This window comes from Pseudomonas aegrilactucae (assembly GCF_019168305.1).
Lineage (GTDB): Bacteria > Pseudomonadota > Gammaproteobacteria > Pseudomonadales > Pseudomonadaceae > Aquipseudomonas > Aquipseudomonas aegrilactucae.
The window spans coordinates 1-57,671 of record NZ_JAHTBI010000026.1 but is presented as its reverse complement, the minus strand read 5'-3'; the positions used below and the strand labels follow the sequence as shown (position 1 = coordinate 57,671).

Annotated in this window: 47 protein-coding genes (1 of these 47 running past the window's edge); 18 read left to right on the top strand and 29 right to left on the bottom strand. The window is 64.3% G+C overall.

What is annotated here, in order from left to right; genetic code table 11:
* The 6 genes in view from KUO17_RS08155 to KUO17_RS08130 are tightly spaced (at most 23 nt apart) and all read right to left on the bottom strand, a layout consistent with a single transcriptional unit that may run on beyond the window.
* Positions 1-503: the start of a GumC family protein gene (locus KUO17_RS08155; protein WP_217974919.1), read on the bottom strand. Its footprint begins 1,090 nt before the window's first position; the window shows 503 of its 1,593 coding nt (coding positions 1-503); the start codon lies at positions 501-503; its stop codon lies beyond the left edge, outside the window.
* A 20-nt stretch (positions 504-523) separates the two neighbouring features.
* Positions 524-1,546, bottom strand: coding sequence for a polysaccharide biosynthesis/export family protein (locus KUO17_RS08150; protein WP_217974917.1), 1,023 nt, complete (start codon positions 1,544-1,546; stop codon positions 524-526).
* A gap of 23 nt (positions 1,547-1,569) precedes the next feature.
* A complete protein-coding gene (locus KUO17_RS08145) occupies positions 1,570-2,217 on the bottom strand; it encodes a CpsD/CapB family tyrosine-protein kinase (RefSeq protein ID WP_217974915.1) in 648 nt (215 codons plus the stop codon).
* Positions 2,218-2,964: a sugar transferase gene (locus KUO17_RS08140; protein ID WP_217974913.1), complete on the bottom strand. Its 747-nt coding sequence runs from the start codon at positions 2,962-2,964 to the stop codon at positions 2,218-2,220.
* Positions 2,961-4,043, bottom strand: coding sequence for an NAD-dependent epimerase (locus KUO17_RS08135; protein ID WP_217974911.1), 1,083 nt, complete (start codon positions 4,041-4,043; stop codon positions 2,961-2,963). Before KUO17_RS08135 ends, KUO17_RS08140 begins: the two co-directional genes overlap by 4 nt.
* Positions 4,040-5,392: a UDP-glucose dehydrogenase family protein gene (locus tag KUO17_RS08130; RefSeq protein WP_217974909.1), complete on the bottom strand. Its 1,353-nt coding sequence runs from the start codon at positions 5,390-5,392 to the stop codon at positions 4,040-4,042. The genes KUO17_RS08135 and KUO17_RS08130 overlap by 4 nt, the downstream gene beginning before the upstream one ends.
* 405 nt (positions 5,393-5,797) lie before the next feature.
* Between KUO17_RS08130 and KUO17_RS08125 the strand changes: the two genes are divergently transcribed.
* Positions 5,798-7,495, top strand: a complete 1,698-nt coding sequence (locus KUO17_RS08125; RefSeq protein ID WP_217974908.1) for a sulfatase-like hydrolase/transferase — start codon at positions 5,798-5,800, stop codon at positions 7,493-7,495.
* A 24-nt stretch (positions 7,496-7,519) separates the two neighbouring features.
* On the opposite strand, the gene KUO17_RS08120 is transcribed toward KUO17_RS08125, so the two are convergent.
* Positions 7,520-8,452, bottom strand: coding sequence for a LysR substrate-binding domain-containing protein (locus KUO17_RS08120; protein WP_217974907.1), 933 nt, complete (start codon positions 8,450-8,452; stop codon positions 7,520-7,522).
* Between the two features lie 146 nt (positions 8,453-8,598).
* Here KUO17_RS08120 and KUO17_RS08115 point away from each other — a divergent pair, with 146 nt between their 5' ends.
* The 5 genes from KUO17_RS08115 (at position 8,599) to KUO17_RS08095 (ending at position 21,244) form a co-directional block, all read left to right on the top strand.
* On the top strand, positions 8,599-9,975 hold the full coding sequence (locus KUO17_RS08115) for an L-serine ammonia-lyase (RefSeq protein ID WP_217974906.1): 1,377 nt from the start codon (positions 8,599-8,601) through the stop codon (positions 9,973-9,975).
* A 74-nt stretch (positions 9,976-10,049) separates the two neighbouring features.
* Complete coding sequence (locus KUO17_RS08110; RefSeq protein WP_217974905.1) at positions 10,050-11,348, top strand: serine/threonine transporter; 1,299 nt, start codon at positions 10,050-10,052, stop codon at positions 11,346-11,348.
* A 133-nt stretch (positions 11,349-11,481) separates the two neighbouring features.
* A complete protein-coding gene (locus KUO17_RS26930) occupies positions 11,482-18,582 on the top strand; it encodes a LamG-like jellyroll fold domain-containing protein (protein ID WP_217974904.1) in 7,101 nt (2,366 codons plus the stop codon).
* Between the two features lie 30 nt (positions 18,583-18,612).
* Positions 18,613-19,116, top strand: coding sequence for a hypothetical protein (locus KUO17_RS08100; RefSeq protein WP_217974902.1), 504 nt, complete (start codon positions 18,613-18,615; stop codon positions 19,114-19,116).
* 19 nt (positions 19,117-19,135) lie between these two features.
* A complete protein-coding gene (locus tag KUO17_RS08095) occupies positions 19,136-21,244 on the top strand; it encodes a hypothetical protein (RefSeq protein WP_217974900.1) in 2,109 nt (702 codons plus the stop codon).
* A gap of 4 nt (positions 21,245-21,248) precedes the next feature.
* Here KUO17_RS08095 and KUO17_RS08090 read toward each other — a convergent pair whose 3' ends face one another.
* From KUO17_RS08090 to KUO17_RS08075, 4 genes are read right to left on the bottom strand one after another with little or no spacing between them, the layout of a single operon-like run.
* The gene (locus tag KUO17_RS08090) at positions 21,249-21,806 is read right to left on the bottom strand and encodes a PqiC family protein (RefSeq protein WP_255263475.1); all 558 of its coding nucleotides are present in this window, start codon (positions 21,804-21,806) and stop codon (positions 21,249-21,251) included.
* Between the two features lie 17 nt (positions 21,807-21,823).
* Positions 21,824-23,479, bottom strand: a complete 1,656-nt coding sequence (locus KUO17_RS08085) for a PqiB family protein (protein WP_217974896.1) — start codon at positions 23,477-23,479, stop codon at positions 21,824-21,826.
* A complete protein-coding gene (locus KUO17_RS08080) occupies positions 23,469-24,104 on the bottom strand; it encodes a paraquat-inducible protein A (RefSeq protein WP_217974894.1) in 636 nt (211 codons plus the stop codon). Before KUO17_RS08080 ends, KUO17_RS08085 begins: the two co-directional genes overlap by 11 nt.
* Entirely contained in the window at positions 24,101-24,700 is a 600-nt protein-coding gene (locus tag KUO17_RS08075; protein ID WP_217974892.1) for a paraquat-inducible protein A, read from the bottom strand. The genes KUO17_RS08080 and KUO17_RS08075 overlap by 4 nt, the downstream gene beginning before the upstream one ends.
* Before the next feature lie 140 nt (positions 24,701-24,840).
* Between KUO17_RS08075 and KUO17_RS08070 the strand changes: the two genes are divergently transcribed.
* A complete protein-coding gene (locus KUO17_RS08070; RefSeq protein ID WP_217974890.1) occupies positions 24,841-25,761 on the top strand; it encodes an aldo/keto reductase in 921 nt (306 codons plus the stop codon).
* Entirely contained in the window at positions 25,761-27,026 is a 1,266-nt protein-coding gene (locus KUO17_RS08065; protein ID WP_217974888.1) for an NTP/NDP exchange transporter, read from the top strand. Before KUO17_RS08070 ends, KUO17_RS08065 begins: the two co-directional genes overlap by 1 nt.
* A 48-nt stretch (positions 27,027-27,074) precedes the next feature.
* On the opposite strand, the gene KUO17_RS08060 is transcribed toward KUO17_RS08065, so the two are convergent.
* On the bottom strand, positions 27,075-27,956 hold the full coding sequence (locus KUO17_RS08060; protein WP_217974886.1) for a bile acid:sodium symporter family protein: 882 nt from the start codon (positions 27,954-27,956) through the stop codon (positions 27,075-27,077).
* A 302-nt stretch (positions 27,957-28,258) separates the two neighbouring features.
* Between KUO17_RS08060 and KUO17_RS08055 the strand changes: the two genes are divergently transcribed.
* The 3 genes from KUO17_RS08055 to KUO17_RS08045 are packed head-to-tail and all read left to right on the top strand — an operon-like array spanning position 28,259 to position 31,416.
* Positions 28,259-29,668 (top strand): circularly permuted type 2 ATP-grasp protein, encoded by a 1,410-nt coding sequence (locus KUO17_RS08055; protein ID WP_217974884.1) that lies wholly within the window; start codon positions 28,259-28,261, stop codon positions 29,666-29,668.
* A 3-nt stretch (positions 29,669-29,671) separates the two neighbouring features.
* Complete coding sequence (locus tag KUO17_RS08050; protein ID WP_217974882.1) at positions 29,672-30,622, top strand: alpha-E domain-containing protein; 951 nt, start codon at positions 29,672-29,674, stop codon at positions 30,620-30,622.
* Positions 30,619-31,416 carry a transglutaminase family protein gene (locus KUO17_RS08045; RefSeq protein ID WP_217974880.1) on the top strand — a complete coding sequence of 266 codons (798 nt, stop codon included), beginning with the start codon at positions 30,619-30,621 and terminating at the stop codon, positions 31,414-31,416. The genes KUO17_RS08050 and KUO17_RS08045 overlap by 4 nt, the downstream gene beginning before the upstream one ends.
* A 126-nt stretch (positions 31,417-31,542) precedes the next feature.
* On the opposite strand, the gene KUO17_RS08040 is transcribed toward KUO17_RS08045, so the two are convergent.
* On the bottom strand, positions 31,543-32,724 hold the full coding sequence (locus KUO17_RS08040; RefSeq protein ID WP_217974878.1) for an acetyl-CoA C-acetyltransferase: 1,182 nt from the start codon (positions 32,722-32,724) through the stop codon (positions 31,543-31,545).
* 127 nt (positions 32,725-32,851) lie between these two features.
* Between KUO17_RS08040 and KUO17_RS08035 the strand changes: the two genes are divergently transcribed.
* Entirely contained in the window at positions 32,852-33,733 is an 882-nt protein-coding gene (locus tag KUO17_RS08035; protein WP_217974876.1) for a LysR family transcriptional regulator, read from the top strand.
* 3 nt (positions 33,734-33,736) lie between these two features.
* Here the strand turns inward: KUO17_RS08035 and KUO17_RS08030 are convergent, their stop codons facing one another.
* The 7 genes from KUO17_RS08030 to KUO17_RS08000 form a co-directional block, all read right to left on the bottom strand.
* Complete coding sequence (locus KUO17_RS08030) at positions 33,737-34,228, bottom strand: Lrp/AsnC family transcriptional regulator (protein WP_163949012.1); 492 nt, start codon at positions 34,226-34,228, stop codon at positions 33,737-33,739.
* A gap of 86 nt (positions 34,229-34,314) precedes the next feature.
* The gene (gene gabT / locus KUO17_RS08025) at positions 34,315-35,607 is read right to left on the bottom strand and encodes a 4-aminobutyrate--2-oxoglutarate transaminase (RefSeq protein WP_217974874.1); all 1,293 of its coding nucleotides are present in this window, start codon (positions 35,605-35,607) and stop codon (positions 34,315-34,317) included.
* A 49-nt stretch (positions 35,608-35,656) separates the two neighbouring features.
* Complete coding sequence (locus KUO17_RS08020; RefSeq protein WP_217974872.1) at positions 35,657-37,117, bottom strand: NAD-dependent succinate-semialdehyde dehydrogenase; 1,461 nt, start codon at positions 37,115-37,117, stop codon at positions 35,657-35,659.
* Positions 37,118-37,311: 194 nt separating this feature from the next.
* A complete protein-coding gene (locus KUO17_RS08015; RefSeq protein WP_217974871.1) occupies positions 37,312-38,859 on the bottom strand; it encodes a PucR family transcriptional regulator in 1,548 nt (515 codons plus the stop codon).
* A 129-nt stretch (positions 38,860-38,988) separates the two neighbouring features.
* Positions 38,989-40,032 (bottom strand): ABC transporter substrate-binding protein, encoded by a 1,044-nt coding sequence (locus KUO17_RS08010; RefSeq protein ID WP_217974870.1) that lies wholly within the window; start codon positions 40,030-40,032, stop codon positions 38,989-38,991.
* A 215-nt stretch (positions 40,033-40,247) separates the two neighbouring features.
* Positions 40,248-41,624 carry an LLM class flavin-dependent oxidoreductase gene (locus tag KUO17_RS08005; protein WP_217974869.1) on the bottom strand — a complete coding sequence of 459 codons (1,377 nt, stop codon included), beginning with the start codon at positions 41,622-41,624 and terminating at the stop codon, positions 40,248-40,250.
* 225 nt (positions 41,625-41,849) lie between these two features.
* Complete coding sequence (locus KUO17_RS08000) at positions 41,850-43,241, bottom strand: aldehyde dehydrogenase family protein (protein ID WP_217974868.1); 1,392 nt, start codon at positions 43,239-43,241, stop codon at positions 41,850-41,852.
* Between the two features lie 104 nt (positions 43,242-43,345).
* Between KUO17_RS08000 and ptrR the strand changes: the two genes are divergently transcribed.
* The 4 genes from ptrR to KUO17_RS07980 all read left to right on the top strand — a co-directional run bounded on the left by ptrR (position 43,346) and on the right by KUO17_RS07980 (position 46,673).
* Positions 43,346-44,221 carry a putrescine utilization regulator PtrR gene (gene ptrR / locus KUO17_RS07995; RefSeq protein WP_217974867.1) on the top strand — a complete coding sequence of 292 codons (876 nt, stop codon included), beginning with the start codon at positions 43,346-43,348 and terminating at the stop codon, positions 44,219-44,221.
* Positions 44,222-44,339: 118 nt separating this feature from the next.
* Complete coding sequence (locus KUO17_RS07990; RefSeq protein ID WP_217974866.1) at positions 44,340-44,849, top strand: sigma-70 family RNA polymerase sigma factor; 510 nt, start codon at positions 44,340-44,342, stop codon at positions 44,847-44,849.
* The gene (locus KUO17_RS07985) at positions 44,849-45,811 is read left to right on the top strand and encodes a FecR domain-containing protein (protein WP_217974864.1); all 963 of its coding nucleotides are present in this window, start codon (positions 44,849-44,851) and stop codon (positions 45,809-45,811) included. Before KUO17_RS07990 ends, KUO17_RS07985 begins: the two co-directional genes overlap by 1 nt.
* 163 nt (positions 45,812-45,974) lie before the next feature.
* Positions 45,975-46,673 carry a hypothetical protein gene (locus tag KUO17_RS07980; RefSeq protein WP_255263476.1) on the top strand — a complete coding sequence of 233 codons (699 nt, stop codon included), beginning with the start codon at positions 45,975-45,977 and terminating at the stop codon, positions 46,671-46,673.
* A 74-nt stretch (positions 46,674-46,747) separates the two neighbouring features.
* Here the strand turns inward: KUO17_RS07980 and KUO17_RS07975 are convergent, their stop codons facing one another.
* The 9 genes from KUO17_RS07975 to KUO17_RS07935 all read right to left on the bottom strand — a co-directional run bounded on the left by KUO17_RS07975 (position 46,748) and on the right by KUO17_RS07935 (position 55,132).
* Positions 46,748-47,647, bottom strand: coding sequence for an alpha/beta hydrolase (locus tag KUO17_RS07975; RefSeq protein ID WP_217974862.1), 900 nt, complete (start codon positions 47,645-47,647; stop codon positions 46,748-46,750).
* Positions 47,648-47,873: 226 nt separating this feature from the next.
* On the bottom strand, positions 47,874-48,425 hold the full coding sequence (locus tag KUO17_RS07970; protein ID WP_217974860.1) for a TetR/AcrR family transcriptional regulator: 552 nt from the start codon (positions 48,423-48,425) through the stop codon (positions 47,874-47,876).
* Positions 48,418-49,230 (bottom strand): HpcH/HpaI aldolase/citrate lyase family protein, encoded by an 813-nt coding sequence (locus KUO17_RS07965; protein ID WP_217974858.1) that lies wholly within the window; start codon positions 49,228-49,230, stop codon positions 48,418-48,420. The genes KUO17_RS07970 and KUO17_RS07965 overlap by 8 nt, the downstream gene beginning before the upstream one ends.
* Entirely contained in the window at positions 49,227-50,069 is an 843-nt protein-coding gene (locus KUO17_RS07960) for an HTD2 family dehydratase (RefSeq protein WP_217974856.1), read from the bottom strand. Before KUO17_RS07960 ends, KUO17_RS07965 begins: the two co-directional genes overlap by 4 nt.
* Positions 50,070-50,080: 11 nt before the next feature.
* Complete coding sequence (locus tag KUO17_RS07955) at positions 50,081-51,283, bottom strand: CaiB/BaiF CoA transferase family protein (protein ID WP_217974854.1); 1,203 nt, start codon at positions 51,281-51,283, stop codon at positions 50,081-50,083.
* A gap of 12 nt (positions 51,284-51,295) precedes the next feature.
* On the bottom strand, positions 51,296-52,459 hold the full coding sequence (locus KUO17_RS07950; protein ID WP_217974852.1) for an acyl-CoA dehydrogenase family protein: 1,164 nt from the start codon (positions 52,457-52,459) through the stop codon (positions 51,296-51,298).
* A 76-nt stretch (positions 52,460-52,535) separates the two neighbouring features.
* Positions 52,536-53,132 carry a thiamine pyrophosphate-dependent enzyme gene (locus tag KUO17_RS07945; RefSeq protein ID WP_217974850.1) on the bottom strand — a complete coding sequence of 199 codons (597 nt, stop codon included), beginning with the start codon at positions 53,130-53,132 and terminating at the stop codon, positions 52,536-52,538.
* Positions 53,120-53,662: a thiamine pyrophosphate-binding protein gene (locus KUO17_RS07940; protein ID WP_217974848.1), complete on the bottom strand. Its 543-nt coding sequence runs from the start codon at positions 53,660-53,662 to the stop codon at positions 53,120-53,122. The genes KUO17_RS07945 and KUO17_RS07940 overlap by 13 nt, the downstream gene beginning before the upstream one ends.
* Before the next feature lie 108 nt (positions 53,663-53,770).
* Positions 53,771-55,132, bottom strand: a complete 1,362-nt coding sequence (locus tag KUO17_RS07935) for an MFS family transporter (RefSeq protein WP_217974846.1) — start codon at positions 55,130-55,132, stop codon at positions 53,771-53,773.
* Positions 55,133-55,346: 214 nt separating this feature from the next.
* On the opposite strand from KUO17_RS07935, the gene KUO17_RS07930 reads away from it, so the two are divergent.
* The gene (locus tag KUO17_RS07930; protein ID WP_217974844.1) at positions 55,347-56,270 is read left to right on the top strand and encodes a LysR family transcriptional regulator; all 924 of its coding nucleotides are present in this window, start codon (positions 55,347-55,349) and stop codon (positions 56,268-56,270) included.
* Between the two features lie 95 nt (positions 56,271-56,365).
* Positions 56,366-57,475 (top strand): MFS transporter, encoded by a 1,110-nt coding sequence (locus tag KUO17_RS07925; protein ID WP_217974960.1) that lies wholly within the window; start codon positions 56,366-56,368, stop codon positions 57,473-57,475.
* The last annotated feature ends 196 nt before the right edge of the window (positions 57,476-57,671 follow it).

Here is a 57,671-nt window from a genome sequence, read left to right as displayed (position 1 = left end):
TCGATCTTGAGGTCCTTGATCGCATCGTCCGTCAGGGTGTCGAGCTGGGTGTCGCGCACCGGGTCGACTTCCAGGCCGAACAGCGTGCGCACGGGGTTGATCACGTACTCGCGCAACGGGTTGACGATCACGCTCTTGAGCGGGGTGATCACCAGGCGTTGCAGCAGGCCGGGGCTGACTTCGTACAGGCCCTCGTCGCGCAGTTGGGTGATGGTCTGGCGGATCAGGCTGGGCGAGCGCAGGATATTGCTCTCGGTCTCCATGTCGGCCAGCGACGGCGGGATGAACTTGTCGGTTTCCTGCGCCAGCGCGGTGTTGGTATCACTCTGGGACAGCTTCTTGGACTGCACGATCACCTCGGCGGTGATGTCGAAGCTCTGCTTGAGCAGCAACGGCAGCAGCAGGGCGATCACTGCGAACACCAGGAACACCCGCTTGACCAACTGACGGTTGGCGAAGAAGATCCTGAAGAATTCATGCAGGTAGTTTTCTTTGGTAGTCATGCGCGTTCACCTGCCTGGATTTAGTTATCGCTGTCTTTGTCGTCAACACGGTAGGAGAAGCTGAAACCAACCCCCTGGAACAGCACCACGTCGGCCAGTTGCCTGGCCAGCTCGCCGGCACTGGCGAGCCGGGTCTTGGGCACGTAGAGCATGTCGTCCGGTTGCAGGTAGGCCACCTGCGCGGCGCTGGCATCCAGGGCCTTGTCGACGTTGTAGGGCACTGCCTGGACCTGGTTGCCGTTGCGCCGCATGATCACCACCGAATCGAGCCGTGCCTTCAGGTTGGGGCCGCGGGCCAGGGTCAGGGCTTCGAGTACCGATACCGGGCGGCGGATCGGGTAGGCCCCGGGCTGAGCGACTTCACCCAGCACGTAGATCTCGTTGACCGCAGTGGACTTGAGCATCACGTCCACGGTCATGCGCCCGGGCAGGTCGGCGTAGCGCTTGTTCAGGAAGGTCTGCAACTGGGTAATGGTCATGCCTTGCAGCGGGACTGCGCCCACCTCCGGGAAGCTGGCCTGGCCATCGGTACCCACGGTGATTTCGCGGCTCATGCCGGTGGCGGGGTGGTTCAACGCTGTCTTGAGGTTCTGCTCGTTGGTCAGCGGGCTGATCACCTGCACGGTCATCTGGTCGCGGCCTGGTTGAAACAGGCTCTTGTTGCGGTAGGCCTGCTGGATGGTCCGGCGTGCTTCGTCGGTGGTCTGCCCGGCGACGTTCACCGAGGTGTTGGCGCGCGGCAGTTCGATGGTGCCATCGGGCAGCACCAGTTGATTGCCATTGAGCGAACTGGCCGACAGGAACCCCAGGCCGACGGTATCGCCCGGCTGGATACGGTAGGTCTGGGAGCCGCTGGTGCTGATGTGGAAAATCACATCCAGCACGTCGCCGGGACGCAGTGCCTGCTCGCCACGCGGTAATTCGCGGTCCTGTGCATTGGCGGGGTCGGCGGTCATGATCTGCACCGGCATCTGCCGGGTTTCATGGTTGGTGCAGGCTGCAAGGGGCAGCAGCGCAAGCAGGGCGAACAGTTTCACGTTCATAGCGTCATCCTTAGCCTGGCTGCTCAGAGGTTCTTGTAAAGCCACTTGGGCATGTAGTATTTGCGTCGGTTGAACACGCTGCCGATCAGCGTGGCGCCCGCCTGGGTCAGGCGCTGCGCGGCGGCCTGGGCGACTTCCCAGCGAGTGTCTTCGGCGGTGACCACCAGGATCACACCGTCCACCAGGGTGCCGATCACCAGGCTGTCGGCGCTGGAGTAGATGGCTTCGCCGTCGATCACCACGAAGCGGTACTGGTTGCGCAGCGACGCCAGCAGGGTGCGCAGCCGCTCCGGGTTGGGCCGCTCGTTGCCGCGCTGCAGTTGTCCGCACGGCAACACGTCGAAGGGCTGGTCGGACAAGCGTACGATGCAGTCTTGCAGCGACGCAGGGCTGTCCTGGTCGAACAGCAGGTCGCGAAAGCCACGCAGCTTGTGCAGGCCCATTTGCTGGGTGAGGCTGTTGCTGGTCGGGCTGCTGTCCACCAGCAGTACCGAGCCGCCGCTCATCAGTGTCAGTTGCTTGGCAAAGGCCAGGGCGCTGGTGCTGGTGCCGCTGCCGGTGTTGGCAGCCGTCAGCAGCAGCACGCGCTGGCCAGGATCGAGCACGGTGGAGGTGAGGTTGGTCTCACTGGGGGTGACGATGCTCAGACTTCTCGAAGTAGAACCGTCCATTCAACTTGCTCCGTGGCCACTAAAGACTTTGAAAGGGGTCTTGATCAGGATCTTCAGGTCCAGGCTCAAGCTCTGTTCGGCGATGTAGCTCAGGTCGAGCTCGACACGCTGGTCGAAGTCGATGTTGCTGCGCCCGGAGATCTGCCACAGCCCGGTCATGCCGGGGTAGATGCTCAGGCGTGCCAGGTGGCTGTCCTTGTAGCGATAGGCATTGAAGGAGGTCGGGCGCGGGCCCACCAGGCGCATGTCGCCACGGATCACGTTGAACAGGTTGGGCAGTTCGTCCAGGCTGCTGCGCCGCAGGAAGCTGCCGATGCGGGTCACGCGCGGGTCCTTGTCGATCTTGAAGTCGATGGCGTCGGCGCCATGCTTGTTCAGGTGACGCACCGATTCCTTGAGCGCCTCGGCATTGGCCACCATGGTGCGGAACTTGAACATACCGAAGCTGCGGCCCCGGTAGCCGGTACGTTTCTGCACGAAGAACACCGGGCCCGGGCTGCTGCATTTGACCAGTACGGCCAGGCCGAGCATCAGCGGTGAAATCAGCGTGAGGATGCTCAGCGCGCCGATGCACGCCACCACCCGATTGGTGCGCGAGAGCGTCCAGGGGCGCCCGCCGATGCGCCCGGTCATCCAGCCGCGACCTTGCATGTGCACCGCCGCGTCGATGCGCATGCGGTGGGCCGGGTCCATGCGTTTGTCCTGGCGCAGCGCCTGGGTGTCAGCACTCTTGGGTTGTCCTGTCATACCGCCCTCCGTTGATGCTCGGGCGTCGCCGCAGGCGCCTGCCCTGTGGACCGCACGGCGTCCTTAGGCGTGTGCGTGTAGTAGTCGAGGAACCAGGCCACGAAACGCCCGATCCCTTCGTCCAGCGAAATGCTCGGGGTAAAGCCGGTGGCCTGGGCCAGGGCGCTGGCATCGGCACAGGTGTCGAGCACATCCCCTGGTTGCAGGGGCAGCAACTCGATCTGGGCGGTGCGTTGCAGGTGCTTTTCCAGCAGCGTCACGTAATCGGTGAGGGCCACCGGCCGTTGCCCGCCAATGTTGTACAGGCGCCAGGGCGCGTGGCTGCTGGCCGGGTCCGCGGCCAGGCGGTTCCAGCCCGGGTCGCTGGCGGGGGCGAGAGGGATCAGACGCACCAGGCTTTCGACAATGTCGTCGACATAGGTGAAGTCGCGTTGGTGCTGGCCATGGTTGAACAGCTTCAGTGGCCGGCCCTGGGTGATCGCCTCGGCGAACTGGATTGGCGACATGTCCGGCCGGCCCCATGGGCCGTACACGGTGAAAAAGCGCAGGCCCGTGGCTGGGATGCCGAACAAATGGCTGTAGCTGTGAGCCATCGCTTCGTTGGCTTTCTTGGACGCGGCATACAGCGACAGCGGATGATCCACCGCGTCCTGTACCGAGTACGGGGTGCGCGCGTTGCTGCCGTACACCGAACTGGAGGAGGCGTACAGCAGGTGCTGTACCGGGTGGCGACGGCAGCCTTCCAGGATGTTCAGAAAGCCGACCAGGTTGCTGTCGATGTAGGCCCGCGGGTTGTCCAGCGAGTAGCGCACCCCGGCCTGGGCCGCCAGGTGGATCACCACCTCGGGCTTGAACTGGGCGAACAGCGCTTCGATACCGGCGTTGTCGGTCAGGTCCAGGCGCCTGAGTTCGAACGCGCCAGCCTGCTCCTGCACCCAGCGCACCCGGTCTTGTTTGAGCGCCGGGTCGTAGTAATCGTTGAAGTTGTCCAGGCCCATCACGTGATGGCCATCGCGCAACAGACGCAACGTGCAATGCGCGCCCACGAAACCGGCTGCACCGGTGACCAGAATCCTCATGGCGCTGGCACCTGCGGCTGTACATGACGCAGGCCGATACCGCTGTAGCTGAGGCCGAAGGTGGCGACCTGGTCGGGATTGTAGAGGTTGCGCCCGTCGATGATCAGGCGCTCGCGCAGTTTTTGCGCGAGCAGGTTGAAATCGACCACGCGAAAGTTCTTCCACTCGGTACAGATCACCAGGGCATCGGCATCTTCCAGGGTGTCGTCACGGGTGGCGCACAGTTGCAGGTCGTTGCGATAGCCGTAAAGGCGTCGGCATTCGGCCATCGCCTCGGGGTCGAAGGCACGTACCGTAGCGCCTTCGGCCCACAGCGCCTCCATCAGGTAGCGGCTGGGCGCTTCGCGCATGTCGTCGGTGTTGGGCTTGAACGCCAGGCCCCACAGGGCGATGGACTTGCCCTGGAGGCTGCCGGGGAAAGACTTCTTGAGTTTGGAAAAGAGGATCTGGCGCTGGGCGTCATTGACCTCGCTCACGCTTTGCAGCAAGCGCAGCGGCATGCCGCTGTGTTCGGCGGTGTGCAGCAGGGCGCGCAGGTCCTTGGGGAAGCACGAACCGCCAAAGCCGCAGCCAGGGTAGATGAAGTGGTAGCCGATGCGCGGGTCGGAACCGATGCCCTTGCGCACCGACTCGATGTCGGCGCCGAGGAACTCGCTGAGATTGGCCAGCTCGTTCATGAAACTGATGCGCGTAGCCAGCATGGCGTTGGCTGCGTACTTGGTCAGTTCGGCGCTGCGGTTGTCCATGAACATGAGCTTTTCATGGTTGCGGCAGAACGGTGCGTACAGCTCGGCCAACTGGTCGTGGGCCTGGTCGTCGGTGGTGCCGACGATGATGCGGTCCGGGCGCATGCAGTCGGCCAGCGCGGAGCCTTCCTTGAGAAACTCCGGGTTGGAGACCACGCGTACCTGCAGGTGCCGCTTGCCCAGCCGGTCCAGCTCTTCACGGGCGAGGGTCGAGACCTTGTCCGCCGTGCCTACGGGGACGGTGGACTTGATGATCAGGGTGCGGTCGGCGTCCATCAGCCCGGCGATCTGGCGCGTGACCCCCAGCACGTGGGACAGGTCAGCCGAGCCGTCCTCGTCCGGTGGCGTGCCGACGGCGATGAAGATCAGTTCGGCGTGGGTGACCGCGTCGCTGGCCTGGGTGCTGAACAGCAGCCGGCCTTCCTTGATGTTCTCTTCGAGCATGGTCGACAGACCAGGCTCGTGAATCGGTGGAACCGCCTGACGCAACTGGCTGATCTTGTGGGCATCGACATCGACACAAAGTACCCGATGACCTACGTCAGCCAGGGCGGCAGCTTGCACAAGGCCTACATAGCCAGTGCCAAATACGCTCACATCCATGCTGGCGTGCCTCGTATGGAGTAATGAAAGTGAAACAGCGTGTGTGATTTCGGTATAGACCAGTCACGCCGATTTGTGTCAAACCTATGGCATGTATCGCTTCAGTTACAGTGGGTAAGACTTCCACTATTTCGCCATCAACCCTTTTCCAATCCGTACCTTAGCGTCGAAATGGGCTGGCATTTGGCCGGCTGCCAATACGATGAACGGTCGTAACCCGCGTAGGACGTGGCTTTTGTGCAGGTAGCTGTTTCACGAATGCATCAGTTTCTCGTTTCCATAACGTCATAATCAGTGCACGTAAGTTCGTCATTATTTTGACGAAATTCCGTTTGCGGTTTTCCGTTCGGCTGCTACCGTGTGGGAGACCTCAGCTGATTGAGGGAAATTTCTGGCGGGGAAGTCATGCGCGGTTACATCAAGGGAATGCTGCTGGTCGTTTACCTGTTGAGCTTCTACGGCTACTACATCGAGCGTCTCGAAGCGATCGGGCTGGGCGTGGCATTGGTGTTGTATGCCGGGGTGTTCGGGGTATTGGTCGTTGCCCTCTGGTTGAGCGCGAACATCCGCCAGGGCGTGGTGCGCTGGTGTTTTGCGCTGGCGTTCTTTGCCAGTGCGGTGTTTTTCGATGCCTATACGCGCGTCATGGCCGACTATCTGACTTACAGCGCGTTCGTCTCGATGGTGTATTCGGGCGGCTTTATCGGTGAGGCGCTGCAGCAGTACCAGAGCGTGATCGGGGTGGCGCTGGGCAAGGGGCTGCTGTTGCTGTTGGGCCTGGGCCTGCGTCCCGGGCCTGCGTGGCGCTGGTCGTCAGGGCTGGCGTGGACGGCACCGCTGCTGGGCCTGGCGCTTCTGAGCACGATACTGTTCGTGCGGGCCGGCGAGGGTGCCCGTGGCCTGCCGGTGATGTACACCCCGCTGGCCTACCTCAACCTGTTCATCTACGAATCGCTCAACGCCAGTGTGGGGCCGCGCCAGCCAGTGAGCCTGGCACGCAGCGGCCCGGTGCTGGCGCGCGATATCGTGTTGATCATCGACGAGAGCGTATCGGGCAACTACCTGGACCTCAATGCGCCCAACGGGGTGCGCAGCAACCTTCTGCAACCACGGCCGGGGGTGAGCATTTTCAACTATGGCTATGCTGCCTCGATCGCCAATTGCAGTGCTGATACCAATGTGACGTTGCGCTATGGCGGCACACGTGATGACTACCTGCGCATCAATTCGACCTTGCCCTCGATCTGGCAGTACGCCAAGCAGGCGGGTTTGAGCACGGTGTATATCGATGGTCAGCGTACCGGTGGCCATCTGCAGAACCTGATGGATGCCAATGAAAAACGCGATATCGACCAGTTCATCCAGTTCGATGCCACACCTGTACGTGAGCGCGACATGGCGGCGCTGCAGGCACTGGTCGAGCTGCTGGGGGATGGCAAGGCGCAACTGATCGTGATCAACAAGGTCGGGGTGCACTTTCCGGTGCATGACAAGTACCCGGATGCGTTCATGGCCTATCGACCGGCGCTGCCGCGCGGGCGGTATGCCGACATTGCCGATACCGGCCAGCGTGACGGGTTCAGCGGTACGCCAGAAGACTGGGTGCTGTACCGTAATTCGTACAAGAACAGCCTGCTGTGGAGTGTCGGCGAGTTCTTCAACCGGCTGTTTGCCCAGGCTGACCTGAGCCAGGCCGTGGTGATCTACACCTCCGATCATGGCCAGGACTTGCACGAACGCGGCAATCCCGGGCTGAACACCCACTGTGGTGGCGACCCGGTGGAGGAGGAGGGGCTGGTGCCGTTGGTGGTGATACAGGGCCAGGGCCTGAAGACCCTGGACTGGCAGAGTCGGTTGGCGACCAACAAGGACCGCTCCAGCCACTACAACATCTTCCCCACCTTGCTGCAGTTGCTGGGGTATGACGCGGCGGCGGTCGAGCCGGTGTACGGGCGTGCGCTGGATGTGCCGACCCAGGATCCGTTCAGTTTCAACTATCGGTTCAATGCGCGGCTGGGGGCCAAGCCTGCGTTCAAGCATATCGATCTGAACGTGGTGGTGACGCCGGGGCCGGAGGGGATGCCGGTGGGCGCGGCGGACTGAGGCGCTGTGCAGGCAGGGCGAGCGCTACAGCCCATGCAGCGCGCGGAAGCTTTGCGCCTCCTCGACCAGCCAGTCATGTACCGCCCGCGCACTGGGGTGTGCCAGCGCGCCGGCCGGGTACAGCAGCACATAGCGCTTGTGATTGGCGATGGGCAGGCCGAACGGCACGATCAAGGTGCCACGTTCCAGCTCGTCGTTGAGCAAGGTGCGCCGCGCAATCGCCACGCCGATCCCGGCAATTGCCGCCTCGATGGTCAAATGGTTGCGGTTGAAGGTATGGCCACGCCGTACATCCTGCCCCTGCGCGCCAATCGCTTCCAGGTAGAACTCCCACTCGGCGTATTCGGAGCTGCCGCGCCAGGCGGTGATGTCGTGCAGCAGCGGGTAATGCACCAGGTCTGCCGGACCATGCAGTGGCGGGCGCCCACGCAGCAGCGCCGGCGAGCACACCGGAAAGATCTGCTCGTCGAGCAGCGGCGTTGAGTGCATGCCTGGGTAGCTGCCGTCATTGAGGTCGATCGCCAGGTCGAAATCCCCCTCGTGCAACGCCTGGTTGCTGTCCTCGGCCACCAGGCGCAACTGGATGTCGGGAAAGCGCTGCTGCAGGCGCGGCAGTCGCGGCGTGAGCCATTTGGCCAGGAACGAAGGGATCGAGCGCAGGCGCAAGGTGCCACGAATATCACCGGCGTCCAGGCGCAGCAGCTCGGCCTCGATGCTGCCGTAGGCCTCATTCACCGTCAGCGCCAGGCGCTGCCCTTCGGCCGTCAATTCCACGCCCCGTGCACGGCGCAGGAACAGGCGAAAGCCCAGGCGCTCCTCCAGTTGGCGGATCTGCTGGCTCACCGCGCCGGGGGTGATGTGCAGTTCTTCGGCACAGCGGGTAAACGACAAGTGCCGCGCCGCACAGGAAAACACGTGGAGCCAGACGTACATCTGGCCATTCATCTGTCGCCTCATCGTTTAGCCCTGCTAAAGCCTTGCTTAGAAAGTTTCGTTGGTCATCGCCTGGCGAGCGCGGCAGTATCGCGCAACTTCGTAACACCCTTCAATTTTTTCACAACGCCGCCAGACGACCTGCGTCGTCTGTGTGTGCAGGCATTAGCATGGCTATCAGTGTTTTCGATCTTTTCAAAATCGGCATCGGGCCCTCCAGCTCGCATACCGTCGGCCCCATGCGCGCAGCGGCAAGCTTTGTCGCGGCGCTGCGCGAGCAGGGCTTGCTGGCCAAGGTAGGCCGTGTGGAGGTGCGCCTGTACGGTTCGCTGTCGGCCACCGGTGTTGGCCATGCGAGCGATCGTGCCTGCCTGCTCGGGCTGATGGGCGAGTGGCCCGACCAGATCGACCCGCAGAGCATCGAACCGCGCATCCGGCAATTGCACGACAGCAGCCTGTTGCTGCTGGGCGGCGAACACGCCATCCCGTTCGTGTGCGCACAGGACTTGCTGCTGCTTGATGAAAGCCTGCCGTACCACCCCAATGCGATGACCCTCCAAGCCTGTGGCGAGGCCGGCTTGCTGCTGCAGCAGACCTACTATTCGGTGGGCGGCGGCTTCATTGTCGAAGCGGCGCAGATCGGTGGGGCCGGCAGTGCAGATGAACAGGTCGAACTGCCTTACGATTTTTCCAGTGCCCAGGAACTGTTGAACCTGTGCAGGCAGCATGGGCTTCGGGTCAGCCAGTTGATGATGGCCAATGAACTGGCCTGGCGTGACGAGGCCCAGGTGCGCAGTGGTTTGCTGCGCCTGTGGGCGGTGATGCGCGAATGCGTCGACAACGGCCTGCGCAACGAAGGCATCCTGCCCGGCGGGCTCAACGTCAAGCGGCGTGCGGCCAGGCTGCACCGCAGTCTGCAGGAGTTGGGCAAGCCCAACGTGATCGGTTCGACCCTCAGCGCCATGGAGTGGGTCAACCTGTTTGCCCTGGCCGTGAACGAAGAGAACGCGGCCGGCGGGCGCATGGTCACCGCACCCACCAATGGTGCGGCGGGGATCATCCCGGCAGTGCTGCACTACTACATGAAGTTCAACCCCGAGGCCTGCGACAACGACGTGGTCGACTTCCTGCTGGCCGCCGCGTCCGTGGGCATTCTGTGCAAGAAGAACGCCTCTATTTCCGGTGCCGAAGTCGGTTGCCAGGGGGAGGTCGGCTCGGCCTGCGCCATGGCGGCGGCGGGCCTTGCCGATGTGCTCGGGGCCACCCCGATGCAGTTGGAAAACGCCGCTGAAATCGCCCTGGAGCACAACCTGGGGCTGACCTGCGACCCGGTCGGCGGGCTGGTGCAGGTGCCGTGCATCGAGCGCAATGCGATTGCGGCGGTCAAGGCGATCAACGCGGTGCAGATGGCCCTGCGCGGCGATGGCGAACATTTCATTTCCCTGGACCGGGTGATCCGCACCATGCGCGACACCGGGGCCGACATGCACGAGAACTACAAGGAGACATCCCGCGGCGGGCTGGCGGTCAGCTTCGTCGAGTGTTGACAGCACAGGGCTGCAGTGCAGCCCTTGATTGATGGTTGTTCATAGGCAACAAAAATAATTACAAGGCGAAATCGATGACTGATGCAAACACCACCACCCACACGGGTGTAGACACGGCTGCCCCCGTTTCCAGGACCACCTGGAACCGCACCGACACCACCTGGGCCCTGGGCCTGTACGGCACCGCGATCGGTGCCGGCACCTTGTTCCTGCCGATCAATGCCGGGCTGGGCGGCTTCTGGCCGCTGCTGGTGCTGGCATTGCTGGCCTTCCCGATGACCTTCTTCGCCCACCGCGCCCTGACCCGTTTCGTGCTCTCCGGGCGCAGCAGCGGCAAGGAAGACATCACCGAAGTGGTCGAAGAGCACTTCGGCGTCGGCGCCGGCAAGCTGATCACCTTGCTGTACTTCTTCGCGATCTTCCCGATCCTGCTGGTGTACAGCGTGGCGCTGACCAACACCCTGACCAGTTTCATGACCCATCAACTGCACATGGTGCCACCGCCGCGCGCCTTGCTCGCGCTGGTACTGGTGTGCGGCCTGATGGTGGTGGTGCGCAGTGGCCAGGCGATCATCGTCAAGGTCATGAGCGTGCTGGTGTATCCGTTCGTGGCGGCGCTGTTGCTGCTGGCCGCCAGCCTGATCCCCAACTGGAACGGCGCGTTCTTCGCCCAGGCCGCCGAAGGCATGGCCCCGGGCCTGTTCTTCAAGACCCTGTGGCTGGCGATCCCGGTGATGGTGTTCTCGTTCAACCACTCGCCGATCATCTCGGCTTTCGCTGTCGACCAGAAGCACCGCTATGGTGCCCAGGCCGACCAGAAAAGCGGGCGCACCCTGGCGGTGGCCCATGTGATGATGGTGTTGACCGTGATGTTCTTCTGCTTCAGTTGCGTGCTGGCGCTGTCGCCCGCCGACCTGGTGCAGGCCAAGGCGCAGAACATCTCGATCCTGTCGTACCTGGCCAACCACTTCCAGACGCCGGTAATCGGTTTTGTCGCACCGCTGATCGCGCTGGTGGCGATCACCAAGTCGTTCCTGGGGCACTACATCGGCGCCAGCGAAGGCTTCCAGGGGCTGATCGCGAAGAGCCTGCCCAAGGGCAGCAAGCCGCTGCCGGCCAAGCGCCTGGAACAGGTGACGGCGCTGTTCATGCTGCTGGCCTGCTGGGCCGTGGCCACGCTCAACCCGAGCATCCTGACCATCATCGAAACCATGGGCGGCCCGGTGCTGGCGTGCCTGCTGTTCCTGATGCCGATGTACGCCATCCGCAAGGTGCCGTCGCTGCGCCAGTATGCGGGCCGCGTCTCGAATGTGTTCGTGGTGCTGATCGGGCTGATCACGCTGTCGGCTATTGCGTTCTCGCTGAGCAATTGAGTGCCTCGCTGCACTGACCGCTTACCAAGGTTTGTGCAGCCGTTCAACTCTAGTTCTGTCAGGTGACATCGTTCGCCTCTTGGCACTATCGTTTTTCCCTGTGTTGCGCACGTAGCCAGACGGGAGCGACGATGTGAAAAATTACGATCAATTGGTGTCGGTGAATTTTCAGGGTGTGGTGGTGGTGTTCGGTCGCGATATCGATCCCATGCACCGCGACATCCATTTCAACGTCCTGGCCGAAAACACCTACAGTGGTGATGACAATCTGGACTGGGTCGGTTTCAGCCCACTGACGTTCACCGACCAGGTGCGTCAGGTGGGGATGAACCTGATTACCCTGAAAGTCGCCGGCAGTACCCTGCAACCGAGCACCGAGTGCTTTCGCGTCATCACCGACCAGCAGTACCTGTGCGTCGTGCAGCAGTCGGCACACGGGACGCTTTACGTGCATCGTTTTCGCCTGGTCAAGCGCCTGTCCGCGGACAATCAGGACGTGACGCTGTACTTTCTCGAACCGGCCTGGGAAGCCCGCTACTCGCGCAGCGCCAAGGAGGACGTGGCCGCCGACAAAGCGGACAAGCAGGATTACCTGAACCCCGACGGGGTGCCGTTTGTGGAGCCGGCCATCGAGCTGTCGATGATCGACGGGGTAAAAGAGGGCAAGTTCGAGGTGCTGTTGCTGCCGATCTCCGGCGACAGCCAGCTGGCCTGGCAGTTCATCGTGCCAGGCGAGTCGAATGTTGTGCGGCTATTCAATTTCCCCGCCAGCGAAAACGGCCTGTTCGACATCACCGGCAAGGTCCTCGATGACGACTTGCGCATTGCGCCAGACAGCATTTTCCATGTGAGCGCCACCGCCACCGGGCAGCCGCTGCCCGTTGTCCAACCGCCACGTGCGGCTACCTATGTCAAGCATGAGCGGGTGGTGCAGGCCGATGGTTCCAGCCTGGGGGTGCGCCGTGCGATGCGCTGCCTGATCACCCTGACCGTACCTGCCAGCGGCAACGGCACCGCAACCGTGGTTATCGACAGCGCAGTGTCAACGAGCGGGGGCCTGGCGCAGATCCAGGGCGTCTTGCATGCCAGTGCCATCGTACCGGCGGCCTTCGACCTGCGCTTTGACGGTGTGTCGAGCCTGGTGCTGGCGCCAGGGGTGGCGGTGTCTGGCAGCTTCGAGTTCGACATGCTGCTGAGTGCCGCGCGGTTGGGTGACGACGTGCAGGTGCTGGGGGGCGACCCGCAGACCGATGTGGGCAAGCTGGCACCGTTTGTCCACATTGTGGATGGCGACAAGATTGAAGTCGGGTTTGGCAATGGCACCCAGCGGGTGGCATGCCGCACCTTGCACCAGGTGCTGTTCAAGGATGTGTGGACGCAGATTCACATCGCCTACACCGGGCCGGGCGCCAACACCTTCACCATCAAGGTCAACGGTTCGGCGGTGGCACTGACACCTGTGCAGACCGCAGCAGGGCCTGTGAATACACCGATCAACCAGGTCGGCGCCTCCAGCAACGGTTTTGCCGGTGCCTTGAAAACGCTGCGCATCAAGGTGGGCACCCAGCAAAAGGTCGCACTGGCCTGTGAGAGCATCGATTACAGCGTGGTGCCGCCGACCACCCCCAACGATGCCGACCCCGCCATCGGCGTGCGGGTCATTGGCCCCTACCTGCGCGCTTCGGCCTCGCCGGTCGACAGCAACATGAGTGGCACGTTCTACTACGACAGCCATGGCCTGACCTACTACGTGGGCCTTGCCGGGTTCATCCAGCCCAAGGCTGCTGCCCACCTGCTTGACGCTTCGGATGCCTTGCTGCACTTGTACTATCAGGGCGAGCAGGACCGCCTGTGTGTCGCGCAGTACTCCACCGAAGCCGCTCGGGCCACTTTTACCGTGGACTGGAGCACCGGTTGGCAGGCCGCAGCGGCGAATGCCATGACGGCGGCGCAGGAGCTTGCGACTGGGCATTATCGTGGCTGGGCAAGCGATCAGTGGGTGCCTGTCGGCAGGCGGCTGGTAGTCGCCCCGGATGCGGTTCAGAGCGGGTTCATGAATTTTGTCGCGCACCGCGTCGGCACCTACATGAACGCTGCGCGGATCACGGTAGAGCCCTCTACCGTATCGCCGTTGTGGTGCGACATCGTCGTTGATCTTCCCGCCGGCATGGGTACGGAGACCTGGCGCGGCCTGCCACGTGATGTCAGCAGTCTGTCGAAGATCTGGAATGGCGCAGGTTCCAACAACCCCGACGACATGCACGCGCTGGGCAATAGCCAACCCTATTTCGACTATGCCGCAAAGATTGCGGCGGTGATGGTACCGGCGCGCCAGGATGGCAACGGCTGCTACTACCTGTTTACCTCGGTGGCGCGATTGCCTGTACCGCTGAAGTCGGTCGAAGTCCAAGCCGGTAGCAGCGACGACTTCGTCACCATCACGCTGACCAACGCAGCCCCTGCACATTGGCCACAGGCGCAGTCGCTGGTGCAGGTGTGGGAGCAGGTGCCGACCAGTTCCAGCCTGCTGGTGCAGGTATTCAACGGCAATGCGCCGCGCTACGCCTACGAGACAGTCACCACCCCCGGTACACGGGTCTACGGTGTGCCGATGAGCCAGGGGCTGGAAGAACTGCAGGCCGGGCACGTCCTGCTGTTTGTGCTCGACAGCCTGTCGGCGTTTGATCTGTCGATCAGCGACGGCAGTACTGCGATGTTGTGCAATGTGCTGATCAACGGCACCCGCCTGTCAGATGTATCGCGACATCAGGCGCAGTTTGTCGCAACGCTCAATGGCGACGATCCTGATTACGCCTACCCGGCCACCTATACCGACAGCCTGCCCACTACGATGTTTGCCCTGGGCAACGGCCTCAGCTCGCACGTCGTCAATCACACCGGTGCACTTGAACAGGGGGGGGCACTGGCATACGCCCAGCTGATTCGGGTGCTGTTCCAGGGCAAGGCGGACGGCGCCAGGTCGATGGCTCTGCTGCCACAGACCCCTGCGGCGATCTTGCAGGGCGCCACGCTGTCGGTTGATGGTGAGGTGCGGGTACTTGCCGGTTCGTCATCGTTCTCGGCACTGGTCGACACTCCGCCAACCGATGGTGGCGTGGGCCGCCTTGGCGATACCTCCGGCTTTGTCGAAGGGCACGCGCCGATCCTCACCCCAGGGGTCAACGGTGGCTGGATGCCGCCAGCACCGCGCAGCAGCCTGGCGTTCAATACGGGTACCACGCGTACCGGCCATGTGAAGTTCAACATCGACCGCAACTTTTCCCCGGCCAATCGCCTGGCCATCGACTCCGATCAGACCCTGCAGGCGTGGGTGTGGCCAGATGAGCAGATCGACAGTGGATACGCACGTGCACTGAGCTGCAACATCGCGGGCAACTATGAGCATCCCGACCTGGAGCTCAAGTACCTGCTCGGGGTGCGTCAGCTGCCGGCCCTGGTGATGGGGACCAACAGCTTCTTCACCAGCTCGGTAACCTTCCAGCCACCGGCCCTGACGGTACAGATCTATGTGTACATGCCCGCCACGCTGGTCAGTGGTGCCGTGCTCAACGTTGCCGAAGTCGGTGGCAGCCTTGAGTACCTGGCACTGACGGTAGCAACCAATGGCAAGGCCCGTTTCACATTTCGCCGCTCGATGGCCACGCTCGATTCGGCTCAGCCCTTGCCGCTCAATCGCTGGTCGTGCCTGACGCTGGTGGTGGCCGGTGCGCACACGGATGCGCAGGTCACCTGCAAGCTGTTCGTCGACGCCGGCACACCGGTTACAGGCACTGCGGCCAACACCTTCGACGGCAGGCTCGGCGCGCTGACCGTCGGCTCCAAGCTCGGTGGCAGCCTGGCAACCCGAATCAACGGTGTGGCGTTCTGGCAGCGCGCATTGCGCGACGATGAGGTGGTGCGCAGCCACGGGTTCGGTTTTTCCAACCACGACACCTTGCTGGGGTTGCGCTGGAACCTGACCGAAGGTACCGGCAGGCAGATAACCAACGCTGCAGTGACCGGCACAGAGCACGACGCGCTGCTGACCAACCCGCTCAGTACACCCTGGGACGCGAAGGGCGTACTGAGGGAGCCGTTTGTGGGCCGCAACGACCTGATTGTAGGCACCGACCAGTTGATCAAAGGCTGGAGCCACATAAGCATGGTGTCGCGCCAGGGCCATGCGTTGGCCCTGAGCGATCAGCACCATGGCAGTGTGAACGAGGCCGCAGCATTCAGCCTGGTCAACGAGTTCACGCTGGAGGCCTGGGTCGCCCCGGCGGTACTCAACCGCAAGCAGGTCATTGTCGAAAAGAAGGGCGCCTATTCGCTGTACATCAACAGCCTGGGCGACGTCTGCCTGACCGTGCACCTGGACAGCCCATCACGTTCAACCAGCTTCGCCCATGAGGTGCGGTTTCGCCTGGCCAGTGGTACGACCAGCCATGTCGTGGCGCAAGTGCACTGCGGTGGCGTCAAGCAGCAAGCCGATGCTCAGGAGCCGGTCGAGAGCCGCTATTTCGTGCATGCCGAATTGTTCGTCAATGGCGAATCGGTGCAGATCAATCGCCAGGACGATCTTCTCGATGCGGTGGTGGTCAAGGCGGGTGAATCCACTCTGTATGTGGGATGCAGTGATCGCGATACCTTTCACTTCGAGGGCCTGCTGTCGCATGTGCGCGTGTGGAGCCGGGTACTGCATGCCGCAGAAATCTTGCGAACTGCGCAGTTTCGGCTTACGCCGACGGACCATGAAGGTCTGGTGGCGGGCTGGGACTTTGATGAAATGGCCGGGGAGATAGCCGCCGACCTGACCGGCACACATCCTCTGCAACTGACCGGCAATCAGTTATGGGCGATCTGGCCGGACGTGGCGCAGGCCGAGCTGCTGATCGATGGCCAGCCGGTCCCGCCCAAGCGTCTGACCGTGGCGCAGGTCGGAGGGTATCAGGATCGCCAGTTCACGATGGGTGGGGTGCTTCGCGGTTCCACGCTGGAATGTTCTTACAGCGGCCGGCTGGATGAGGTGCGGATGTTCAGCGCGCGCCTGACCTGGCAACAGATACGCGAGACCATCAACAGCCCGCTCCACGGCCGTGAAAACTGGCTGGCGGCGCATTGGGACATGCAGGCCGGATCGGGGCCGACCCTGTTCGATGCCAGTGGGCATGGCAACAATGGCGCGATGTCGCCCGCCACGGCCGCCGCACCGGCCTGGGCCAACCCCGGTGCGCCGATCCAGAACGAGGCGCAGTATGTGTTCAACGTGCTGGGAACGGCGTTGGGCCTTGATTTCGTGCTGATCGACGGAGCCCCTACGGTGGTCGAGTATGGCAACACCCAGGAGGATGCCTACGCCAATCGTTTCAGCGTGATGAAGCGTGCCTATGCCTATCCCACCGCCTATGACGGCACGGCGTTGCGCGCAGGCTACAAGGTCAGCGACCTGGAGACGATCTACGTCGGCCAGGTGCAGAGCAAGCCCACCTTGATCGGGGTCATCGAGGGCGGCCCACCGATCCCCAGTGAAAATCAGACCCTGGCCTTCTGGGAAAATGATCGAGGTGGGCCAGCACGCCTGTATGACGGTTTCTGCAGCGTGGCCTACACCGAGAGCGACTCGAAGGTCTGGTCGTTCAAGGGCAGCCAGAGCAAGATGTTCAAGATCGACACCAGCACCAAGGCGGGTGGGCTGATAAAGGGAGAGGTGGGCATATCGGTTGGCTTCGGTGCCGAGGCCACGACCGTACTGTTGAAGGCGGAGGGCAAGATAGGCGTCAAATACGCCGACTCGCGCACCGAAGCCACTACGCAGGAGGTGCAGAGCACACACAGCAGCAACCTCTATCTATCGACGTCGATGAGGCCAACAGGTCACTGGGAACCGGAGAACGCGATACTCAACCCGGTGGTGGGGCGACGCTTCGTACCCAACAACGCAGGGATGGCACTGGTGAAATCCTCAGTGGCCGACCTCTACATGCTCGCCCTCAAGGGGACGCAGACGCCGGTGGCATACCAGTTGCAGCCCAACACCGATATCCCCGTCGACACCAACATACTGATATTCCCGATCAACCCCAACTACATCAAGAACGGCACGCTGGATGGCAAGGTCGGGCTGGTCAACGATCTCAATTACCCAGAGGCCAATGAAACGCGCGGCAGTTACTTCAAGCCAGTGGAGGCATATCGCACCAAACAGCTGATCGAAAAGCGCGAGGCATCGTTGAAAGCCTATTACGAGCAGTTCGACCTGACGCAATACGATGACAAGGAACAGCTGGGGCTGTTGAAATCGAAAATCGCCGAAAACCCTGCCTATGACTTTGCCGGTACCAGCAACCTGCGCAGCCTGTGCAACACCTATGTCTGGACGGCCGACGGAGGCCTGCACAGCCAGGAACACAGCGTGGCCAACAGCTACTCGGAGACCTATGTGGCCGGCAAGACGTTTACCTTGGCCGGCGGCCCTGATGTCAGGGCCGAGGCAGGTTCGCCAGGCGGTGGGCTGTTCACGGAACACGATACGATGATTGGCGAAACCTGGACCATGACGGCCACTCGAAGTGCTACCAGCAGTACGGGGTTCAGCCTGGAGTGCGATGTGTCACCCACCGGGTTCCTGGCCGCGCCGATCATGTCCACCGCTGCCGATGGCCGCCTGCAGCTGGATGGCTATCAAAGCAGCGCTGCCCCCGGCAAGGTCGATGGCTACCGCTACATGTCATTTCTGCTGTCGCCGAATGCCGAGAACTTCACTGCATTGGCAGGTGTGATCGAGCCCAACTGGCTCAACAACTCCACCACCGCGGCGGCGGCCGCCATGCGCGAAGCCTTGAGTACCCCAAGCAAGCCCTGGCGCGTGCTGTACCGCACCACCTATGTCAGCCGCGTGCCTGCGCCGTTCCAGCCGGTCAAGGACGACAGCCAGGTGCCCAGGATCAGCCCACCCCCGAACCTGGCCGCCAACCGCTGGCTGGTGTTGCTGATCGAGCATCAGCTGGGCATCGCCAACCCGACCCAGTTGCAGATCGCTACGGCTATCGACGCGGTGCTGGGCCCGCCCGGCGCGGAGCCTGGCCTGCTGCGCGAGTTGATCCCGTGGTGGGCCACCTACTACGCGGCGGCGAGCGTGTACGGCAACCCCGAGTTCCTGGAGCTGGCCCAGTTGCGCCTGGACCTGCTCGAGTACATGGCCAGCAAGTTCGAGGCCGACAACTATCCCGCTTAACTGACGGGCCCTTGCCCAAGGAGAACCGCGATGCCAATGGATACCGACCTGACCCTGACGGGCGTGCAGCTCGACAACCCCTCAGGGGCTCTGCAGACAGGCTATCGCATCAGTACCGAACACACGGACGGTGCCTCGTTCAGTATTGTCCATCTGCACCGCGAGAAGGGCGCGCAGGATTCACCAGGCATTATCGTGAAGGCGCGTTACAGCCAACGGATCAAGCTCGACGAGCTGAACCTGGACCTGCGCTGTACCGCGTTGGCCGAGGGCACCCAGATAGGCGTGCGCAGCAGCACGGTGACGGCGCTAGAGATACCGCGGCAGTCGGTTCAGGGCAGCAAGGTGATCGGCGCAATCGCCAGGCAGGTCGCCGACCTGACGACGAACATCGAGTTGTACTTGCAGCCCGGCAGGCTGGACACCCAGACCCCGGATGCGGCAGTCAGCATCGAATTCTCGACCATCGAAAGCCCCAAGGCACCGGTACGCAAGACCGTTCTGCACAAAATTCAGATCCGTTTCTCGAGTTGACTCCTCAGGAGCACGTGACATGGCCAAATGGACCGGTATCACCCTGCGCAATTCACTGGGGGAGGCGGGCGAGGTGCCACGCCCCAAAAGCTGGTACTCCCCTGACATCATCGTCAATGGCACCGAGCCCCTGCCGCGGCCCGGGATACTCACCGAGCAGGCGTACTACGACGCGCTGCAAAGCAAGCCTATGGTCGCCGAACAGCCCAACTACATCTACGTGCGTGGCAAAAACTTCACCGACAGCGACCAGGCCGGTCAATGGAAACTGTTCTGGGCGCCGGTCAATATCCTGCTCTACCCGAGCAAATGGATGGGTAACCAGTTGCGCGACTCTACCTCGAACCTGACCCCTGCGCTGGACATCCGGGCGGGCGAGATCGGTGCCACGCTGGACGCGTTTGTCTGGGTGCCACCGGCGCAAGATCCGCACTGCTGCCTGGTCGCCATGGCGCTGACGCCGGGGCACGATGACGCGGTAATGGAGAACGAAGGCATCGTTGACCTGTGTGAATACAACATCAATAACGCGCATTTCGCGCAGCGCAACGTAAACCTGGTGGATGGCGATCGACCCTCTGTGGTCGACAAGGCCGGTTATGACCATGGTATCGAGGCCAGTACGGTCGACCTGATGATGCTGTTCAGCAACCTGCCCAAGGGCAGCCGGTTCACCATCGCTTCGGGAACGCCACTCAACGGCCAAACCCTGACTGACAGTTTCGAGAATTCGACGGACAACAACCACAAGCGCGGCTGGCCTGGCCTCGAGATTCCAGCCAACTGGACCACACTGTTTTCCTACACCTTGACCCTGGGCAACGATTGGACCGGCATCCCCGAGGGGGCGATACCTGAGCTGACCCTGCGTGCCGAGCTGGTGATGGAGGAGGGCCACAGGCTGTATAAATATGGCGAACCGGCGCTTGACCTTGCCGGCAACCCTCGGCTGGATGCGCGCATGGCGCCGGTGCGCGTGCTGGTGGCGGGCAACGTGGTCACGCGCTACCTGAACGCGCGGCGCAAGCCCTCCGGCTGGTCGCTCGCGTCGATGAGAGCAGGATTGCAGGCGTCCTGGCAGCAGCGTGGAGCGCGCCTCTTCGGGCGCGTCGAAAGCGCGACCCAATGGAATGGCATCACCATTCGCAATCACTTGAACGAAAAGGGCGAAGTGCCACGCACGCAGGCCTATCATTCACCGGATATCGTCGTGAGCCCCCTGGTGCCGCTGGAGCGGCCTGCGGAGCTCGCGAACGAGGTCAATTATGCAAGGCAGAACACCCGCCCAGTGAGGGTAGGGCAGCACAACTTTCTGTACGTCAGGGGTAAAAACCACACCGACCAGGACCTGAGCGGGCATTGGAACCTGTATTGGTCCGAGCCCAATATCCTCTTGTATCCAAAGCTGTGGGCGCACAACAAGCTGGCCAACGGTGCAGGCAACAGTGCGCCCCCGTTCGCGATCAAGGCCGGGGAGATCGGCGTCAGCGAGGACGCCTTTGTCTGGGTCCCGCCGCCGGCCAAAGACCATTACTGCCTGATTGCCCTGGCGGTGACAGACGATCACGGGGACGAACTCACCAGGATCTCGCAGATCAAGGATTTGGTCGCCTACATCGCGCAACACCCGCATATCGGCCAGAACAACCTGTACGTGGTGGAGGGTAATCAGCCCAGCGTAGCCGGCAAGGCCTATTACGACCAAGGTGATGAGGCCGCGAGGATCGACCTGGCCGTGCTGTTCGAGAACCTGCCCAAAGGCAGTTCGTACACTGTGTCGGTCGGTACACCGGTCAACGGGCAGACGCTGATTCATCGTGAGAGCACTACGTCCAGCGCCAACTTCAAGTACGCCTGGGTCGATCTCGACATGCCGGCCGGTTGGGAGGGCTACCTGAACTTCGAACTGACCTTCGGCAGTGACTGGTCGGGCATCCCTTCGGGTGCGCAGCCCAAGGTGACCTTGCGTGGCGAGCTGATACAGGACAGCAAGGATTCGCTCTATCACCTTGGCCGTGTTGCCGACCCGGGCATCGATGGCGTCCCACGGCTGGATAGACACCGGGCGCCGGTCAAGGCGATCATTGCCGGCAGCGTGACCACGCTGTTCACGCGCACAGCGCCCTGAACCCTCAGGGTGTCGCTGCGGCGCAAGTGCCACGCCCGGCAGCAGCGGTGCGCGCAATCACGCTGGCCAGTTGCGCGATATTGCGTTGCTGTGCGGCCACCAGCTCGGGCAGGCCGGCTCCGGCGGGCGTACGTAGCACGCTATGACAGCGCAGCGCGGGTTCGCCACCCTGAGGGCTGATCGCGCGCAGGCGCCAGCGTGCCTCGAGCAAGGCGTATTGGCCTGGCACCGAGTCGAAGCGCTGCACCTCCAGGCGCAGCCCCATGACCCGCTGGGCGTTGCTGCCGAGCTGGCCGCTCAGGGCGCTGCGCACCTCGTCTACCAGAGTGGAGCCCCACCATTCGCTTTCCAGCACCACCAGTGCGCTGTCGCTCTGGCGCACCACGATCTGCGCGCGGTCGACCTGGGGCGGTACGCTGAGGAACTCGATGCGCACGTCGACGGCACCGGTGGCGGGGGGCGGCTGCGCCGGCACCAGCGTGTGGTAGTGCACCGGGTCACCCCGGCAGGCCGCCAGCAGCAGGGCCAGGCCGAGCAGTGCGGGTTTGAACAGAGTGGGCATGGTCCGGGCTCCTGCGCTCATTGAGATGAAGAAGGTTGCAAGGCATCGGCGGGCGCATTCTCGGGCCGGCCGCGCAACAGCGATTCAGGGTTGCGCTTGAGGTAGTCGGCCAGCTCGCGCATCGAGCGGGTCATGCGCCCCAGGTCGTCCAGGGTCTGCGACAACTGTTCACGCTGTGGCGAGTCGTCGGCCAGTGTCGCGTTGGCCGACTTGAGCGTGGCGCTCATGTCCTGCAAGGTGGTGTCGATACTCGGCAGGGTCTTGCCGTTGAACTGCCTGAGGGCCTTGCGCAGTTCCACCAGGTTGCCGTCCAGGTTGGCGGCGATGCGCTCGATGGGCAGCTTGTTGATCTTCTCGACCATGGCCTGGAACTGCTCCTGCAGTTGCTCCAGGCTGCTGGGCAGGGTCGGGATGGTGACGGGGCGGGCGCTGGGGTCGAAGGCCACCTTGGGCGCCTTGGGGTAGAAGTCCAGGGCGATGTACAGCTGCCCGGTCAGCAGGTTGCCGCTGCGCGCCTGGGCGCGCAGCCCGTTGTCGATGAACGTGCCCATCAGGCGGATTCCGGCCTGTTCGTCATCGGGGTTGTGGTTCAGCGCCTTGAGCATCTTGGTGTGGGCCTGGCCCAGGCGTTGCGGGTAGATGACGATGCCGACATTGACCGGAAAAGTGCGGGTCTTGGGGTCGAAGTCCAGGTTGATGCCCACCACCCGGCCGAACTCCATGCCGAGGAACTCCACTGGTGCGCCCACCCTGAGCCCGCGCAAGGCCTGGTCGAAGCGCAGCGCCAGGTACTGTGCCTTGCCGTTGGGCGGGGCGAGGGCGGCGGCGCGATCGTCGAACAGTTCGAAGGTCTTGTCTTCGGCGGCGGCGGTGTCGTCGGGGCTGTAGTCCGGGGCCCGGAACGCCACGCCGCCGACCATCAGCGACGACAGCGATTCGGTACGCAGCGCAAAGCCGTTGGCGCCCACCTCGACGTCCACGCCACTGGCATTCCAGAACCGCGTGTTGTCGGTGACGAAGGCATCGTTGGGGGCATGCACGAATACCTCGACATTGACCCCCTTTCCATCGGTATCCAGGGCATACGACACCACCTGCCCGACCTGGATCTTGCGGTAGTACACCGGTGAACCGATGCCCAGCGAGCCCAGGTCGGAGGCATGCAGGTTGAAGCGCTTGCCGGGCTCGCCATAGGTGATCGGCGGCGGTGCCTCAAGGCCGGTGAAGGTCTTGGCACGGGCGTCCGACTGCCCGGCATCGGCGCCGATGAAGTCGCCCGAAAACAGCGTATCGATCCCCGACACCCCGCCGGCGCCGATGCGCGGACGCACCACCCAGAACAGCGAGTCCTGGCGGGTGAAGTTCTCGGCCTGCTTGACCAGCTTGACCGTGGCGGTGACGCTCTTCTGGTCCGCGCTGAGCTCCACCGCGCTGACCTGGCCGATCACCACGTTGCGGTACTTCACCGCCGTCTTGTTCGCCTCGAGGCCCTGGCCGGTCTTGAACGTGATCTGGATGGTCGGGCCTTCCTGCAGCCAGCTGTGCACCACCAGCGACATCCCTACCAGTACCGCCACGATCGGTACGATCCATACCAGTGACACGCTGAAGCGCCGGGTCTTGATGGCCGGACGGCCGGGTGGCGGCCCGCCCTGATAGCTGTCATCGCTCATGCGCAGGCTCCTTGGTAGTGGGGGCTTCCCAGATCAGGCGGGGGTCGAAGCTCATGGCCGCGAGCATGGTGAACACCACCACCATGCCGAAAAACAGGATGCCCAGGCGCGGCTCGATGTCGCCCAGCGCCTGGAACTTCACCAGCGCGGCCACCAGTGCCACCACGATCACGTCGAGCATCGACCAGTAGCCGATCAGCTCGACGAAGCGAAACAGCTTCGAGCGCTCGCGCTGCGCCCAGGTGCTGCGCCGCTGCACGCTGACCAGCAGCAGGCCGAGGGCGACGAACTTGGTCGCCGGTACCGCGATGCTGGCCACGAAGATGATCGTGGCGATATCCCAGGCGCCATGCGCCCAGAACTCCAGCACGCCGCTCATGATGGTGCTGTCGGCGCCCGCGCCGAATAGCGCCGTGTTCATCACCGGCAGCAGGTTGGCGGGGATGTAGAACACCAGGGCGGCAATCAGGTAGGCCCAGGTGCGCGCCAGCGAATCGGGTTTGCGTGGGTGCAGCGGTGCACCGCAGCGTTCGCACTGGTGCGGCCGTTCGCGGTTGTCGCAGGCCAGGCCACAGGCGTGGCACAGCACCAGGCCGAGGTCGCTGGCCAGTGTCGGCGTACTCATGGCAGTTGGCTCCACAGGTCGCGGATGTCGCGCCCGGCCAGGCGAATCATCAGCAGGCTGAGCGCAGCCAGGGCAATCAGGCCGATGCCGGGCAGCACATCGAGCAGCCCGGCCAGCTTGAACACCGCCACCATCGCACCCAGCAGGCACACCTCGAGCATGCTCCAGGGGCGCAGGGTCTCGAGCCAGCGCATGCACAGGTGAAAGGCCGGTGAGCGGCGCCGCGCCAGCGCGTGCAACAGTACCCACACCAGCAACAGCAACTGGAACATCGGCGCGATGATGATCGAGATGGCCGCCACCAGAGCGATAAAGGTAATGGGGCCGTCGGCCAGCGCCTTGACCGAATCCCACAGCGTGGCGCTGTTGTGCAGGCCTTGCAGGCTGATGCTCATCACCGGGTAGAAGTTGGCGAACAGCCACAGGATCGCTGCGGTCAGGCTCAGCGCCAGTCGCTGCTGCACGCTCAGGCCGTTATAGCGCTGCAGCACTGCGCCGCAACGCAGGCACAGCGCTTTCTGGTGTTTGGCGAGTTCGACCTTTTCATACACGCAGTCGCAGTGCTCGCAGATGATCAACCGATCGGTGCTGGCCACGCTTTGCACTCGCAACAGGGACTAGCTCAATATAGAAGCGCATGGCGATTGAGCAAATCGGGCGGTGCAAGGCGTACGCGGGGCATGGTCTATGCTTGAACCTTTTCCCCTAGTACGGCGCCACGCCAGGAGGACTGCTCATGCCTACCCGTCGTCACTTTCTCGCCGGCACCGCCGCGCTGGCCGCAGGCTTGGGCCTGATGCTTGCCAGCCCCCACGTGCGTGCGCAGCCTGGGGCTGCGCTGCTCACACGCAAGGTCCCGTCCACCGGCGAGGCGCTGCCGGTGATCGGCGCGGGCACCTCGGGCAGCTTCGAGGTCACGGCCGGTTCCGCCGAGTACCAGCAGCTCAGGCAGGTGCTGCAGGTGTTCTTCGACGGCGGCGGCCGGGTCATCGATACCTCGCCCAACTATGGCGGTGCCGACGCCGTCCTTGGCCAGTTGCTGGAGGAGGGCGGCTGGCGTGAGCATACCTTTCTGGCCAGCAAGATCGCCGCCGACAGCCAGGCAGCCGCCCAGGCGCAATGGGCGGGCACCCTGCGTGACCTGCGTACCGACAAGGTCGACCTGCTGCAGGTCCACAACCTGCGCGACTGGCAGCGGCAGTTGCCCTACGCCCGTGAACTCAAGGCGCAAGGCAAGACCCGCTACGTCGGTGTGACCCACTACACCGACAGCGGGCTGGCGGAGCTTGAGCGTATTGTGCGCAGCGAGAAGCTGGACTTCATCCAGATCCACTACTCGGTGAATGCACCCGATGCTGCACGCCGCGTGCTGCCGCTGGCGCTGGACAACGGCGTGGCGGTGCTGATCAACCGCGCCTTCGATGACGGCCGCCTGTTCGCCAGGGTCAAGGGGCAGGCGCTGCCTGGTTGGGCGACTGAAGCGGGCATCGGCAGTTGGGCGCAGCTGTTCCTCAAGTTCGCCATCAGCCACCCGGCGGTGACCACCGTGATTCCCGCCACCAGCCGCCCTGATCGCCAACTCGACCAGCTCAAGGCCGGCACTGGCGCGTTGCTCGATGCGGCGCAGCAGCGGGCCCTGATCAAGCTGTTTGCCTGATGCGCCTGCTGGCGCGGCTGTTCACGTTTCACGAGGATGAGACCCCGGCGGTGGCGGGTGGGCTCGCATTGTTCTTCCTGCTGTTTGCCGGCTACTTCATGCTGCGCCCGGTGCGCGAGACCATGGGCGTGGCGGGTGGGGTGGACAACCTGCAGTGGCTGTTCACCGGCACCTTCGTGGTCACCTTGCTGGCCTTGCCGCTGTTCGGCTGGGTGGTGGCGCGGGCCCGGCGCCGGCGTATCCTGCCCTGGACCTACGGCTTTCTGGCCAGCAACCTGCTGGCGTTCGCCCTGGTGTTTGCGGTGCAGCCAGACAACCTGTGGGTGGCGCGGGCGTTCTATATCTGGTTGTCGGTATTCAACCTGCTGAGCATCTCGCTGGCCTGGAGTGTGCTGGCCGACCTGTTCAGCGTGGAGCAGGCCAAGCGCCTGTTCGGCCTGCTGGCGGCCGGTGCGAGCCTGGGCGGGTTGGTGGGGCCGATACTGGGCACCGTGCTGGTGGGCGTGATCGGGCATGCGGGGCTGGTGTTGCTGGCCACGCTGTGCCTGCTGGGCAGCATTGGCGCGGCGGCGTACCTGCAACGTTGGCGCGACCATGACCCGCTGCCGGCCGAGGTGCAGCACCCACGCTCAAGGCCACTGGGTGGCAACCCGTTCGCCGGCGCTGGCGAGGTGCTGCGTTCGCCCTATCTGTTGATGCTGGCATTGTTCGTGGTGCTGCTGGCCAGCATCAGCACATTCCTGTACTTCGAGCAGGCGCGGCTGGTGGCGCAGACCTTTGCCGACCGCACCCGGCAAACCCAGGTGTTCGGCCTGATCGACACGGTGGTGCAGGCGCTGGCGATTCTCACGCAGCTGTTTCTTACCGGGCGAATTGCGCGGCGCATGGGGGTGGGTGTGTTGCTGGTGGCGGTGCCGCTGGTGATGGTGGCCGGTTTCCTGTGGTTGGCCCTGGCCCCGGTGTTTGCGGTATTCGTGGTGGTGATGGTGGTGCGCCGGGCGGGCGAGTATGCGCTGGTGCGCCCTGGGCGCGAGATGCTGTACACGGTGTTGCCGGCAGAGCAGAAGTACCGCGCCAAGAACTTCATCGACACGGTGGTCTATCGGGGCGGCGATGCGCTCAGTGGCTGGGTCAAGCGCGGGCTGGATGTGCTGGGAGAGCATCCGCAGCTGGCGATGCTGATCGGGGCGGGGATAGCGTTGGGCTGGGCGGCTACCGGTGGCTGGCTGGGGAGGCGGCAGCGGCGGTTGGAGGAGCAAGGCTAGACCGCGGTGGCGCCTGCGCCGGCTGTGCCGGCGCAGGCGCCAGTACGCTCAATCGAGCACTGTCGCCCGCACCGGACTGCGGCTCACCCACCACCCGAACCCCGCCGCCGTAAAGAACATGATCAGGCTGTACAACGCCGCCGGGATGGCCATGGTCGAGTTGTTCAGCAAGGTCGGGCTCAACGCCAGCGCAATCGCCAGGGTACCGTTGTGAATGCCGATCTCCATGCCGATCGCGATCGCCTGGCGTTTCGGGATCTTCAACAAGCGCGGCACCCAGTAGCCCAACATCAGGCTCAACAGGTTGAACAGCAACGCCGCCGCGCCCACCAACGGGGCGTACTCGACCACGGTCTGCCAGTCTTTCATCAGCGCCAGTATCACCGTGCCCGCCAGAAACAGCGCCGCCACGATCTTCATCGGCTTTTCCATGCGTGCAGCAAACGCAGGCGTCAGCCGGCGTACCAGCATGCCCAGGGTCACGGGCACCAGCACGATGGCAAACACCTGCAGCACCTTGGCAAATTGCAACGGGATGGCCTGGTCGGCCTCCATGAAATACACCAGCGACAGATTGACCAGCAACGGCATGGTCAGGATCGCGATCAGCGAGTTCACCGCCGTCAGCGTGATGTTCAGCGCCACATCACCGTGGGCCAGGTGGCTGAACAGGTTGGCGGTGGTGCCTCCAGGCGAAGCCGCCAGCAGCATCAGGCCCACCGCCAGCGCCGGCGCCAGGCCAAAACCGTTGGCGATCAGAAAGCAGATGAACGGCAGCAGCAGGATCTGGCACACCAACCCGATCACCACCGGCCTGGGGTACTTCACCACCCGGGCAAAGTCGGCCAGGGTCAGCGATAACCCCAGGCCGAACATGATGATGCCCAGCGCGACGGGCAGAAACGCGGTGAGTAGCGGCGATGCAGTCATGGCGGGACACTCGCAAAAGGGATGCGGGCGAGTCTAGGCCAGGAACCGGCGCGGCGCAGCGGGCCAAAGGCCATCGATACACATTGTTACCAAAAGGTGCGCGGTGCCTCTGGGGGGCGCGTTTCGCACTGTTTTGGGGCGTTCTGGCAAGGGCGCACGTACGTCCACAGGCGTGCGAGGGGTTTAATTCGCGGTTTGCCGGGCATTGGGCACAACGCTTGCTAAAGTTTGTGCAAGGCCCGGGTAGTGGACGACAGCAGCCAATTAGAACAAGCCGTTGTGAACACGGCGAGGAGTGGGGTATGTCCCGAGCTTTTTTCAATGAGATGTACGATGCCGCGGGGCAATGCCGCCCGCACTATCGGGAGTTTGCACGCTGGTTGGCGGACACACCTCTGCAATTGCTGGAGCAGCGCCGTCGCGAAGCCGACCTGCTGTTCCATCGCGCCGGTATCACCTTCACTCTGTACGGGGACGAGCAGGGCACAGAGCGCCTGATCCCCTTCGACATCATCCCGCGCAGCATCAAGGCCAGCGAATGGCAGGTGATCGAACGCGGCTGCGTGCAGCGGGTGCAGGCACTGAACATGTTCCTGGCCGACATCTACCACGAGCAGCGCATTCTCAAGGCCGGGATCATTCCGGCCGAGCAGGTGCTGGCCAACGAGGGCTACCAGGTGGCCATGCGCGGCCTGGGGCTGCACCGCGGCATCTATGCGCACATTGCCGGGGTCGACCTGGTGCGCGATGGCGATGGCAGCTACTACGTGCTCGAGGACAACCTGCGCACCCCCAGCGGGGTGAGCTACATGCTCGAAGACCGCAAGATGATGATGCGCCTGTTCCCCGAGCTGTTTGCCGCCCAGCGTATCGCGCCGATCGACCACTACCCCAACCTGCTGCTCGACACCCTCAAGAGCGCCAGCCCGCTGGACAACCCCACCGTGGTGGTGATGACGCCTGGGCGCTTCAACAGTGCCTATTTCGAACACGCTTTCCTGGCCCGCGAAATGGGCGTGGAGCTGGTGGAGGGCGCCGACCTGTTCGTGCGCGACGACCGCGTGTTCATGCGCACGACGTGCGGCCCGCAAGCGGTGGATGTGATCTATCGCCGGCTCGATGATGCCTACCTCGACCCGCTGACCTTCAATGCCGATTCGATGCTCGGCGTGCCCGGCCTGATCGCCGCCTACCGCCTGGGCAACGTGGTGCTGGCCAATGCGGTGGGCACCGGGGTGGCGGACGACAAGTCGATCTACCCCTATGTCGGCGACATGATCCGTTTCTATCTGGACGAAGAACCGATCCTCAAGAACGTACCTACCTGGCAGTGCCGAAAACCGGCCGAACTGTCCCATGTGCTGGCCAACCTGGAGCACCTGGTGGTCAAGGAAACCCAGGGTTCGGGCGGCTACGGCATGCTCGTGGGCCCGGCCGCCACGGCGGCGCAGATCGAGGAGTTTCGCGTGCGCCTCAAGGCCCGCCCCGAGGCCTATATCGCGCAACCCACGCTGTGCCTGTCGACCTGCCCGACCTTTGTCGAAAGCGGCATTGCCCCGCGCCATATCGACCTGCGCCCGTTCGTGCTGTCGGGCAGTGAAACGCGCCTGGTGCCCGGCGGCCTGACCCGCGTGGCGCTGCGCGAAGGCTCGCTGGTGGTGAACTCGTCGCAGGGCGGCGGTACCAAGGACACCTGGGTGGTGGAGGACTGAACCATGCTTTCAAGAACAGCCGCGGACCTCTACTGGATGTCGCGTTACCTGGAGCGTGCCGAAAACCTCGCGCGCATGCTCGAAGTCAGCTATTCGCTGTCGCTGATGCCCCAGGCCGGGCGTACCGACGGCCACGCCGAGCTTGCCATGTCGTTATTGGCGGCCGGCACCCTGGAGGATTACAAGGCGCATCATGGTGCGCTGAACACCGAGCGCATGCTGCACTTCTTTGCCCTCGACGAAACCAACCCAGGCAGCATCTACTGCTGCCTGCGTGCGGCCCGCAGCAATGCACACGCGGTACGCGGGCGCATCACCGCCGACATGTGGGAGAACATCAACGCCACCTGGCTGGAGATGCGCAACATCGCCAGCAATGGGCTGGGGCGTTACGGCATCAGCCAGTTCTGCGAATGGGTCAAGGAGCGCTCGCACCTGTTCCGTGGGGCCACCTCGGGCACCATCATGCGCAACGACGCCTATGGCTTCATCCGCCTGGGTACCTTTATCGAACGGGCCGACAACACCCTGCGCCTGCTGGATGCGCGCTATGAAATGTTCGGCGAGGAGTCCGAAGAGGTCAGTGACCAGTCGGCGCGCGGCTATTACCAGTGGAGCGCGCTGTTGCGCGCACTGTCCTCCTTCGAGGCGTTCAACGAGATCTACCGCAATGCGCCCAACGCCGAACAGGTGTCAGAGATGCTGTTGCTGCGGCCCGATGTTCCGCGCGGGTTGCAGGCCTGTATCGAGGAACTGGACCAGATCCTGTCCGGCCTGCCTGGGGTCAACGGCCGCCCGGCGCAGCGCCAGGCAGCCGGGCTGGTGGTGCGGTTGCGCTACACCGGCATTGACGAAATCCTCGATGCCGGGCTGCATGGCTGGCTGATCGAGTTCATCAACGAGGTCCGGCAGTTGGGTCAGGCCATTCACGATGCCTACCTGGAGGTGGTATGAAACTGTCCATTCGTCACGACACCACCTATAGCTACGCCGACGAGGTGTGTACCAGCATCCAGTTCCTGCGCCTCACCCCGCAGGACAGCGCGCGTCAGCGTGTGCTCGAATGGCAGGTGCAGATGCCGCGCCCGGTGCACAGCCAGATCGACCCGTACGGCAACGTGCTGCATGTGCTGACACTGGACGAGCCACACGGCGAGATCGTGCTGTGCGCGCAGGGGCAGGTCGAGATCGACCCGACGCGCGAGGTGGAGCCGGACGACCAGTCGCCGCTGCCGTTCCTGCGCAGCAGCCCGTTGACGGCCGCCGATGCGGGGCTGCAGGCGTTTGCACTGCAGCATTGTGGGGCACGGCGTGACCGGGCGGCCTTGATCGACCTGATGAATGCGCTGGCCGAGCACATGCCTTACAGCCCGGGGGCAACCAGCGTCGGCACCACGGCGGCCGAGTCGTTCGCTGCGGCGGTGGGCGTTTGCCAGGACCATACCCATGCATTTCTGGCGTGTGCGCGCAGCCTGGGCATACCGGCGCGCTATGTGTCCGGTTACCTGTGCACCGAGGACGCTACCCATCTGGCCAGCCATGCGTGGGCAGAGGCGTGGCTGGAGGACGGCTGGTACAGCTTCGATATCACCAATCGGCTGGCACGGCCCGAACGCCATCTGAAACTGGCGGTAGGGCTGGACTACCTGGACGCCTGCCCGGTGCGCGGGATGCGCCGGGGTGGGGGGATGGAGCAGATGCTGGCCAAGGTGCAGGTGGAGCTGATGGTGCAGGTTCAGGGCCAGTAGCCAGGCCAGCCTTCAAGGCGCCTTCGCTGGCAAGCCAGCTCCCACAGGTAGATCACTGCTCTTAGGGGCAGTGGAGCACCTGTGGGAGCTGGCTTGCCAGCGGAGGGCTGCAAGGCAGCCCAGAAATCAGTCGCGTTCGATCGCCAGCGCCACGCCCTGGCCGCCACCGATGCACAGCGTCGCCAGGCCCTTCTTCGCATCGCGCCTGATCATCTCGTGCAGCAACGACACCAGCACCCGGCAGCCCGACGCGCCGATCGGGTGGCCCAGGGCGATCGCGCCGCCATTGACGTTGACCTTGCTCGCGTCCCAGCCCAATTCCTTGCCCACCGACAACGCCTGGGCAGCAAAGGCTTCGTTGGCTTCGATCAGGTCCAGCTGGCCCAGCGACCAATCCGCCTTTTCCAGGCAGCGGCGGGTCGCACTGACCGGTCCGATGCCCATGATCGCAGGGTCCACGCCGGCATTGGCATACGCCGCAATACGCGCCAGCACCGGCAGGCCCAGTGCGTTGGCCTTGTGCGCACTCATCAGCAGCACCGCCGCCGCGCCGTCATTCAGGCTCGAGGCATTGCCGGCCGTGACGCTGCCGTCCTTCTTGAACGCCGGCTTGAGCTTGCCCAGCGATTCGGCGGTGGTGCCGGCTCGCGGCTGCTCGTCGGTGGCAAACACCACTGGCTCGCCTTTGCGCTGCGGGATCAGGATCGGTGTGATCTCGTCGCTGAAGCGGCCCGCTTCGATGGCCGCACAGGCCTTGTGCTGCGAGGCGGCGGCAAATTCATCCTGGGCCTGGCGGCTGATGCCGTACTGGTCGACCAGGTTTTCGGCCGTGATGCCCATGTGGTAGTCGTTGAACGCATCCCACAGGCCATCGCTGATCATGCTGTCGAGCATGTTCGCATGGCCCATGCGCAGGCCGGTGCGCGCTGCCGGCAGCACGTAGGGGGCCAGGCTCATGTTCTCCATGCCGCCGGCAATGATCACCTCGGCATCGCCGCAGCGGATCGCCTGGGCGCCAAGGTGCAGCGCCTTGAGCCCCGAACCGCAGACCTTGTTCAGGGTCAGTGCCGGCACCGAATAGGGCAGGCCGGCCTTGATCGCCGCCTGGCGCGCTGGGTTCTGGCCGCTGCCGGCGGTCAGTACCTGGCCCAGGATCACTTCATCCACTTCGCTGCCGGCAAGGCCGGTCTGCTCCAGCAGGCGGCGGATCACAGCGGCGCCCAGTTCCGGTGCCGGGATGGCAGCCAGCGAGCCCTGAAAACTGCCGATCGCGGTGCGCGTGGCGGCGACAATGACGACGTCTTGCATGGAGTGTTCTCCTTGTGGGTAGTCTTGTGCCCTGAGTGTTGCGCCATTACATATATTTGTTAAGTTGATTTTTGAGATGGATTGATCGATAAACCTCAACAATTATGCACGCACCCCAGAGGCCCCCATGACCGTCAAGCAACTGCGCGCCTTCTGGGCCGTGGCCCAGAGCCTGAGTTTTGCCGTGGCCTGCGAGCGCCTGCACCTGTCGCAATCGGCGTTGAGCCTGACCATCAAGTCGCTGGAGGAGGGCCTGGGCGGGCGCCTGTTCACGCGCACCACGCGCAACGTCACGCTGACCCCTGAAGGCGAGTCGCTGCTGCCGCTGGCGCGACGCCTGCTGGCCGACTGGGACAACGCCGAAGACGAAATCCGCCAGCGTTTCACCTTGCAGCGCGGGCGCGTGACCCTGGCGGCGATGCCCTCGTTTGCCGGCAACCTGCTGCCGCCGATCCTCAAGACCTTCCGCACCCGTTACCCCAACATCGGTGTCACGGTAAACGACGTGATCAACGAGCAGGTGCTGGAGATGGTGCGTGACCGCCAGGTGGAACTGGGGGTGGCGTTCGAGCCCTTCGAAGGCTCTTCGCTGGTGTTTTCACCGCTGTACATCGACCGCTTCATCGCCGTGGTGCCGCTGGAGTCGCCGCTGGCAGGGCTGCAGCAGGTCGATTGGCAGACGTTGCTGCAGCATCCGTTCATTACCCTGCAGCGCCCCTCGAACGTGCGGGTGATGCTTGAAGAGCACCTCAAGGCGCGCGACATGAAGCTTGCGGTGGAGTTCGAGAGCCATCAGCTGGCGACGGTAGGGCGCATGGTGGCCAGTGGGCTGGGGGTCAGTGCAGTGCCGGCGCTGTGTGCGCAGCAGATGCAGGAACTGGGTGCGCGCTGCATCACGCTGGTCGATCCGGTAGAGCGTGCCATCGGCGTGCTGACCAAGCCGGGGCACGAGCTGTCGGCGGCGGCGCAGGCGCTGTTCGACAGCCTGCGCGACGCACCGCGTGCGTGAGTGCTATACCGCCGCCATCAGGCTGCGCAGCGGCACCTTGTTCTTCATCACCGGCGACTTGATCACGATGTAGCTGAAGTATTTCTCGATGCCGATGTCCTGGTCCAGGATCGACTCCATCAGCTCCTGGTAATGCTGGATGCTGCTGGTGAGAAAGCGTACCAGGTAGTCGTAGCCGCCACTGATGAGGTGGCATTCGAGCACTTCATCGATGTTGCGGATGCTCGATTCGAATTTCTGAAAGTCCGAGCGCTTGTGGTCGCTCAGGGTGACCTCGGTGAAGATGGTCACCGAGTTGGCGAACTTGGCCAGGTTGATATGCGCTTCATAGCCGCTGATGTAACCCGCTGCCTCCAGGCGCTTGACCCGCTGCAGGCAGGGGCTGGGCGACAGCCCCACGGCCTCGGCCAGGCTGACGTTGGTCATGCGGCCGTCTTTTTGCAGCTGCACCAGGATGTTGATATCGATCCGATCCAGCTTGGTTGCCGCTTCCATTCCCTACTCCTGAACCGGGGTGAACTAAGGCCACACTTTCGCTCAAGGGCCCCTTCGCTGGCAAGCCAGCGAAGGGGTGGCGGGTATCAGGCAGTGGCGCGGGCCAGGGCCTGGTCCAGCATGCGCAGGGCTTCGGCGACCTGGGCCTCGGTGGTCACCAGCGGCGCCAGGAAGCGCACCACGTTGCGGTACACGCCGCACTTGATCACCAGCAGGCCGGCTTCGCGGGCCTTGTCGATGATCGCCTGGGCCAGGGTCGCATCCGGCGTTTGCCCGGCATCGTCGGCCACGATCTCGATCGCCTGCATGAAGCCCAGGCCACGTACGTCGCCGATGCACGGGTAACGGTTCTGCAAGGCCAGCAGGCCTTCACGCAGTTGTGCGGCGCGCTGCTCGCCCTGGGCCAGCAGGTCCTCTTCCTCGAACAGGTCCATCACCGCCAGCGCTGCCGCACAGGCCACCGCGTTACCGCCGTAGGTGCCGCCCAGCCCGCCCGGGGTCGGTGCGTCCATGATCTCGGCACGGCCCACCACACCCGACAACGGCATGCCGCCGGCCAGGCTCTTGGCCACGGTCACCAGGTCCGGCTTGATACCGGCGTGCTGGAAGCCGAACAGCTTGCCGGTACGGCCGAAACCGGCCTGGATCTCGTCCAGGATCAGCACGATGCCGTGCTGGGTGCAGCGCGCGCGCAGGGCCCGCAGGAACGCATCGGGGGCACGCAGGAAACCACCATCGCCCTGTACCGGCTCGATCAGGATCGCCGCCACGCGGTCGGGCGCCACGTCGGTGGCGAACAGGTGGTCAAGCTCGGCCAGTGCATCGTCGCTGCTCACGCCACGGTATTCGTTGGGGTAGGTGGCATGGTAGATCTCGGCCGGGAACGGGCCGAAGTTCTGCTTGTAGGGCTGGCTCATGCCGGTCAGCGTGACGCCGAGCAGGGTGCGCCCGTGGAAGCCGCCGCGGAACGAGATCACCGCCGGGCGGTTGGTGTAGCCACGGGCGATCTTGATCGCGTTCTCGACCGCTTCGGCGCCGGAGGTGAACAGCACGCTTTTGTAGGCCTCGCCCGCGCCGATCATGGCGTTCAGGCGCGCGGCCACGTCGATGTAGGAGGCGTAGGCGACGACCTGGAAGCTGGCATGCGAGATCTCGCCCACCTGGCGGCGCACCGCCTCGACCACGCGCGGGTGGTTGTGGCCCACGTTGAGCACGCCGATACCGCCGACGAAGTCCAGGTAGCGCTTGCCATCCACATCCCACAGCTCTGTGCCCTGGGCGTGGCTGACCACGATCGGGTGGGCGGTGGCGATGCCGCGTGGCACGTGTTGTTCGCGCAGGGCCAGCAGGCGTTGATTTTCAGTCTGTGCAGCAGTCATGTGCAGCTCCATAAACGAAGAGAGGGGTGGGTCGTAGCAAACGCTGTGTTCAGCCCAGGCCGCCCATGTGCCAGGCCTTGATTTCGAGGAACTCGTCCAGGCCGTACTTGGAGCCTTCACGCCCCGTGCCGGACTGTTTCATGCCGCCAAACGGCGCCACTTCCATGGAGATGATCCCGGTGTTCAGGCCAACCATGCCGAACTCCAGGCGCTCGCCCACACGCCAGGCGCGGCGCATGTCCTGGGTGAAGTAGTAGGCGCCCAGGCCGAACGGGGTGGCGTTGGCGATGGCCAGGGCCTGGGCTTCGTCGGTAAAGCGAAACAGCGGCGCGACCGGGCCGAAGGTTTCTTCGCTGGCCAGCAGCATGTCGGTGGTGGCATCGAGCAGCACGGTCGGTTGCACGAACAGGTCATCGCCCAGCGGCAGCCCGCCGATGCTGATGCGCGCGCCTTTTTCCACGGCGTCGCCGATATGACGGGCCACCTTGTCGACGGCCGCGGCATTGATCAGCGGGCCGATGGTGACGTTTTCGCCCAGGCCCTCGCCGACCTTCAGGGCTGCCACTGCCTCACGCAGGCGCTCGGCAAAGCGCTCATAGATGCCGTCCTGCACCAGGATGCGGTTGGCGCATACGCAGGTCTGGCCGGCATTGCGGAACTTGCTCAGCATCACCCCTTCGATGGCCAGGTCGAGGTCAGCGTCATCGAACACGATGAACGGGGCGTTGCCGCCCAACTCCAGGCTCAGGCGCTTGAGGGTGTCGGCGCACTGGCTCATCAGCAGCTTGCCGATGCGGGTGGAGCCGGTGAACGACAGCTTGCGCACTGCCGGGTTGGCCGTGAGCTCGCCGCCGATGCCGGCGGGCAGCCCGGTCAGCACGTTGAACACACCGGCAGGGATGCCGGCGCGGTCGGCCAGCACCGCCAGCGCCAGGGCCGACAGCGGGGTCATTTCCGACGGTTTGACCAGCACGGTACAGCCGGCCGCCAGGGCTGGCGCGCACTTGCGTGTGATCATTGCATTGGGGAAGTTCCACGGCGTGATGGCCGCCACCACGCCGATGGGTTGCTTGAGCACCAGGATGCGCCGGTCGTTGGTCGGCGCGGGAATGGTGTCGCCGTAGATGCGTCGGGCTTCTTCGGCGAACCATTTGACGAACGTGGCGCCGTAGCCGATTTCACCGCGCGATTCCGCCAGGGGCTTGCCTTGCTCGGCGGTCATGATCAGGGCCAGGTCGTCCTGGTTTTCCAGGATCAGGCGATGCCAGGTTTCGAGCATGCGCGCGCGGGTGGCTGCCGGCACGTCGCGCCAGCTTTCGAAGCGCTCACGGGCGGCGTCGATGGCGCGCTGGGTTTCTGCGCCGCCAAGGGCCGGTACGCGGGCGATTTCGCTGCCGTCGGCAGGGTTGATCACGGCAATCGTGGCACCGTCGTCAGCCTCGACCCAGCGGCCATTGACGTAGGCGCGTTCGACGAGCAGCGAGGGGTCACGCAGGGTGCTTTTCAACATGTCTGGGGTGCCTTCTACGGGTGCGGTGGATAGCACGATTGTAAGAAGGGCGGCGCAGTGGCCGATGCCGAGATAGCAGGTTGAGCTGGGAGGAAATGCTGAATTTTGAGGGCTGCCAGCAGAGTATGCTGCGGGCGCCTGAGGTGCTTTCACCTACAAGGGGCGGGCCGCGTCGGCGCCGGGCGCGACGCGCTTCAGGCGTCGTGCTGCAAGCGGTACATCTCAGTCGCTACCTGCAGCTGAAAACGTGCCTGCGGGTTCTCCATCGACAACTGCAGCAGCTCTTCGATGCGCTCGACGCGGTAGCGTAATGTGCTGATGTGAATATCCAGGCAGCGCGCGCTGCTGGCCAGCTGAAAGCCTTCACTGGCCAGGGTGCACAAGGTTTCCATCAGCATGGTGCCGTTCTTGTGCCGGGTCAGCGGTGTGACCAGACGCTCAAGCAACAGACGCCGCGCATCCTCATCGCCCATCAGCGCCCGCGGGAACAGCACCTCGTCGAAACCGTGCAGCTTGCCCGGCCGCAGCAGCGGCAGCAGGGTGGCCACATCCTCGGCGCCCAGCGCCATCCCGGCCACCCCGCGGTGCACGCGACTGTACGCCATGGCGCCGGCCTCCAGTCGAATCTGCTTCCAGATCGACTCCACCGCCACATCGGCCGGCACGATCAGGCTGATCTGGTTCAGCGATACCGACAGCAACGGCGCTATTCCCAGCTCCTGGAGCACCAGCGTGATGCGCTCGGCCTGTTCCTTGCGCCGCCGAAACCCCTCCAGGCTCAGCGGGATCGGCTCGTCCAGCAGTACCAGGCACACGCGATAGTCGCGTGTCAGGCACCAGCCTGACACCAGCGCGCGCTCGATGGCGCGTGGCGTCTCGGGGAACTTGCCCTCCAGCAGCCCGGCCACCAGTGCGTGGCCCAGGCGGGTTTCCTGGTCCAGCAGTTCACGCTGGTGTGACAGGTGCAGTGCGCCGATCAGTGCAGCATGTTCGACTGCGCGTGAATGCAGCTCTTCGAATCCGTCGGCCGGGCTGCGCAGCCAGACCACACCGACCAACTCACCCTGCAGGCGGATCGGACAGCCCAGTCGAACGCCTGCGCCGTCCTGGGCCAGTGCCAGCACCTGGGGTTCGGCGTTGGCGAACAGGCCTTCGGGCAGGCTGCGCATCACCTCGCGTTCCAGCGCCTGGTCAACGCTTGCGCTGGCCCCGAGCACGCTGCCGGAGGTGGCCACGATCAAGGTCGGCAGCTCCAGTGCAGTGGCCAGTGCCACGGCCAGGCTCTGCAGGTTGTCGGCCTCGATCGCGGCGCGGGTGAGCATGCGGTGAATACGGTCGGAGCGGCGAATGATGCGGGTCTGAAAATTGATGATCTGTTCGAGAATCTGCTGGGTAATGTCGCTGAAGGCGACTTCCCAGGGCAGTTCCAGCAGCGGAAAGTTGCAGCGCTCGGCCTCGTCGATGGCGGCCTGGGGGAAGTGATCGTGGAAATGGGGGACCGCCATCACCACCCCGGCCAGTTCCAGTTCGGCCAGTCGACGCACCATGTCGCGGGAGGTCTGCGGGTCGTGCGGCCAGTTGTAGCCGGTGGTCAGCAGCAGGTCACCCTTCTTGAGCCAGTTGAAAATGTCCGGGTGATCGACGATCTGCACCCAGCCAAGCTCGCGCTCCAGCGCTTGCCTGCCGGCGACCACGGTGGCGCGGCGAAGGGAAGTCTGCTCCAGGGCGGCGGCAAGTTTCATGTGCAATCCACGATCCAGACACGAAGAAGGATCGCAGTCTAACGGACTGGACATGGCAGCGGCGAGGCCCTGGAACATGGGAATAGAACCTGTGCGCTGATCATCCATGAGGCGCACAGGGTGGGGAAATCAGGCCTTGCTGGCCCAGGCGTTGAATTTCTGTTCCAGCGTCTCTGCGTTTTCGAGCCAGAAATCGACATCCACGCGCAGTGCATTCTTGTTGTTTTCGGCTGCAGTGGGCAGGTCGTCAGCCAGCGACTTGTCGAGCATCGCCGCCGCCTTGCTGTTCGACGGGCCATAGGCCATCTGTTCGGTGTAGAGCTTCTGCTGCTCGGGCTGCATGGCGAACTTGATGAAGTCGTAGGCCTTGTCCAGGTTCTTGGTGCCGCGCGGGATGGCCCATTCATCGAACTGGTAGAGGTTCTGGTTCCAGACGATCTTCAGGTTGCTGCCGCTTTGCTGTGCAGCATGGATGCGCCCGTTGTAGGAGGACGCCATGACCACGTCACCGGCGACAAGGTATTGCGGCGGCTGTGCGCCGGCTTCCCACCACTGGATATAAGGTTTGATTTCGTCCAGCTTCTTGAACGCGCGATCGACGCCTGCCTTGGTCTTGAGCAGCGTGTAGACCTCGCCGGGCGCAACGCCGTCGGCCATCAGGGCGAATTCCAGCGAGCCGCGGGCGGATTTGCGCAAGCTGCGCTTGCCGGGGAATTTCTTCACGTCCCAGAAATCGGCCCAGCCTTGTGGCGCCTCTTTCAGCTTGTCGGCGTTATAGGCCAGCACGTTGGCCCAGACGAAGATGCCGATACCGCAGCCATCATCACTCTTGGTGCCTTCGATCCAGTCCTTCTCGTCGCCGAGCCTGGCATAGTCGAGCTTCTCGAACAGGCCGTCTTCGCAGCCCCGGGCGCGGTCGGTGTCTTCGGTGTCGAGCACATCCCAGGTCACGGTGTTGGTCTGGGACATGGCCATCAGCTTGGAGATCTCGCCGTTCCACTCGCCGGCAATGATCTGGGTCTTGGTCTTTTCTTCGTAAGGCTTGTAGAACGCGGTGACCTGCGCGGCTTTGCTTGCGCCACCGTAGGAAATCACTGTGAGCTTCTCTGCGAATGCACTGTTGGCCAGCATCAGGCCACCCAGTACGGAGAGGGTGAAGAGTTTTTTCGACATTCGAACGCTCCAATCAAGACTGTTGTTTCGAGTTATGTATTGGCAGTGGCAAGCGGACGCAAAGTTCGTAAGCGGAGGGTGGATTCTTATCGGGAGACGGGCCTGGTGGCTGGGAAGTGAATCGAGGCTAACGGATCGTGTCGAACAGGGGTATCTACAAAGCACAGGAGAGATGTAAATTTTTATCCTGTGCTTTGTAGGATAAGCGCGGATTGTCAGTGATCGAAGCGGAACCCGGCCCCGTAGGCCGAGGTGGGTAAATGGCTCGCGCCATCTGCGCGCAAGCGCGAACGCAGTGTGCCGCGTTGCGGCTGGGTACGGTACAGGCCGCGCTTTTGCAGCTCCGGTATCACCAGCTCGACGAAGTCTTCCAGGCTACCGGGGCTGATCAGCGGGTTGAGCATGTAGCCACTGGTGCCGGAAATCTTCGCATGCGCCTCGATGCGGTCCGCCACCTGCTGCGGGGTGCCGACCAGAATCAGGTCGCTGCCGCGGGTCACCTGGGCGAAGCGTTGCTTGACGTCACCCGCCGTCAGCGGCTTGCCACTGCCATCGGGGTGCATCACGTACGAGGTGAGCCCTTCGGTGTGGGTGGCCAGGGCTTCGTTGTCGGCGTAGCGGCTGATGTCGATGCCGGTGTCGCCGGCGTAGCTGACCAGTTGCGCCTGCAGGTGGTAGTTGCCTTGCAGTTCGTCGTACTTGCGCTGGGCGTCGATCTCGGTACGCGCGGTGACGATGCGCAGCACCGTCAGTGACTTCACGTCCTGCGCCTGGCGCCCGCGTGCCTGGGCCTGGGCCCAGATGTCCTCCAGCCCCTGGCGGATTTCATGCGGGTTGGACTTGGCAATGAAGATCAATTCGGCATGCTTGGCCGCGAACGCACGGCCACGCCCCGACCAGCCGGCCTGGATCAGCAGCGGCGTGCGCTGCGGTGACGGCGAGGTCAGGTGCGGGCCGGCCACGCGGTAGTGCTCGCCGACATGGTTGATCGGCCGTACGCGGTGGCCCTGGGCGTAGAGCTGGCGCGACTTGTCGGCCACCACCGCATCGTCGGCCCAGCTGCCTTCCCACAGCTTGTAGGCCACGTCGAGAAACTCTTCGGCGCGCTCATAGCGGTCGTCGTGCCTGATCATCTGTTCCAGGCCGAAGTTGCGTGCGGCACTGGCCAGGTACGAGGTGACGATATTCCAGCCCACGCGGCCGTTGGTGAGGTGGTCCAGGGTACTGAAGCGCCGTGCATGGGTGAACGGGTGCTCGTAGCTGGTGGTCACCGTCACGCCGAACGCCAGGTTCTCGGTGACCGCAGCCAGCGCCGGGATCAGCATCAGCGGGTCGTTGGCCGGGGCTTCGACGGCCCATTTGAGCGCGGCATCGGCGTTGCCGCCCAGGCCATCGTAGAAGCCCAGCACGTCACCGAAGAACAGCATGTCCAGGTGCGCCTGGTCGGCGATGCGCGCCAGGTTCGACCAGTAGCCCAGCGAGTTGATCGCCAGGCGCTCGTCGGCAGGGTGGGTCCACAGGCTCGGCGCGCCGCCACAGCCGACGCTGGCCTGCTCGTAGAGGGCAAACAGAAGAGGAGTTGGATCGGACATCTGGGTACCTGAAAAACACGTTGCAAGGCACAAACGTGGGGTCGCCAGGTGGCGTGTCCGCAGGGGCGCAACGAGGGTAAAAGGGCAGGGCCTGGTGTGCCAGGTGGGCGTATTTAAACGCAGCCGACAGCGCTGCTGTACGGTTTTTATGGCATAGCCGCCATGCTTTGGGCTATATGCCGCGCAGGGGCCTGGCAACCATGCAGGTGCCAGGCCTTGTGTCGGTCAGTGGCGGTCGTACCACACGGTCTGCGCGTTGCAGAACTCGCGTACGCCGAAGTGCGACAGCTCGCGGCCAAAACCGCTCTTCTTCACACCGCCAAAGGTCACGCGCGGGTCGCTGGCGCAGTAGCCGTTGATGAACACGCCGCCGGTGTCCAGCTCGTCCGCCAGTTGTTTGGCCAGCGCCACGTCGCGGGTATAGACGGTCGAGGCCAGGCCGAACTCGCTGTCGTTGGCCAGTTCCAGGGCGTGACGGGCATCGCGCGCGGTGATGATCGAGGCCACCGGGCCGAACAGTTCCTGCTTGAACGAGGTCATCTGATCGGTGACATCGGCCAGCACGGTCGGCTCGTAATAGTTGCCCGGGCCGCTGGCCTTATGGCCGCCCAGCAGCAGGGTGGCACCTTCGGCCAGGGTTGCCTGGACTTGCTCGTCGAGCTCGTCACGCAGGTCGAAGCGCGCCATCGGGCCCAGGTAGGTGCTGGCCTGCAGCGGGTCGCCCATCACCAGTTCGCGGGTTTTCTCGACGAAGCGGCGGGTGAACTCCGCGACCACGCCCTGTTCGACGATCAGGCGCTTGGCGGCCGCGCAGACCTGCCCGGTGTTCTGGTAGCGGCCGATCACGGCGGCCTGCACGGCGGCCTCGAGGTCGGCGTCATCGAGCACGATGAACGGATCCGAACCGCCCAGCTCCAGCACGCACTTCTTCAGGGCTGCGCCGGCCTGTGCACCGATGGCGGTGCCTGCACGCACGCTGCCGGTGAGGGTCACGGCAACGATACGCGGGTCGGCGATGGCCTTGGACACGCCGTCTGGCGTCACGTTGAGCACTTCGAACACGCCTTCGGGGAATTGGGCCTGCTGCAAGGCATCGCGCAGCAGGTAGGCCGAACCCATCACGTTGGGGGCATGCTTGAGCACATAGGTGTTGCCCGCGATCAGCGCGGGGACGGCGCCGCGCAGCACTTGCCAGAGCGGGAAGTTCCACGGCATCACCGCCAGGATCGGGCCCAGCGGGCGGTATTCGATGTGCGCCTTGTTGTCGGCCACCAGGGTCGCTTCGGGGGCGAGCATGGCCGGGCCGTGTTCGGCGTACCATTCACACAGCTGGGCGCATTTTTCCACTTCGCCGCGGGCCTGGGTGACGGGCTTGCCCATTTCTACGGTGATCATGCGGGCCATCGCGTCGATATTCTCGCGCAGCACGCTGGCCAGCTTCACCAGCAAGGCGGCACGGGCAGACAACGGCGTGCGGCGCCACCCGGCAAACCCTGCAGTGGCCCGCGACAGGGCGGCATCCAGCGCGGCGTCGGACTCATAGGCGTAGTGGCCGACCTGCTCGCCGGTGGCCGGGTTGATGGACAAGGCGTGGGTGCGGCTGGAAATGTCGGTCATGTGGGCGTTCCTGCGAAAGTGGAAACAGGGGCCCAGCGTACTGCCGTGCTAGTCTTTCGAAAACTGAATAATAAAGACGGTTTCGTTCACGATTGGAGAATGAATTGGATCTGGTACAGCTCGAGATATTCAAGGCGGTGGCCGAGCATGGCAGCATCAGCGCGGCGGCCCAGCAGATTCATCGGGTGCCTTCCAACCTGACCACGCGGATCAAGCAGTTGGAGGCCGACCTTGGGGTGGAGCTGTTCATTCGCGAGAAGCTGCGCTTGCGCCTGTCGCCGGCTGGCTGGACGTTTCTGGAGTATGCCAAGCGCATTCTGGCGTTGGTGGAGGAGGCGCGGCTGACCGTGGCAGGTGAAGAGCCCCAGGGTGCGTTTTCGCTGGGATCGCTGGAAAGTACGGCGGCGGTGCGTATTCCGGCGTTGCTGGCGGCGTACAACCAGCAGTACGCCAAGGTCGAGCTGGACCTGTCCACCGGCCCCTCTGGCACCATGATCGAGGGTGTGCTGGCGGGGCGGCTGGCGGCGGCGTTCGTCGATGGCCCGGTGTTGCATCCGTCGCTGGAGGGGGTGCCGGTGTTCGAGGAAGAGATGGTGATCATTGCGCCGCTCAACCATGCGCCTATTCATCGTGGCCGGGACGTCAATGGCCAGAGCATCTATGCGTTCCGTTCCAACTGTTCGTACCGCCATCATTTCGAGCGTTGGTTCAGTGTGGATGCGGCGGTGCCGGGCAAGATCTTCGAGCTGGAGAGTTACCACGGCATGCTGGCGTGCGTGAGTGCGGGGGCCGGGTTGGCCTTGATGCCGCGCAGCATGCTGGAAAGCATGCCGGGGTGCGCCACGGTGAGCGTGTGGCCGTTGTCGGAGAACTTCCGGTACCTGCGTACGTGGCTGGTGTGGCGTAGCGGTACGGTGTCGCGCAGTCTGGCGATGTTCGTGAAATTGCTGGAGGCGCGTGGTGCGGTGTTGGCGCCGTAGGGCAACCCACTGCCACTCAATACCTTTCCAGTGCCCTTGAGATCCAGCGCTAGCCCTGCACAAGAACATTAATTAGAATCAGTCTCATTTGAATCCTCCTTCGTGCAGGCCTCATGACATGACTGAAGCAGTGACGCCCACCGCGCCAACCCTGGAGGCCCTGTACCGCGAGCACCGCAGTTGGCTGGAAAGCTGGTTGCGCCGGCGCATGGGCAATGCCTGGGACGCAGCGGACCTGAGCCAGGACACCTTCCTGCGGGTGTTCTGCAGTACACAGCAACTGGCCGATCTGCGCGAGCCACGCGCCTATCTGCTGACCGTGGGCAAGCGCCTGCTCAGCAATTTCTACACCCGCCGCACTCTCGAACAGGCCTACCTGGACGCACTGGCCAGCCTGCCACCCGACAGCGTGCCGTCCCCCGAACAGCATTGGCTGCTGCTCGAAACCCTGCAGGCGCTGGACGAACTGCTCGACGGGCTGGCACCGCTGGTACGCCGCGCGTTCCTGCTCAGCCAACTCGAGGGCCTGGGCTACGCCGCCATCGCAGAGCGGCTGCAGGTGTCGGAACGCACCATCAAGCGCTACATGGCGCAAGCCTACGAGCACTGCCTGCTGGTGGAACTGTGATGCACACGCAACCTTCGGCCGAGGCCCGCGAGGTGGCGCGCGCCGCTGCACGCTGGCTGGCCTTGCTGGAGTCCGGCAGCGCCAGCGAGGGCGACCAGCGCAAGCTGCTCGCCTGGCGTAACCGCTGCAGCAGCCACGAACAGGCCTGGCAAAAAGCCCAGGCCTTGCGCCAACGCTTCAGTGGCCTGCCCACGCAACTGGCACTGGCCACCCTGGACCGTCCCGAACCTGGACGGCGCGCGATGCTCAAGGGCGCGCTGGGCCTGGCGGTGGTGCTGCCCGCTGGCTGGCTGCTGGCCCGGCAACCCTCGCTGCAGGCATGGCGCGCCGACCTGCACACCGGTACCGGCGAACAGCGCCGCCTGACCCTGGCCGATGGCAGCACGCTGCAACTCGATACCGCCAGCGCCGTGGATGTCGACCTGGGCGCGCGCCAACTGAACCTGGTACGCGGGGAGATCGCGCTCAAGGTCAACCGCGCCACGCCGCTGGCGATTCAAGCACCCTATGGACGCATTCTGCTGAGCCACAGCGAGGTGTGCGTGCGCCTGAACGCGCAGGGCTGCGAGGTTTCTGTGTTCAGCGGCGCAGTACAGCTCCAGCCGTTGCGCGGCCCGCGGATTACCCTGACGCAAGGCCAGCGTCAGACCCTGTACGCCAGCGGCGCCGGCGCTGCCAGTGGCTTCGATGCGCAATTGCCCGGCTGGCGTGAAGGGGTATTGATGGCCCAGGACCAGCCGCTGGGGGACTTTCTGCGCGAGCTCGACCGTTACCGCCCCGGCGTGCTGCGTTGGGCGCCGGCACTCGAAGCGTTGCGGGTCACTGGCAGCTTTCGCCTCGACAACACCGACCGGATATTGTCGCTGCTGGCAGCCAGCCTGCCGTTGCAGGTGCAGTCGCGTACACGCTACTGGGTGACACTGGTGCCACGCCCTGCAACGGCCCCGTCCAGCCTGGGTTGATTCGGCGCATTTGCGCGGTGGTCGGCGACCATCGCACTTTTTGCGGTTTTTCGGCTCTATTCATGGCTACGTCGCGCTGATCCCCAGCGTGGCCGTGAATCCAGACCCGGTGCCGATGGTATTTCCGTTAACTGTTTACCCCCTGGGTACACTGCGCCAGCTGATGCTGGCGGGTGTGCTGATGAGCTGCGTCAGCGCCTGCAGCCAGCAGCAAGGCCGTGACATTGCGACCCAGTTGAGCAAGGGCAACCCCCAGGAGCTGTTCCAGACCAGCGTCGACCGCATGGCGACCCTGTCGATGCAAGCCAACCTGCAAAGCCTGTACCTGTTGATGAGCAAGCTCTACCTGCGCAACCCCAACCAGTGGCGTCAGGCCGGCTACCCCGACGCCGCCAGTGCCGAGCGCCAGATCCGCCAGGCCATCGAGCAACGTCAGGGCTTGCCTGGCCTGGGCGAGCGCCGCGACCTCGCGGCGCTCAGCTACGCCCTGGGCCCGGAGTTCAAGGGCGACCGTGTAGGCGCCTTCATCTATGCCGTCGGCAGCATGCTGGTGACCGCCCATGGCGGGCGCACCGAGTTCTTCATCACCGACACCATCGATCCTCAATTCGTCAGCAATGCGGCGCGCAACATCGAGAAGGCTACCTGGCTGCTGAGCCAGCGCCAGGATGCCAATGGCGTGCTGCTGTTGTTTTCCAACGAAATCTCGGAGGAGGGCAGCAACCTGAGCTTTGCCGTGGAGTTCGGCAAGATCGTCGCGCGCCTCGACCTGCTGACCCAGATGCTCGATGAGCGCTACCGGCGCATCGGCCTGAACTACGCGCAGAGCCTGTTGCTGATGAACTTCCTGCCGGTGCAGTGAAGCCAGACCGCACTCATGTTCATGGTCATTTTGCCACTGGCCGAACGGTGGACGATCAGGAAGGCCGGCAAGGGCTAGCCCAACGGTGCCTGCAACAGGCGATCGATCGCCTGTCGGTAGCGCTTGCCGGCCAGGCTCATGCTGTTGTTGTGCGTGGCGCCGGGCACCAGCAGCAAGGTCTTGGGCTGCTGCGCGGCATCGAACAGCTGTTCGCTGAAGCGCGGCGGCACAAAGCGATCGTCCAGGCCGTGCACTACCAGCAGCGGCATGCCGATACTGCCGATCTTGTCGATGGAGTCGAATTTCTGCGACAGCAGCCAGCGTACCGGCAGCGAGGTGTTGGCCACGGCGGCGGCCACATCGCCCAGTGAGGTAAAGCTCGACTCGATGATCAGGCCGCGTGCAGGCAGTGGCTGGTCGTTGCGCCTGGCTTGCTGCGCCAGTTCCGCCGCCAGGTCCACGGCCACGGCGCCGCCCAGCGAGTGCCCGTAGATCAGGCGCTTGGCAGCATCGGGCTGCAGCTCGGCCAGGCGTGCCCAGGCCACCTGTGCATCTTCATACACACTGGCCTCCGACGGCAGGTCGCCGCGGCTCTGGCCGAACCCCCGGTAGTCGATGGCCAGCACCGAATAGCCCAGGGCGTGCAACTGCTGGATGCGAAACAGTTGGCCGGTCAGGTTCCAGCGCACACCGTGCAGGTACAGGATGGCAGGTGCGTCGGCGCGCTTGGCCGGCCACCACCAGGCATGGATGTTCTGGTCGGCCTTGAACGCCTTGGGCCGCAACTCCAGCTCCTGGACGTCACCGGGCAGGCCGCGGTACCAGCTGGCATTGCCCGGTTCGATGCGAAACACCAGCTCGCGCTCCTTGTGCTCCAGCACAGAGCAACCCACCGGTAGCCCGACCACCAGCGCGGCCATGCCCAGCAGCGCCAGAACGCGCCGTGCTCGGGTCTTGAACAGGAATGAGGGCATGGGCAATTCAACGTGACAGTGGCAAAGGTGCGTTGTAGCAGATGTGCACGCGCCGCTGGGAAGAAACCTCCCCAGTGGCGCGGCAACCTTTTGCAAGATGATGCCAATAAGCGTCAGGAGTACAAATGTATCCTTTGCGTGTTCGGCTGCTTTCCATGGCTGGGATCTGAAGGTGAACAAACAAGGCGGACGCTAGATTGAGGTGAGGCAGATGCGCCACGCGCTATCAACCACGACCAGCAGGCACCTCCAGCAGACACATGGCCAGGCGCTGCACATGCGTTTCCAGGTGACCCGTATCAATCAACGCCAGGATCGCCAGCGCCACCGACTCCACATCGATGTCGCCGCACACACCTTGGCGCCGGCCACGTTGCAGCACACCCTGCAGATACGCCTGCGCGCTGTGGGTATGCCGTGCCAGCCAGGCCTGCTGGTGGGGCGTCAGGTGGCGGTGTTCGTGGCGCAGAATATGCGCTTCGCCAGGATGTGCGGCCTGCCAGGCCAGCATGAAACCGATGAAGCTGCGCACTTCGGCCAGCGCATTGCGCCGCCGCGCCAGGCTGTGCCAGGCCGCCGCACGCTGCTCCAGTACATCCTGCACCACCCACAGCAGCAACTCCTGTTTGCCGGCCACGTGGTGATACAGGCTGCCCGGCAGTACCCCGGCGTGGCTGGCCAACTGGCGCATCGACATGCCGGCGTAACCGGCCTGTGCCAGCAGCGGCCGGGCAGCCTCCAGGATGAACCGCGCGCAGCCGTGGCTGGCCTCAGCCATGGGCGCGCTGCAGCAGCCCGCGGGCGCGGCCGATCACCGGAGCATCGACCATCTGCCCGTCCAGCACGAACACACCGGCGCCGCTGGCCGCCGCCTCGACAATCCGCTGCGCCCACGCCAGTTCCTGCGCGCTGGGCTGCAAGGCCGCATGGATGATCGCGACCTGCGCGGGGTGGATGCACAGTGCACCGCCAAAGCCCATGTCGGCCGCGAAGGCCACGCTGTCACGCAGGCCGACGCTGTCGCCGATGTCCGGGTACACGCCATCCAGCGCCGGTGCCAGGCCCGCCACGCGGGTGTGCAGCAGCACCGCATAGCGCGCCTGGTCGAGCACCTGCGTCGCTGCACGGCTGCCCTGGCGCAAGCCCAGGTCCAGGCCCAGGTCCAGGCTGCCGAACGACAGGCGCTCCACCCCCGGCGCCTGCGCCAGACTGGCCAATGCAGCCAGCCCGCGGGCACTTTCGATGATCGGCCAGACCGGCTTGCCGGTGGCCGCTGCCACCTGTATCTGCTCTTGCGTTTCAGCCTTGGGCAGGAGGATGCCGATCACCCCCGCGTGCCGTCGGCACACGGCCAGGTCGGCGGCATGTTCCCGGTGGCCGGGTGCATTGACCCTTACCAGCAACGGCGTGCCGGCATTGGCGTCGAGAAACGTGTCGAGGTTGTCGCGGGCCACGACCTTGAGGTCCTCCTGCACGGCGTCCTCAAGGTCGACGATCACCCGTTCTGCACCGCTGGCCAGCGCCTTGGGGATGCGCTCGGGGCGGGTGGCGGGCACGAACAGCGCGCTGCGCACCAGGGTCATGGCCGGTCTCCCGTGCTGAACTCGATCTCACCGTGCTGCGCCACACCCTCGGCGTTGCCGGCCCAGACCCGCGCCGTGCCCGGTTCGCCAAGACAGCCGCCAACCTCGAACGGGGTGGGCGAGATCAGCGGCCGTGTACCGCGAAAGCTGAAGCGCTTGAGCTGTGCATCGGGCTGTGCGCGCATGAACGCGCGCAGGCTCAGGGTGGCGATCAGTGGGCCATGCACCACCAGACCCGGGTAACCCTCGGTGGCGGTCACATAGGGCCAGTCGTAATGGATACGGTGGCCATTGAAGGTCACCGCCGAATAGCGGAACAGCAGGGTAGCGCTGGGCTGTACCGTTTCGCGCCACTGCCCCTCGGGCAGTGGGTCAGTGCCGCCAAGCTTGGGCGGGGAGGGTTCGCGATAGACGATATCCTGCTCGTCGACCAGCGCGCACTCGTCATTCTGGTAGAACTCATGGCGTACCGTGACGAACAGCAGCGCGCCGGTGCGCCCGTGCTTTTCCTCGACCCGGGTGATCGTCGACAGGCGCTCCACCTGGGCATCGACCCGCAAGGGGCGGTTGAAGGTCAGCCGGCTGCCGGCCCACATGCGGTTGCGGTTGTGCGCCGGGGGCAGAAAACCGCCGCGTGCCGGGTGGCCGTCCTGACCGAGGCCGTCTTCGGGCCCTGGTTCCTGAAAGAATGCCCAGTGCCACAGCGGCGGCAGGTCTTCACCCGGTTGCGGCGCGGTCTCGCCGAGGGTCGCGGCGATGCGCCTGACCAGGGTGTGGCTGATCTGGTCACGACTTTCCTCGATGCGCCCGACCCAGGCCGAAAAATCTTCAGTGCTCATGCTGCCCCTCCTCAGATCGCGCCGACGGCGCGCAGGTGTGCGATGCGCTCGGCCGGCAGGCCCAGCTCGGCAAGCAGTTGCTCGGTGTGTTCGCCCAGCGCCGGGACCGGGTCCATGCGCGGGCTGAAGGCGTTGCTGGTGGCCGGCGGCAACAGGCTCGGCACACTGCCGGCCGGGGTCTGCACCTGGCGCCAGCGCTGGCGCGCCTTGAGCTGCGGGTGGTCCCACACGCCCTGCATGTCGTTGACGCGGGCATTGGCGATCTGCGCCGAATCGAGCCGTTGCATGACCGCGTCCAGGTCCAGCGTGGCGAAGGCCTGCACGATCAGCTCGCGCAGCACCGTACGGTTTTCCACGCGCTTGAAGTTGGCGTTGAAACGCGCGTCCTGCGCCAGTTCAGGTTGCAGCAGCACCTTGTCGCAGAACAGCTGCCATTCGCGCTCGTTCTGCAGGCCCAGCATCACCGTGGCGCCGTCACCGATCGGGAACGGCCCGTAGGGATAGATGGTGGCGTGGGCCGCGCCCGCGCGCGGGGGCGGCGCGGCGCCTGCGTAGGCGTAGTACAGCGGGTAGTTCATCCATTCGACCAGGCTTTCGAGCATGGAGACGTCGAGGTGGCTGCCGCAGCCGGTCTTGTCGCGCAGCAGCAGGGCACCAAGGATGGCGCTGTAGGCATACATGCCGGCGGCGATGTCGGCAATCGAGCAACCGGCCTTGGCCATCTGCGTCTCGCCCGGGCCACCGGTCACCGACAGAAAGCCCCCCTCGCTCTGGATCAGCAGGTCGTAGGCCTTCTTGTCAGCGTAGGGGCCACCGGCACCATAGCCGGAAATGTCGCACACGATCAGGCGCGGGAAGCGTGCGTGCAAGGTCTCGAAGCCAAGGCCCAGACGGGCGGCGGCTCCGGGCGCGAGGTTCTGCACCAGTACGTCGGCGGTTTGCAGCACGGTGTCGAGCACCTCGCTGGCCGCCTGCTGCTTCACGTCCAGGGTCAGGCTCTGCTTGGAACGGTTGGTCCACACGAAATGCGAGGCCAGGCCGTTGACCCGCTGGTCGTAGCCACGGGCGAAGTCACCGACACCGGGGCGCTCGACCTTGATCACGCGCGCTCCCAGGTCGGCAAGCTGGCGGGTACAGAAGGGCGCTGCGATGGCGTGCTCCAGGCTCACGACGGTAATCCCGTCGAGCGGACGTATATCCTTGGGCTGATTCATGGGGGGCTCCAGTCAGAACGAGCGGGGCAGTTCGAGCAGGTGCTCGGCCACGTAGGACAGGATCAGGTTGGTCGAGATCGGCGCCACCTGGTACAGCCGGGTTTCGCGAAACTTGCGCTCCACGTCGTACTCACAGGCGAAGCCGAAGCCGCCGTGAGTTTGCAGGCATGCGTTGGCGGCCTCCCATGAGGCCTTGGCCGCGAGGTACTTGGCCATGTTGGCGCTGGCCCCGGCGCTCCTGCCGGCGTCGTAGTCGGCGCAGGCCTGCCAGCGCATCAGATCGGCTGCCTCGAGTTCCACATGGGCTTCGGCGATCGGGAACTGTACGCCCTGGTTCTGCCCGATCGGGCGGCCGAACACCACACGGTCGCGGGCATACTGCGCGGACTTCTCGATAAACCAGCGGCCGTCGCCGATGCACTCGGCGGCAATCAGGGTACGTTCGGCATTCAGGCCGTCGAGGATGTAGCGAAAGCCCTTGCCCTGCTCGCCGATCAGGCTGTCGGCGGGGATCTTCAGGTTGTCGAAGAACAGCTCGTTGGTCTCGTGATTGACCATGTTGGCAATGGGCTGCACGCTGAGGCCGTTGCCGATGGCCTCGCGCAGGTCGACCAGAAAGATCGACATGCCTTCGGATTTCTTCGTCACCTCGGCCAGCGGCGTGGTACGCGCCAGCAGGATCATCAGGTCCGAGTGCTGCACGCGCGAGATCCACACCTTCTGGCCGTTGATCACGTAGCTGTCGCCCTGGCGCACGGCGGTGGTCTTGATCCTGGTGGTGTCGGTGCCGGTGGTCGGTTCGGTCACGCCCATCGACTGCAGGCGCAGCTCGCCGCTCGCAAGCCTGGGCAGGTAATGGCTTTTCTGCGCGTCGCTGCCATGGCGCAGCAGGGTGAACATGTTGTACATCTGGCCGTGGATGGTGCCGGAGTTGCCGCCGCAGCGGTTCACCTCTTCGAGGATCACCGAGGCTTCGGCCAGACCCAGGCCCGAGCCACCGTATTGTTCCGGGATCATCGCCGACAGCCAGCCGGCAGCAGTCATGGCGCTGACGAAGGCTTCGGGGAAGCCCTTGTCTTCGTCGATCTTGCGCCAGTACTCGGCAGGGAAGTCCGCACACAGGGCGCGTACGCCTTCGCGGATGGCATTGAGGTGTTCGTCGTTGCGAGCGCTCATTGTTATTGTCCTGTAGGTGCAAGTGTCTTGTGGGGCTACGCAGGCCTGCCGGGCAGGCCCGCTGCTTATCCCGGGTTCAGAGCGGCAGATACCCGAGTGCCGCCCTGAAGCGATTCTTGATGTAGTGACCGTCGCGCGGCGGCAGTACCCGCGGCGGGTTCTCGGCCTTGATCTTGATCGTTGCCAGCTTCACCCCGTCGCGGCTGGCGAAGCGTTCGCGCAGGTCGTGCACGCCGGCCATGTCGCGGATCTCGTCGGTCCAGCTGAACCCGCAGGTATTGGCCACCTGGTCGAGGCGAATGCCGAAGCCTGCGTGGCTGACCTGCATCCCGGTCTCGCCGAAGTGGCCGTTGTCGAGCACCGCGATGGTCAGGTTGGCAGGCTTCTGCAGCGCCACCGTGGCCAGCGCGCCGAAGCCCATCAGCAGCTCGCCGTCGCCGGTGATCACCACCACGCTCTTGTCCGGTTGCGCGTTGGCCAGCCCCAGGCCGACGGTAATCGCGCTGCCCATGGCGGCCCACAGGTAGTAGTTGTGGTCGTGGTCGCCAGCGGCCATCACGTCATAGGAAGCCGAGCCCAGGCCGGTGACCACCAGCACGTCGTTGCGATCGGCCAGCAGGGCCTCGACCACTTCGCGGCGGCACAGGGTGTGGTTGGCGCTTACTTGACCCATTTCTTTTCTCCAATCAGGCGCTGACCGAGCAGCAGGGCGGTGGCACTGTCACCGTTGAAGGCCATGGTGGCGGCGCCGTGCAGCAGCGGGGCGACGTCCTTGGGCTCATCGGCACGCCAGGTCATCACATTCATCAGGTTGAGGCTGCGCTCGGTGGCTTGGCCCATGGGGTTCTGCCAGGCGTTGAACTCTGCCCAGTCGCCACGCATGGTCACCACCATCAGCAGCGGGAAGCCTGCGCATACCTGCAGCGCCAGGGTGTTGATGCAATTGCCCACGCCGCTGGACTGCATCAGCAGTGCGCCGCGCTCGCCGCCCAGCCAGGCCCCGGCCAGGTAGCCGATGCCTTCTTCCTCGGTGGTCAGCACCACCGCCTTGATGTCAGGGTCGGCATAGGCCAGGCGAATGGCCGCCGAATGGCCGGCGTCCGGTACGAACACCACATGTTTCACGTCGTGAGCCTTGAGCACGCGAAACACGTCCTCCTGCCAGTCCTGCCCCACGGTTTGTTCAGCTTCTAGCGTTGACATGCCAGTCTCCCAAGCACTGCTGTTGTTGTGGTTTCACGCATTCTGGCGGGGCCGACGGCCCGGCACGACTACCGTTTTTCTCTTTGAGATATGCCTGCCAGGCATAGGTCAGGCGTTGGCTATCGGGTGTTTGGCATGGCCCTTGAGGCCCGTGTTGGCTTCGATTTCACCGTCACCGCTGAGGTAGCCGTGACGCGTCAGGTTGGGCATCAGCATCGAGGCGATGAAGGTGACGCTGACCACGGCCACCACATAGAAGAAGAAATGCGTTTCGCTGCCCTGGGCGCGGAATGAAAGCGCCACATACTCGGCAGTCCCGCCAAAGGCCGCATTGCCCACCGCGTAGGGGAAGCCCACCCCGAGCGCACGTACCGCGGGCGGGAACAGCTCGGCTTTGACGATGCCGGCGATCGGGGTATAGAACGAGGCGATGGCCAGGCCGGCGAGCACCAGCAGGAAGGCGGTGAAGGGGTTGCTCACCGATTGCAGGGCGTACAGCAACGGCACCACCAGGGCCATGGCGAGCCCGGAAAACAGCAGCATGTGCGCCTTGATGCCGATGCGGTCGGCCAGCAGGCCGAGCAGTGGCTGCAGCAGCATGAAGCCGACCAGCGCGGCGGTCATGATGAAACTCACCGTTTCCGGGCTGAAACCTGCGCTGATCACCAGGAACTTCTGCATGTAGGTGGTGAAGGTATAGAAGTACAGTGAGCCGCCGATGGTGAACGCCACCACCAGGGCCACGGCGCGCTTGTGCTTGAACATGCCGCGCAGCGAGCCTGCGTCCTTGCGGTGCATATCTTTCTTCGAGGCGGTTTCGTGCATCGCGCGGCGCAGGTACACCACCACCACGGCGCTGACTGCACCAATGAAGAAGGGGATGCGCCAGCCCCACGCACGCAGGTCTTCATCGCTCAGGGTCTGCTGCAGGATGACCACCGTCATCAGCGCCAGCAACTGCCCGGCAATGATGGTGAAGTACTGGAACGAGCCATAGAAACAGCGTTTGCCGGGGGTGGCGATTTCGCTGATGTAGGTGGCGCCGGTGCCGTATTCTGCGCCCACCGAGAGCCCCTGGATCAGGCGCGCGATCACCAGCATGACCGGCGCTGCGATGCCGATGCTGTCATAGGTGGGCATGACGGCGATCAGCAGCGAGCCGGCGCACATCATGAACACCGAGAGGATCATCGATACCTTGCGCCCGCGGGTATCGGCGATCCAGCCGAAGATCCAGCCGCCGAGCGGGCGCATGAAGAAGCCCACCGCGAACACCCCGGCGGTGGCCAGCAGTTGGGTCGTGGTGTCGCCCTTGGGGAAGAACGCGGCGGCGAAGTAGATGGCGGTGTAGGCGTAGATGAAAAAGTCGTACCACTCCACCAGGTTGCCCGAGCAGGCCCCGAGGATGGCTTTGACCCGGTTGGGGGGTGGGGCGCTGACGGCGTCGCAAGGCACGGAGCTGCGGTTCATGGCGAAAGTCCTCGAATCTTATTCTTGTAATAAGCCGTGCATGGGCATGCCGGCGTTGGACCCACGCTACCCCAGCCCACAGCCTGCAATAAGAGGCGTACCGGGCCTAACTGATATGCCCAAATTCTATAGGGCACCGGCGGCCACCGGCCTTACACTGGCGCCAGCGCCGCCGTGGCACGGCGTGCCTTCCCCCAAACTGACTGGCCTGGCAATGGACGTCGTTCAACTCAAGACCCTGATCCACGTGGCTGAGCTCGGCAGCCTGAGCAAGGCCTCCGACCGCCTGCACATTGCCCAGCCGGCGCTGAGCCGGCAGATCCGCCTGCTGGAGAAAGAACTGGGTACCTACCTGTTCGAGCGCCATGGGCGCGGCATGCTGATCACCGAGGCGGGCCGGGAGGTGCTGGCGCATGCCACGCGCATCATGCAAGAGATGGAATCGATCCGAAGTTCGGTGGCCGGTGGGCGTACCCGCCTGCGCGGCACGGTGGTGATCGGCACCACGCCGACGGTGGCCGAAATCGTCACCGTGCCGCTGGTGCGCAAGGTGCGCGAAGCCCAGCCCGAGCTGGGCGTGCGCTTCTCCTCGGCGTTCAGCGGCTACCTGCTCGACTGGTTGCAGCGCGGCGAACTGGAACTGGCCATTTCGTACGATCCACAACCGCTGCACACCCTGCGCATCGTGCCAGTGATGATGGAGAACCTGCTGCTGGTGGGCCCGGCGGGTTCCGGCCTGAGCCTGGACACGCCGGTGAGCTTTGCCAGCCTTGCGGGGCAGGAGTTGGTGGTGCCCAGTGCGCGGCACGGCTTGCGGGTGATCCTGGACCGTTGCGCACGTGAGGTCGGCATCCCGCTGCGCACCAGTGTCGAGGCCGACTCGTTCGGCGCGATGATCGACCTGGTACGCAATGGTTTCGGCTTGACCGCCTTGCCGCTGGCGTCCATCTACGCGCAGGTGGAGAGCGGCAGCCTGTGCGCCGCACCGCTGGTCGACCCGGTGCCGATGCGCAAGCTGGTGCAAGTGTTCCCTGCCGACCGGCGGGTGAGTCCGGCGGCCAGGTTCGTTGGGCAGGCGTTCATCGAGATTGCCGCAGACCTGGTCGAGCGCAAGGTCTGGGCCGGGCACATGCTCTGAGTTGCATCCGCACGTTTTCTATCGCCTTTGTCACGGATATTGTCTTGAAAGACCCCGCAGCATTACCCGGCTTGCCCGGTATCTTCGTTCTGGGCCTGTTGCAGATTCTGGTCTGGGGCGGCTCGTTCTTCCTGATGGCGGTGATGGCTGCGCCGATCATGCAGGAGACCGGTTGGGCCAGCCAATGGGTGTACGGCGCGCTGTCGCTGAGCATTCTGGTGTCGGCGCTGCTGGCGCCTTTGACCAGCCGCTTGATCGCCCGATTCGGTGGCCGGCGGATTCTTGCCTGCAGCGGCGTGACCGTGGCGTGCGGGCTGTTTCTGATGGCGGCCACGCATACCTTGGCGTGGTTCCTGCTGGCCTGGGTCGTGATTGGCGTGGGCATGGCGCTGGGATTGTACGAGGCGTTGTTTGCCAGCCTTGGGGCGTTGTATGCGCAAAATGCCGGCAGCGCCATCACGGGCATCACATTGATTTCGGGGTTTGCCACCAGCCTGTCGTGGCCGGTGGTGGCGTTGCTGATCGAGCACATGGGCTGGCGCAGCACTTGTGTGGTGTATGGCGTGGTGTTGGCACTGGTGGTTGCGCCGCTGTATTGCCGGGTGCTGCCGGCCGGTGTCGGCCTGCGGCTTGGCAGCCAGGCGCAGCACAGTGCGGTTGCGCCGGTGAGCCCGCGTATCTATTGGTTGCTGACTGCGATCTTCGCCTTGGGTGCGGTGCTGATGACTGCCATGTCGGTCCATCTGGTGTCGATCCTGCAGGGGCAGGGCTACAGCCTGGCGGCGGCCATTGGCCTGGCGGCGTTGCTGGGGCCGAGTCAGGTGGGGTCGCGGGTGCTGCAGATGTTCGCGCGCAAGCGACACCCGGTGTGGACCACATTGATTTCGGTGGTGCTGGTTGCGGTGGGGTTGTTGCTGGTGACGGTGTGGCCGGTTGCGACGGCGCTGGGGTTGGTACTGTACGGTGCGGGCAATGGCTTGCGTGCGATCGTGCGTGGGTTATTGCCGCTGGCGTTGATGTCGCCGGCCAATTATGTGTTGTTGATGGGCCGCATGTCGTTGCCTTCGCTGGTGGGGCAGGCGGCTACGCCGTTGCTGGGTGGTTACCTGCTGCAGGTGGCGGGGCCGGTGGGGGTAATGATGACGATGTCAGGGCTGGCGGTGTTGAATGTGGTGCTGGTGGGGGTATTGATCCGGTCGTTGTAGGCCCAGGAGCCTGCACTCGACTTCAAGAGCGACAGAAATGCATTGACTGTCACCTGATGGCTCCCCTGAGATCTCCTGCCGGGCCACCAAGGCTGACAACGCCGATCCTGCAGGCCATGGTACGTTGCAGCAAATGTGGGAGCTGCGGTGCGACGACTCGCCTTGCCAGCGAAGCGCCGCGCGGGCGGCGCTCGAT

Bases quoted from the DNA above. Each gene is read 5' to 3' on its own strand.
- KUO17_RS08150 (WP_217974917.1), bottom strand. From the start codon at position 1,546: ATGAACGTGAAACTGTTCGCCCTGCTTGCGCTGCTGCCCCTTGCAGCC.
- KUO17_RS08145 (WP_217974915.1), bottom strand. From the start codon at position 2,217: ATGGACGGTTCTACTTCGAGAAGTCTGAGCATCGTCACCCCCAGTGAG.
- KUO17_RS08140 (WP_217974913.1), bottom strand. From the start codon at position 2,964: ATGACAGGACAACCCAAGAGTGCTGACACCCAGGCGCTGCGCCAGGAC.
- KUO17_RS08135 (WP_217974911.1), bottom strand. From the start codon at position 4,043: ATGAGGATTCTGGTCACCGGTGCAGCCGGTTTCGTGGGCGCGCATTGC.
- KUO17_RS08130 (WP_217974909.1), bottom strand. From the start codon at position 5,392: ATGGATGTGAGCGTATTTGGCACTGGCTATGTAGGCCTTGTGCAAGCT.
- KUO17_RS08125 (WP_217974908.1), top strand. From the start codon at position 5,798: ATGCGCGGTTACATCAAGGGAATGCTGCTGGTCGTTTACCTGTTGAGC.
- KUO17_RS08120 (WP_217974907.1), bottom strand. From the start codon at position 8,452: ATGAGGCGACAGATGAATGGCCAGATGTACGTCTGGCTCCACGTGTTT.
- KUO17_RS08115 (WP_217974906.1), top strand. From the start codon at position 8,599: ATGGCTATCAGTGTTTTCGATCTTTTCAAAATCGGCATCGGGCCCTCC.
- KUO17_RS08110 (WP_217974905.1), top strand. From the start codon at position 10,050: ATGACTGATGCAAACACCACCACCCACACGGGTGTAGACACGGCTGCC.
- KUO17_RS08100 (WP_217974902.1), top strand. From the start codon at position 18,613: ATGCCAATGGATACCGACCTGACCCTGACGGGCGTGCAGCTCGACAAC.
- KUO17_RS08095 (WP_217974900.1), top strand. From the start codon at position 19,136: ATGGCCAAATGGACCGGTATCACCCTGCGCAATTCACTGGGGGAGGCG.
- KUO17_RS08090 (WP_255263475.1), bottom strand. From the start codon at position 21,806: ATGCCCACTCTGTTCAAACCCGCACTGCTCGGCCTGGCCCTGCTGCTG.
- KUO17_RS08085 (WP_217974896.1), bottom strand. From the start codon at position 23,479: ATGAGCGATGACAGCTATCAGGGCGGGCCGCCACCCGGCCGTCCGGCC.
- KUO17_RS08080 (WP_217974894.1), bottom strand. From the start codon at position 24,104: ATGAGTACGCCGACACTGGCCAGCGACCTCGGCCTGGTGCTGTGCCAC.
- KUO17_RS08070 (WP_217974890.1), top strand. From the start codon at position 24,841: ATGCCTACCCGTCGTCACTTTCTCGCCGGCACCGCCGCGCTGGCCGCA.
- KUO17_RS08065 (WP_217974888.1), top strand. From the start codon at position 25,761: ATGCGCCTGCTGGCGCGGCTGTTCACGTTTCACGAGGATGAGACCCCG.
- KUO17_RS08060 (WP_217974886.1), bottom strand. From the start codon at position 27,956: ATGACTGCATCGCCGCTACTCACCGCGTTTCTGCCCGTCGCGCTGGGC.
- KUO17_RS08055 (WP_217974884.1), top strand. From the start codon at position 28,259: ATGTCCCGAGCTTTTTTCAATGAGATGTACGATGCCGCGGGGCAATGC.
- KUO17_RS08050 (WP_217974882.1), top strand. From the start codon at position 29,672: ATGCTTTCAAGAACAGCCGCGGACCTCTACTGGATGTCGCGTTACCTG.
- KUO17_RS08045 (WP_217974880.1), top strand. From the start codon at position 30,619: ATGAAACTGTCCATTCGTCACGACACCACCTATAGCTACGCCGACGAG.
- KUO17_RS08040 (WP_217974878.1), bottom strand. From the start codon at position 32,724: ATGCAAGACGTCGTCATTGTCGCCGCCACGCGCACCGCGATCGGCAGT.
- KUO17_RS08035 (WP_217974876.1), top strand. From the start codon at position 32,852: ATGACCGTCAAGCAACTGCGCGCCTTCTGGGCCGTGGCCCAGAGCCTG.
- KUO17_RS08030 (WP_163949012.1), bottom strand. From the start codon at position 34,228: ATGGAAGCGGCAACCAAGCTGGATCGGATCGATATCAACATCCTGGTG.
- gabT (WP_217974874.1), bottom strand. From the start codon at position 35,607: ATGACTGCTGCACAGACTGAAAATCAACGCCTGCTGGCCCTGCGCGAA.
- KUO17_RS08020 (WP_217974872.1), bottom strand. From the start codon at position 37,117: ATGTTGAAAAGCACCCTGCGTGACCCCTCGCTGCTCGTCGAACGCGCC.
- KUO17_RS08015 (WP_217974871.1), bottom strand. From the start codon at position 38,859: ATGAAACTTGCCGCCGCCCTGGAGCAGACTTCCCTTCGCCGCGCCACC.
- KUO17_RS08010 (WP_217974870.1), bottom strand. From the start codon at position 40,032: ATGTCGAAAAAACTCTTCACCCTCTCCGTACTGGGTGGCCTGATGCTG.
- KUO17_RS08005 (WP_217974869.1), bottom strand. From the start codon at position 41,624: ATGTCCGATCCAACTCCTCTTCTGTTTGCCCTCTACGAGCAGGCCAGC.
- KUO17_RS08000 (WP_217974868.1), bottom strand. From the start codon at position 43,241: ATGACCGACATTTCCAGCCGCACCCACGCCTTGTCCATCAACCCGGCC.
- KUO17_RS07990 (WP_217974866.1), top strand. From the start codon at position 44,340: ATGACTGAAGCAGTGACGCCCACCGCGCCAACCCTGGAGGCCCTGTAC.
- KUO17_RS07985 (WP_217974864.1), top strand. From the start codon at position 44,849: ATGCACACGCAACCTTCGGCCGAGGCCCGCGAGGTGGCGCGCGCCGCT.
- KUO17_RS07980 (WP_255263476.1), top strand. From the start codon at position 45,975: ATGCTGGCGGGTGTGCTGATGAGCTGCGTCAGCGCCTGCAGCCAGCAG.
- KUO17_RS07975 (WP_217974862.1), bottom strand. From the start codon at position 47,647: ATGCCCTCATTCCTGTTCAAGACCCGAGCACGGCGCGTTCTGGCGCTG.
- KUO17_RS07970 (WP_217974860.1), bottom strand. From the start codon at position 48,425: ATGGCTGAGGCCAGCCACGGCTGCGCGCGGTTCATCCTGGAGGCTGCC.
- KUO17_RS07965 (WP_217974858.1), bottom strand. From the start codon at position 49,230: ATGACCCTGGTGCGCAGCGCGCTGTTCGTGCCCGCCACCCGCCCCGAG.
- KUO17_RS07960 (WP_217974856.1), bottom strand. From the start codon at position 50,069: ATGAGCACTGAAGATTTTTCGGCCTGGGTCGGGCGCATCGAGGAAAGT.
- KUO17_RS07955 (WP_217974854.1), bottom strand. From the start codon at position 51,283: ATGAATCAGCCCAAGGATATACGTCCGCTCGACGGGATTACCGTCGTG.
- KUO17_RS07950 (WP_217974852.1), bottom strand. From the start codon at position 52,459: ATGAGCGCTCGCAACGACGAACACCTCAATGCCATCCGCGAAGGCGTA.
- KUO17_RS07945 (WP_217974850.1), bottom strand. From the start codon at position 53,132: ATGGGTCAAGTAAGCGCCAACCACACCCTGTGCCGCCGCGAAGTGGTC.
- KUO17_RS07940 (WP_217974848.1), bottom strand. From the start codon at position 53,662: ATGTCAACGCTAGAAGCTGAACAAACCGTGGGGCAGGACTGGCAGGAG.
- KUO17_RS07935 (WP_217974846.1), bottom strand. From the start codon at position 55,132: ATGAACCGCAGCTCCGTGCCTTGCGACGCCGTCAGCGCCCCACCCCCC.
- KUO17_RS07930 (WP_217974844.1), top strand. From the start codon at position 55,347: ATGGACGTCGTTCAACTCAAGACCCTGATCCACGTGGCTGAGCTCGGC.